This is a genomic window from Paenibacillus sp. FSL R7-0216, assembly GCF_037969915.1.
Lineage (GTDB): Bacteria > Bacillota > Bacilli > Paenibacillales > Paenibacillaceae > Fontibacillus > Fontibacillus rhizolycopersici.
Genome location: NZ_CP150222.1, coordinates 3,548,265 through 3,605,630, shown reverse-complemented (window position 1 = coordinate 3,605,630; position 57,366 = coordinate 3,548,265). Strand labels below are relative to the sequence as shown.

56 protein-coding genes, 1 tRNA gene and 1 other annotated feature (2 of these 58 running past the window's edge) are annotated in these 57,366 nt (G+C 53.9%); of the genes, 39 read left to right on the top strand and 18 right to left on the bottom strand.

The genetic code is table 11. The features are described from left to right. Positions 1–631 carry the 5' portion of an AraC family transcriptional regulator gene (locus MKZ15_RS16595; RefSeq protein WP_193416438.1) on the bottom strand. The gene continues 203 nt to the left of window position 1, outside the view, so 631 of the gene's 834 nt are visible here — the first part of the coding sequence; the start codon lies at positions 629–631; its stop codon lies off the left edge, out of view. A gap of 126 nt (positions 632–757) precedes the next feature. Between MKZ15_RS16595 and MKZ15_RS16590 the strand changes: the two genes are divergently transcribed. After that, complete coding sequence (locus tag MKZ15_RS16590) at positions 758–2,788, top strand: beta-galactosidase (protein WP_339816978.1); 2,031 nt, start codon at positions 758–760, stop codon at positions 2,786–2,788. Between the two features lie 168 nt (positions 2,789–2,956). On the opposite strand, the gene MKZ15_RS16585 is transcribed toward MKZ15_RS16590, so the two are convergent. Then, the gene (locus tag MKZ15_RS16585) at positions 2,957–4,030 is read right to left on the bottom strand and encodes a M42 family metallopeptidase (protein ID WP_155605672.1); all 1,074 of its coding nucleotides are present in this window, start codon (positions 4,028–4,030) and stop codon (positions 2,957–2,959) included. Positions 4,031–4,487: 457 nt separating this feature from the next. On the opposite strand from MKZ15_RS16585, the gene spoVAC reads away from it, so the two are divergent. The 16 genes from spoVAC to MKZ15_RS16505 all read left to right on the top strand — a co-directional run bounded on the left by spoVAC (position 4,488) and on the right by MKZ15_RS16505 (position 18,493). Further along, entirely contained in the window at positions 4,488–4,994 is a 507-nt protein-coding gene (gene spoVAC / locus MKZ15_RS16580; RefSeq protein WP_339816976.1) for a stage V sporulation protein AC, read from the top strand. Positions 4,995–4,997: 3 nt separating this feature from the next. Further along, the gene (gene spoVAD, locus MKZ15_RS16575) at positions 4,998–6,020 is read left to right on the top strand and encodes a stage V sporulation protein AD (RefSeq protein WP_339816975.1); all 1,023 of its coding nucleotides are present in this window, start codon (positions 4,998–5,000) and stop codon (positions 6,018–6,020) included. Next, positions 6,017–6,367 carry a stage V sporulation protein AE gene (gene spoVAE, locus MKZ15_RS16570; RefSeq protein WP_155605669.1) on the top strand — a complete coding sequence of 117 codons (351 nt, stop codon included), beginning with the start codon at positions 6,017–6,019 and terminating at the stop codon, positions 6,365–6,367. The genes spoVAD and spoVAE overlap by 4 nt, the downstream gene beginning before the upstream one ends. A gap of 104 nt (positions 6,368–6,471) precedes the next feature. Then, positions 6,472–7,428 (top strand): MoxR family ATPase, encoded by a 957-nt coding sequence (locus MKZ15_RS16565; RefSeq protein ID WP_339816974.1) that lies wholly within the window; start codon positions 6,472–6,474, stop codon positions 7,426–7,428. Between the two features lie 3 nt (positions 7,429–7,431). Further along, positions 7,432–8,706 (top strand): DUF58 domain-containing protein, encoded by a 1,275-nt coding sequence (locus MKZ15_RS16560; protein ID WP_155605668.1) that lies wholly within the window; start codon positions 7,432–7,434, stop codon positions 8,704–8,706. A 71-nt stretch (positions 8,707–8,777) separates the two neighbouring features. Then, positions 8,778–10,961, top strand: coding sequence for a transglutaminase-like domain-containing protein (locus MKZ15_RS16555; RefSeq protein ID WP_193416433.1), 2,184 nt, complete (start codon positions 8,778–8,780; stop codon positions 10,959–10,961). Positions 10,962–11,141: 180 nt separating this feature from the next. After that, positions 11,142–11,669, top strand: coding sequence for a YqeG family HAD IIIA-type phosphatase (locus MKZ15_RS16550; protein ID WP_155605666.1), 528 nt, complete (start codon positions 11,142–11,144; stop codon positions 11,667–11,669). Then, the gene (gene yqeH, locus MKZ15_RS16545; protein ID WP_193416432.1) at positions 11,666–12,793 is read left to right on the top strand and encodes a ribosome biogenesis GTPase YqeH; all 1,128 of its coding nucleotides are present in this window, start codon (positions 11,666–11,668) and stop codon (positions 12,791–12,793) included. The genes MKZ15_RS16550 and yqeH overlap by 4 nt, the downstream gene beginning before the upstream one ends. A gap of 256 nt (positions 12,794–13,049) precedes the next feature. Beyond that, complete coding sequence (gene aroE / locus MKZ15_RS16540; RefSeq protein WP_339816971.1) at positions 13,050–13,949, top strand: shikimate dehydrogenase; 900 nt, start codon at positions 13,050–13,052, stop codon at positions 13,947–13,949. 44 nt (positions 13,950–13,993) lie between these two features. After that, the gene (yhbY, locus tag MKZ15_RS16535; RefSeq protein ID WP_155605663.1) at positions 13,994–14,284 is read left to right on the top strand and encodes a ribosome assembly RNA-binding protein YhbY; all 291 of its coding nucleotides are present in this window, start codon (positions 13,994–13,996) and stop codon (positions 14,282–14,284) included. Between the two features lie 18 nt (positions 14,285–14,302). Beyond that, the gene (locus MKZ15_RS16530; protein ID WP_339816969.1) at positions 14,303–14,896 is read left to right on the top strand and encodes a nicotinate-nucleotide adenylyltransferase; all 594 of its coding nucleotides are present in this window, start codon (positions 14,303–14,305) and stop codon (positions 14,894–14,896) included. Next, positions 14,880–15,467, top strand: coding sequence for a bis(5'-nucleosyl)-tetraphosphatase (symmetrical) YqeK (yqeK, locus tag MKZ15_RS16525; RefSeq protein ID WP_155605661.1), 588 nt, complete (start codon positions 14,880–14,882; stop codon positions 15,465–15,467). Before MKZ15_RS16530 ends, yqeK begins: the two co-directional genes overlap by 17 nt. Next, complete coding sequence (gene rsfS / locus MKZ15_RS16520; protein ID WP_193416429.1) at positions 15,468–15,815, top strand: ribosome silencing factor; 348 nt, start codon at positions 15,468–15,470, stop codon at positions 15,813–15,815. Next, positions 15,812–16,729, top strand: coding sequence for a S1-like domain-containing RNA-binding protein (locus MKZ15_RS16515; RefSeq protein WP_155605659.1), 918 nt, complete (start codon positions 15,812–15,814; stop codon positions 16,727–16,729). The genes rsfS and MKZ15_RS16515 overlap by 4 nt, the downstream gene beginning before the upstream one ends. A gap of 42 nt (positions 16,730–16,771) precedes the next feature. Continuing rightward, positions 16,772–17,545, top strand: a complete 774-nt coding sequence (locus tag MKZ15_RS16510) for a class I SAM-dependent methyltransferase (RefSeq protein WP_155605658.1) — start codon at positions 16,772–16,774, stop codon at positions 17,543–17,545. A gap of 297 nt (positions 17,546–17,842) precedes the next feature. Continuing rightward, complete coding sequence (locus MKZ15_RS16505) at positions 17,843–18,493, top strand: SGNH/GDSL hydrolase family protein (RefSeq protein ID WP_213622668.1); 651 nt, start codon at positions 17,843–17,845, stop codon at positions 18,491–18,493. A 50-nt stretch (positions 18,494–18,543) separates the two neighbouring features. Here the strand turns inward: MKZ15_RS16505 and MKZ15_RS16500 are convergent, their stop codons facing one another. Continuing rightward, positions 18,544–18,873 carry a helix-turn-helix transcriptional regulator gene (locus tag MKZ15_RS16500; RefSeq protein ID WP_016311381.1) on the bottom strand — a complete coding sequence of 110 codons (330 nt, stop codon included), beginning with the start codon at positions 18,871–18,873 and terminating at the stop codon, positions 18,544–18,546. Positions 18,874–19,102: 229 nt separating this feature from the next. On the opposite strand from MKZ15_RS16500, the gene MKZ15_RS16495 reads away from it, so the two are divergent. The 4 genes from MKZ15_RS16495 to MKZ15_RS16480 all read left to right on the top strand — a co-directional run bounded on the left by MKZ15_RS16495 (position 19,103) and on the right by MKZ15_RS16480 (position 25,234). After that, positions 19,103–20,485: a helix-turn-helix transcriptional regulator gene (locus MKZ15_RS16495; RefSeq protein ID WP_339816968.1), complete on the top strand. Its 1,383-nt coding sequence runs from the start codon at positions 19,103–19,105 to the stop codon at positions 20,483–20,485. Between the two features lie 298 nt (positions 20,486–20,783). Then, positions 20,784–22,493: a ribonuclease J gene (locus MKZ15_RS16490; protein WP_339816967.1), complete on the top strand. Its 1,710-nt coding sequence runs from the start codon at positions 20,784–20,786 to the stop codon at positions 22,491–22,493. 113 nt (positions 22,494–22,606) lie between these two features. Beyond that, on the top strand, positions 22,607–24,004 hold the full coding sequence (locus MKZ15_RS16485; RefSeq protein ID WP_339816966.1) for a helix-turn-helix transcriptional regulator: 1,398 nt from the start codon (positions 22,607–22,609) through the stop codon (positions 24,002–24,004). A 249-nt stretch (positions 24,005–24,253) separates the two neighbouring features. Continuing rightward, on the top strand, positions 24,254–25,234 hold the full coding sequence (locus tag MKZ15_RS16480) for a sugar kinase (RefSeq protein ID WP_339816964.1): 981 nt from the start codon (positions 24,254–24,256) through the stop codon (positions 25,232–25,234). A gap of 193 nt (positions 25,235–25,427) precedes the next feature. Here the strand turns inward: MKZ15_RS16480 and MKZ15_RS16475 are convergent, their stop codons facing one another. Further along, a complete protein-coding gene (locus tag MKZ15_RS16475; RefSeq protein WP_339816961.1) occupies positions 25,428–25,964 on the bottom strand; it encodes a methylated-DNA--[protein]-cysteine S-methyltransferase in 537 nt (178 codons plus the stop codon). A 55-nt stretch (positions 25,965–26,019) separates the two neighbouring features. Further along, positions 26,020–26,601 carry a bifunctional transcriptional activator/DNA repair enzyme AdaA gene (locus MKZ15_RS16470; protein WP_339816959.1) on the bottom strand — a complete coding sequence of 194 codons (582 nt, stop codon included), beginning with the start codon at positions 26,599–26,601 and terminating at the stop codon, positions 26,020–26,022. Positions 26,602–26,806: 205 nt separating this feature from the next. Here MKZ15_RS16470 and MKZ15_RS16465 point away from each other — a divergent pair, with 205 nt between their 5' ends. After that, positions 26,807–27,700 carry a DNA-3-methyladenine glycosylase gene (locus tag MKZ15_RS16465; RefSeq protein ID WP_339816958.1) on the top strand — a complete coding sequence of 298 codons (894 nt, stop codon included), beginning with the start codon at positions 26,807–26,809 and terminating at the stop codon, positions 27,698–27,700. 67 nt (positions 27,701–27,767) lie between these two features. Here the strand turns inward: MKZ15_RS16465 and kduD are convergent, their stop codons facing one another. From kduD to kduI, 3 genes are read right to left on the bottom strand one after another with little or no spacing between them, the layout of a single operon-like run. Beyond that, positions 27,768–28,520 (bottom strand): 2-dehydro-3-deoxy-D-gluconate 5-dehydrogenase KduD, encoded by a 753-nt coding sequence (gene kduD / locus MKZ15_RS16460; protein WP_339816957.1) that lies wholly within the window; start codon positions 28,518–28,520, stop codon positions 27,768–27,770. Between the two features lie 31 nt (positions 28,521–28,551). Next, the gene (locus MKZ15_RS16455; RefSeq protein WP_339816956.1) at positions 28,552–29,313 is read right to left on the bottom strand and encodes a DeoR/GlpR family DNA-binding transcription regulator; all 762 of its coding nucleotides are present in this window, start codon (positions 29,311–29,313) and stop codon (positions 28,552–28,554) included. An 18-nt stretch (positions 29,314–29,331) separates the two neighbouring features. Continuing rightward, positions 29,332–30,165, bottom strand: a complete 834-nt coding sequence (kduI, locus tag MKZ15_RS16450; protein ID WP_339816955.1) for a 5-dehydro-4-deoxy-D-glucuronate isomerase — start codon at positions 30,163–30,165, stop codon at positions 29,332–29,334. A gap of 204 nt (positions 30,166–30,369) precedes the next feature. Between kduI and MKZ15_RS16445 the strand changes: the two genes are divergently transcribed. Genes MKZ15_RS16445 through MKZ15_RS16435 form a run of 3 tightly spaced genes read left to right on the top strand, consistent with a single transcriptional unit; the run spans position 30,370 to position 33,573 of the window. Continuing rightward, on the top strand, positions 30,370–32,031 hold the full coding sequence (locus tag MKZ15_RS16445) for a hypothetical protein (protein WP_339816954.1): 1,662 nt from the start codon (positions 30,370–30,372) through the stop codon (positions 32,029–32,031). 40 nt (positions 32,032–32,071) lie between these two features. Next, positions 32,072–32,740 (top strand): bifunctional 2-keto-4-hydroxyglutarate aldolase/2-keto-3-deoxy-6-phosphogluconate aldolase, encoded by a 669-nt coding sequence (locus tag MKZ15_RS16440; RefSeq protein WP_339816953.1) that lies wholly within the window; start codon positions 32,072–32,074, stop codon positions 32,738–32,740. A gap of 50 nt (positions 32,741–32,790) precedes the next feature. After that, positions 32,791–33,573 carry an SDR family oxidoreductase gene (locus MKZ15_RS16435; RefSeq protein WP_339816952.1) on the top strand — a complete coding sequence of 261 codons (783 nt, stop codon included), beginning with the start codon at positions 32,791–32,793 and terminating at the stop codon, positions 33,571–33,573. A 42-nt stretch (positions 33,574–33,615) separates the two neighbouring features. Here MKZ15_RS16435 and MKZ15_RS16430 read toward each other — a convergent pair whose 3' ends face one another. The 6 genes from MKZ15_RS16430 to MKZ15_RS16405 form a co-directional block, all read right to left on the bottom strand. Further along, positions 33,616–33,864: a hypothetical protein gene (locus tag MKZ15_RS16430; RefSeq protein WP_339816950.1), complete on the bottom strand. Its 249-nt coding sequence runs from the start codon at positions 33,862–33,864 to the stop codon at positions 33,616–33,618. A gap of 136 nt (positions 33,865–34,000) precedes the next feature. Continuing rightward, positions 34,001–35,104 (bottom strand): Gfo/Idh/MocA family oxidoreductase, encoded by a 1,104-nt coding sequence (locus MKZ15_RS16425; protein WP_339816948.1) that lies wholly within the window; start codon positions 35,102–35,104, stop codon positions 34,001–34,003. Then, entirely contained in the window at positions 35,104–35,835 is a 732-nt protein-coding gene (locus MKZ15_RS16420) for a ThuA domain-containing protein (RefSeq protein ID WP_339816946.1), read from the bottom strand. The genes MKZ15_RS16425 and MKZ15_RS16420 overlap by 1 nt, the downstream gene beginning before the upstream one ends. Positions 35,836–36,032: 197 nt before the next feature. Then, a complete protein-coding gene (locus MKZ15_RS16415) occupies positions 36,033–36,359 on the bottom strand; it encodes a hypothetical protein (RefSeq protein WP_339816944.1) in 327 nt (108 codons plus the stop codon). A 69-nt stretch (positions 36,360–36,428) separates the two neighbouring features. Further along, positions 36,429–37,589 carry a Gfo/Idh/MocA family oxidoreductase gene (locus MKZ15_RS16410; RefSeq protein WP_339816942.1) on the bottom strand — a complete coding sequence of 387 codons (1,161 nt, stop codon included), beginning with the start codon at positions 37,587–37,589 and terminating at the stop codon, positions 36,429–36,431. 135 nt (positions 37,590–37,724) lie between these two features. Further along, a complete protein-coding gene (locus MKZ15_RS16405; RefSeq protein ID WP_339816941.1) occupies positions 37,725–38,552 on the bottom strand; it encodes an AraC family transcriptional regulator in 828 nt (275 codons plus the stop codon). A gap of 151 nt (positions 38,553–38,703) precedes the next feature. Here MKZ15_RS16405 and MKZ15_RS16400 point away from each other — a divergent pair, with 151 nt between their 5' ends. The 4 genes from MKZ15_RS16400 (at position 38,704) to MKZ15_RS16385 (ending at position 42,796) form a co-directional block, all read left to right on the top strand. Beyond that, a complete protein-coding gene (locus tag MKZ15_RS16400; protein ID WP_213622654.1) occupies positions 38,704–39,747 on the top strand; it encodes a hypothetical protein in 1,044 nt (347 codons plus the stop codon). Between the two features lie 222 nt (positions 39,748–39,969). Beyond that, positions 39,970–40,758 carry a helix-turn-helix transcriptional regulator gene (locus tag MKZ15_RS16395; RefSeq protein WP_339816940.1) on the top strand — a complete coding sequence of 263 codons (789 nt, stop codon included), beginning with the start codon at positions 39,970–39,972 and terminating at the stop codon, positions 40,756–40,758. Between the two features lie 173 nt (positions 40,759–40,931). Beyond that, the gene (locus MKZ15_RS16390) at positions 40,932–41,600 is read left to right on the top strand and encodes a TetR/AcrR family transcriptional regulator (protein WP_339816938.1); all 669 of its coding nucleotides are present in this window, start codon (positions 40,932–40,934) and stop codon (positions 41,598–41,600) included. Between the two features lie 29 nt (positions 41,601–41,629). Next, the gene (locus MKZ15_RS16385) at positions 41,630–42,796 is read left to right on the top strand and encodes a hypothetical protein (RefSeq protein ID WP_339822452.1); all 1,167 of its coding nucleotides are present in this window, start codon (positions 41,630–41,632) and stop codon (positions 42,794–42,796) included. An 18-nt stretch (positions 42,797–42,814) separates the two neighbouring features. Here MKZ15_RS16385 and MKZ15_RS16380 read toward each other — a convergent pair whose 3' ends face one another. Beyond that, on the bottom strand, positions 42,815–43,366 hold the full coding sequence (locus tag MKZ15_RS16380) for a CBO0543 family protein (protein ID WP_339816937.1): 552 nt from the start codon (positions 43,364–43,366) through the stop codon (positions 42,815–42,817). Between the two features lie 192 nt (positions 43,367–43,558). Between MKZ15_RS16380 and MKZ15_RS16375 the strand changes: the two genes are divergently transcribed. The 3 genes from MKZ15_RS16375 (at position 43,559) to MKZ15_RS16365 (ending at position 46,534) form a co-directional block, all read left to right on the top strand. Next, positions 43,559–44,482 (top strand): aromatic acid exporter family protein, encoded by a 924-nt coding sequence (locus MKZ15_RS16375; RefSeq protein WP_155605636.1) that lies wholly within the window; start codon positions 43,559–43,561, stop codon positions 44,480–44,482. Positions 44,483–44,580: 98 nt separating this feature from the next. Then, a complete protein-coding gene (locus tag MKZ15_RS16370; RefSeq protein ID WP_339816935.1) occupies positions 44,581–45,591 on the top strand; it encodes a helix-turn-helix domain-containing protein in 1,011 nt (336 codons plus the stop codon). Between the two features lie 151 nt (positions 45,592–45,742). Then, a complete protein-coding gene (locus tag MKZ15_RS16365) occupies positions 45,743–46,534 on the top strand; it encodes an SDR family NAD(P)-dependent oxidoreductase (protein ID WP_193416407.1) in 792 nt (263 codons plus the stop codon). A 320-nt stretch (positions 46,535–46,854) separates the two neighbouring features. On the opposite strand, the gene MKZ15_RS16360 is transcribed toward MKZ15_RS16365, so the two are convergent. Beyond that, positions 46,855–47,376, bottom strand: coding sequence for a dihydrofolate reductase (locus MKZ15_RS16360; protein ID WP_339816933.1), 522 nt, complete (start codon positions 47,374–47,376; stop codon positions 46,855–46,857). A 243-nt stretch (positions 47,377–47,619) separates the two neighbouring features. Here MKZ15_RS16360 and MKZ15_RS16355 point away from each other — a divergent pair, with 243 nt between their 5' ends. After that, the gene (locus tag MKZ15_RS16355) at positions 47,620–47,958 is read left to right on the top strand and encodes a helix-turn-helix domain-containing protein (protein ID WP_193416406.1); all 339 of its coding nucleotides are present in this window, start codon (positions 47,620–47,622) and stop codon (positions 47,956–47,958) included. Positions 47,959–48,278: 320 nt separating this feature from the next. Next, positions 48,279–48,788, top strand: a complete 510-nt coding sequence (locus MKZ15_RS16350) for a DinB family protein (RefSeq protein WP_193416405.1) — start codon at positions 48,279–48,281, stop codon at positions 48,786–48,788. A gap of 244 nt (positions 48,789–49,032) precedes the next feature. Here MKZ15_RS16350 and MKZ15_RS16345 read toward each other — a convergent pair. Continuing rightward, positions 49,033–49,106, bottom strand: a tRNA-Pro gene (locus MKZ15_RS16345). A gap of 168 nt (positions 49,107–49,274) precedes the next feature. After that, positions 49,275–49,491, top strand: a binding site (T-box leader). Between the two features lie 102 nt (positions 49,492–49,593). Between MKZ15_RS16345 and leuS the strand changes: the two genes are divergently transcribed. After that, on the top strand, positions 49,594–52,035 hold the full coding sequence (gene leuS / locus MKZ15_RS16340) for a leucine--tRNA ligase (protein ID WP_193416404.1): 2,442 nt from the start codon (positions 49,594–49,596) through the stop codon (positions 52,033–52,035). Positions 52,036–52,075: 40 nt separating this feature from the next. Here leuS and comER read toward each other — a convergent pair whose 3' ends face one another. Further along, positions 52,076–53,011 (bottom strand): late competence protein ComER, encoded by a 936-nt coding sequence (gene comER / locus MKZ15_RS16335; RefSeq protein WP_339816930.1) that lies wholly within the window; start codon positions 53,009–53,011, stop codon positions 52,076–52,078. Positions 53,012–53,225: 214 nt separating this feature from the next. Between comER and MKZ15_RS16330 the strand changes: the two genes are divergently transcribed. The 4 genes from MKZ15_RS16330 to MKZ15_RS16315 all read left to right on the top strand — a co-directional run. Next, on the top strand, positions 53,226–53,765 hold the full coding sequence (locus MKZ15_RS16330; protein ID WP_339816929.1) for a helix-hairpin-helix domain-containing protein: 540 nt from the start codon (positions 53,226–53,228) through the stop codon (positions 53,763–53,765). Between the two features lie 41 nt (positions 53,766–53,806). After that, positions 53,807–54,325 (top strand): cytidine/deoxycytidylate deaminase family protein, encoded by a 519-nt coding sequence (locus MKZ15_RS16325; RefSeq protein WP_155605626.1) that lies wholly within the window; start codon positions 53,807–53,809, stop codon positions 54,323–54,325. Positions 54,326–54,432: 107 nt separating this feature from the next. Next, positions 54,433–57,027, top strand: a complete 2,595-nt coding sequence (locus MKZ15_RS16320; protein ID WP_339816928.1) for a DNA internalization-related competence protein ComEC/Rec2 — start codon at positions 54,433–54,435, stop codon at positions 57,025–57,027. A 205-nt stretch (positions 57,028–57,232) separates the two neighbouring features. Next, a protein-coding gene (locus MKZ15_RS16315; protein ID WP_193416401.1) for a sigma-70 family RNA polymerase sigma factor crosses the window boundary here: on the top strand, positions 57,233–57,366 show its start. The gene runs 415 nt beyond the window's last position; the window shows 134 of its 549 coding nt (coding positions 1–134); the start codon lies at positions 57,233–57,235; its stop codon lies off the right edge, out of view.

Sequence of the window (57,366 nt, the reverse complement as noted above, 5' to 3'; positions counted from 1 at the left end):
ACAGCTTGCTGAGATGTCTGCCCGACATCCCAACGACGTCCGCCAGGGTATCTAACCCGATGTCGGGGTTGCCGTATTCCTGCTCCATCCAGGCGAGCAGCGGACCTAGCTTCTCCATATTACGAGGGACGGCGCTGCTGCTTACCTGACCGAACTGGCTCAGGACGGCGAGAAAACGATACACCTCTGTCGAGGTTTCCAGGCCAAACAAGTCCTGGATGCTGTCCAGCTTGTTCAGTAATTGACCGAGAAGCGGGGTGAGGGGCGCCTCCGCTTCCCAGCGGAACATCGCGGCCTCTCGGATCCCAAACGCGGCTAGGATCGAATTGACGGCCGCTCCGCCAAAGGTGAGATAATATGTCTCCCATTTCGAGCTCCGTTTGGCTTCGTAAGCATGCGGCATGTCCGGCGGCAACAGCATTCCGCTGCCCGGCGGAAGCGGAACTGTTCCGTTGGCAAAGGTCAATTCTCCTTCGCCCTCGGCGGTTTGCAGCCAATGGTAATAGGGGTATCCGTCCGGACGAGCGATTTTTTCCTGATTCGGATTATAGCCTACGCTTTCCAGAAGCAACGGAAGATCCGGGGTAGCAGCCGGAGAGAAAACGAAACGGGTAAAGGCCCGTGAGCTCATCGTGATGAATGCCTCCTAACTTGATCCATATTATTATATAACAATACGAAATTATTATATATAAAGCGGGAAAATTCTCTTTTACAATGGACTTAGAAGTTATATTTGCTAAAGGATGTGGGTAGGGTGATCAACGATAAACTGCCGAAAATCTGGTATGGCGGCGACTACAATCCGGAGCAGTGGGGACCGGACATTTGGAAAGAGGACGAACGGATGTTTAAGCTGGCGGGCATCGACGTTGCTACGGTTAACGTCTTTTCCTGGGCATTGAATCAACCGGACGAAGAAACCTATGACTTCACGCAATTGGACGAAACGATCGACCGCTTGTACAAGAGCGGAGTTCATGTATGCCTCGCAACGAGCACGGGAGCACACCCGGCTTGGATGGCCCATAAATACCCTGACGTGCTGCGCGTTGACGTGCAGGGTCGAAAACGTCGGTTTGGCGGACGTCATAACTCCTGCCCGAACTCGCCGACCTACCGCAAATATTCCACACGTCTGGCCGGCAAGCTCGCCGAACATTATAAGGACCATCCAGGCCTGCTCATCTGGCATGTCTCCAACGAATACGGCGGGTACTGTTATTGCGACAATTGCGCTGCGGCTTTCCGCGTTTGGTTGCGGAAGCGTTACAAAACGCTGGATGAGCTTAACCGGGTTTGGAACACGCGGTTCTGGGGCCATACGTTTTATGATTGGGAAGAAATCGTGGTCCCGAACGAATTGAGCGAGGAATGGGGCGGAAGCCGCACGAATTTCCAAGGGATTTCGCTCGATTACCGTCGCTTCCAGTCGGAATCGCTGCTGGAATGCTACAAGCTGGAGTATGATGAAATCAAGAAGCATACCCCAACCCTCCCCGTGACGACGAATCTGATGGGGCTCTATCCGGAGCTAGATTATTTTGAGTGGGCCAAACATATTGATATCGTCTCCTGGGACAACTATCCGTCCTTAGATACGCCTGTCAGCCATACGGCCATGACCCACGACCTGATGCGCGGGCTGAAGAGCGGTGCCCCGTTTATGTTGATGGAGCAGACGCCAAGCCAGCAAAACTGGCAGCCGTACAACTCCCTCAAGCGTCCTGGCGTGATGCGGTTATGGAGCTATCAGGCGGTCGCCCGCGGTGCCGACACGGTGATGTTCTTCCAGTTGCGCCGCTCGATCGGGGCTTGCGAGAAATACCACGGGGCGGTCATTGAGCACGTCGGTCACGAGAACACCCGGGTATTCCGCGAGGTGGCGGAGCTTGGCCGAGAGTTGGAGCAGCTTGGCGGCACCCTGCTGGACGCGCGGACCGAGGCGAAGGTGGGTATCGTATACGATTGGGAGAACCGCTGGGCGATCGAACTCTCAAGTGGGCCAACCGTAGCTTTGAATTACGCGAACGAGGTGCACAAATATTACGATGCGTTGTTCCAAATGCACGTGGAAAGCGACATGGTGTCGGTGGAGGAAGATTTCAACAAATATGAAATCGTGATTGCGCCGGTCATGTATATGGTGAAGCCGGGATTTGCGAAGAAAGTGGAGGAGTTTGTGGCCGCCGGCGGGACGTTCATCACCACCTTCTTCAGCGGCATCGTGAACGAAAATGATCTGGTGACAACCGGCGGTTATCCGGGCGAACTGCGTTCCGTGCTGGGCATCTGGGCGGAGGAGATCGACGCTTTGCTGCCGGGCCGCACAAATCAAATCGTGATGAAAGAAGCCTGGGGCGCATTGTCTGGCCAATACGAATGTGGTCTCTTGTGCGATTTGATCCATACCGAAGGTGCTGAAGTGCTGGCGGAGTACGGATCGGATTTCTACAAGGGGATGCCGGTTATAACGGCAAACCAGTACGGTAAAGGCCGCGCTTATTATGTAGCGAGCAGCCCGGAAGCTGCCTTCCTGCAAGGGTTCTTGAAGAACCTGTGTGAGGAAAAGGGGATCAAGCCGCTGCTTGACGCTCCAGCTGGCGTCGAAGTAGCCCGTCGCGTCAAGGACGGCAAAGCCTTCCTGTTCCTGCTCAACCATAACGAAGGAGCAGCCGAGGTAGAGATTGGCTCGTCCGGGATGAAGGATTTGCTGGCGAATGCCGAGGTGTCCGGCACCGTAACGGTGCCTGGCCGGGGCGTCGTGATCTTGGAAGACCGGAAATAAATAAAAACCGCAAGGCCGTGGTCGGGGCCTTGCGGTTTTTTGCGCTGTTCCTTCAGCAATGTTGTAGGAACTGCAACATTGCTAGCAGGATAGATGGTCTTCGAAGCAAAGTGTTGTTGTTTCCGCAACATTTTACCCACGGACGTGAGCGGACCACCGTCGCGGCGTTTAGCTGTTCTCCAAGATCGTGTTCAATGTCGTGCGGTCTAGCCCGCGCACGAGGCGGATCAGCAGCTCCTTAGCCGCATCGTAATCATCCGTATGGATGATCGATGACGACGTATGGATATAACGGGAGCAAATGCCGATAACGCTAGATGGCACGCCGGTGCCGCTGAGATGCACCTGCCCGGCGTCCGTGCCGCCCGGCGACACGAAATATTGGTATTTAATCTTGTGCGTGTCCGCCGTATCGCGGATATACTCGACCAAACCGCGGTGGGTGATCATCGTCGGATCGAGGATGCGAAGCAATGCGCCGTCGCCCAAGCGGCCAAACGCCTTTTTATCACCGGTCATGTCGTTAGCGGCGCTGGCGTCCAAAGCGAGGAAAATGTCCGGCTTGATCAGATTGGCCGCTGTCCGCGCCCCCCGCAAACCGACTTCCTCCTGCACATTGGCACCGGCGTAAACGATATTCGGCAGCTTCTCTCCATGGAGCGCCTCAACCAACTCGATCGCCAAACCTACGCCATAGCGATTATCCCAGGCTTTGGCCATGATTTTCTTCGGATTGACGAGTGGAGTGAACTCGCAAATCGGCACGATTTGCTGGCCGATCCGTATTCCGGCGGCCTCGGCCTCTTCGCGGCTGTCGGCGCCGATGTCCAGATACATCGCCTTGAGATCTACCGGCTTATTCCGCTGCGACTCGTCCAGCAGATGCGTCGGGATCGATCCGACCACGCCCGTGACCCGGCCGTCAGGCGTAATAATTTGCAGGCGCTGTGCTAATACGGCCTGGCTCCACCAGCCGCCCAACGGTTGAAACGATATCATCCCGTTGTCGCTGATGCCGGTGGTCATGAAGCCAACCTCATCAAAATGTCCGGCAACCATCACCCGAGGCCCTTGCTCGTCGCCGCGCAGTACCCCAAACAAGCTGCCTAAATTATCTTGTACGAACTCCTGCGTATAAGCCGACAGTTTGTTTTTGACGAGGGCGCGCAGTTCCCGTTCAAAGCCAGACGCCGCCGGGAATTCCGTTAGCTCTTTAAATAGCTCGCGCGTTTTTTGATCCATTGTATTCTCTCCTTTTTCTGTATTCACATGTAAACATTCCATCTTAGTATGAACTACCTTTTTTCGATTGTCCATGCGGCTTATTGCTCTTGAGGTAAACCCTCCGCCGCACCCAGCCTCCACAAGCGGCATATACTGCAGCATGCAGCAGTCTGATGGGCGAATGAGGGAGGCTACGCTTATAATGGAACGATATGCCAAAGATTGGCTCATAATTTGTCTTCTATTCATCCTGCTGGTCATCATCCTTCAGTATTTATGAATGGTCTGAAGATACTCCAAGATGGCAGCGCTTATTTAGCAATACCCCGTCCCGCCTAACGCGAACCCGCCGGAAGCTGATTCCTGCGGGTTTTTTCATGCCGTAAACCATGGATGATTTTCCAAACATAACAAGCGGTCGGATGACAAATAATGAGTATACCGTGCAAGTTAGGAAAAGAAGGAGGAATGCCGTTTGCCTGCAAAAGCGAAAAACAAGCCGGGAGCCCGTGTGAAGCTGAACCACCTGCTGTTGACGGAGCAAGACTACAAGCAGGTTGCCGACCAGCATAAACCCAAAACGAACATTTGGGGCAATTGCCTGAGGGCGTTTCTGGTCGGCGGGCTCATCTGCCTGATGGGCCAATGCATCCAGCAACTGTTCATGACCTTTACCGACATGACGGCGCGGGAGGCGGCCAGTCCTACGGTTGCCGTGCTGATCTTCATCTCCGTCGTGCTCACTTCGATGGGGGTTTACGATAAAATCGCCCAGTGGGCGGGGGCCGGTACAGCCGTACCAGTAACCGGGTTTGCCAACTCGATGTCCTCCGCGGCGATCGAATCCCGAGCGGAGGGGCTTGTCCTCGGCGTTGGCGCCAATATGTTCAGGCTGGCAGGATCTGTGATTGTGTTCGGCGTCGTTGCCGCCTTCATTGTGGGCGTTATCCATGTCATCTTCGGCTTGGGAGGAGTGCATTAATCCATGCTGATCGGCGCACAAACCTGGGAATTTCGCTCCAAACCAGCGATCATCGGGGCGGCGACGGTCGTCGGACCTGAAGAAGGGGAGGGGCCGTTGTCCCACACCTTTGATTTCGTATACGACAATTTGGAAATTGACGAGAAGACATGGGAGAAAGCCGAACGCAAGCTGCTGGAACACGCATCCGCGCTCGCATTAGTCCATGCCGGTATCAATCGGGAGGATTTGTCCTTCTTCATCGGTGGGGATTTGATGAATCAAATCATCACCGCGACGTTTGCTGCCCGTACGATTGCCGCTCCGTATCTCGGCGTGTTTGGCGCCTGCTCCACCTCGATGGAGAGTCTGGCTCTCGCCGCTTTCCTGGCCGATGCCGGAGGGGCGCGTTACGTCATGGCCGGTACGGCCAGCCATAACTGTACGGTGGAGAAACAGTTTCGCTATCCGACCGAATACGGTTCGCAAAAACCGGCCACGGCCCAATATACGATTACCGGAGCGGGATGCGCGGTCGTATCGAAGGAAGGTTCCGGTCCCCGAATCACCCATGCGACGATCGGGCGGATCCAGGATCTTGGCGTCAAGGATCCGTTTAACATGGGGGCGGCGATGGCTCCGGCTGCGGCGGATACGCTGGTCTCTCATTTTCGCGATACCGGCCGTGGGCCCGAGGATTACGATTTGATCGTTACCGGAGACCTCGCTTCGGTGGGACATGCTATCGTCAAGGATCTTCTCGACAAAGACGGCGTCTCCATGAACCAAACGGAATTCAACGATTGCGGGCTGATGATTTATGATCGTGACAAACAAACCTACGTCAATGCCGGAGGCAGCGGTTGCGGCTGCTCCGCGGTCGTCACGTACGGCCATATTTTACGAAAACTAAAAAACCGGGAACTAAACCGGGTGCTGATCGTTGCTACGGGAGCTCTCTTGTCGCCGCTGTCTTATCAGCAAGGCGAGAGCATACCCTGCATCGCTCACGCGGTCGCCCTGGAACAGGAGGATAACGGAAGATGATATTTGTATGGGCGTTTTTGGTTGGCGGGTTGATTTGCGTCATCGGCCAATTGATGATGGATGTGCTGAAATTGACCCCAGCGCACACGATGAGCTCGCTGGTTGTGGCCGGCGCGGTGATGGATGCGATCGGGTGGTACGATCCGTTGGTGAAGTTCGCCGGAGCAGGAGCCTCCGTGCCGATTACGAGCTTCGGCAACTCGCTGGTTCACGGGGCGTTGACCGAATTAGAGCGGGACGGTTGGATCGGGGTGATCACCGGGATCTTCGATGTGACTAGCGCGGGGATCTCGGCTGCGATCATTTTTTCCTTCCTCGCCGCGCTTGTGGTACGGCCTAAAGGATAATATTTCGGAAATTTGCACGCTTTTTACGGGTATCAGTGTACTCCCTATCTATCTTCATGTAAAATAGGTAGATATATACAGGTCTTATTTGGGAGGGAAAATGCGTGCCCGTACATGAGCAATCGATGCAAACTTTAACCGCCGTAAAGAACAACCTGGAGTCGTGTATTTTAGGAAAGTCGTTTGAAATCAAACTGCTGCTCTCGGCGCTGCTGGCCGGCGGCCATGTATTAATCGAGGACGTACCCGGTACTGGAAAGACGCAGCTCGTCAAGGCGCTGGCCAAATCGATGAGCGGCGATTACCGGCGCATTCAATGCAACCCGGACATCCTCCCCAGCGATATTACGGGGGTTTCGGTTTTCCATCCCCATGAGGAACGTTTCGTATTTCGGCCAGGTCCGGTGATGACTCATATTTTGCTGGCGGATGAAATTAACCGGGCTACCACCAAAACGCAGTCTGCCTTGTTGGAGGTCATGGAGGAGCGAAGTGTGACTGCCGACGGCGTAACCCACCCGCTTCCTCATCCTTTTATGCTTTGCGCTACGCAGAATCCAATCGATTTCGAGGGCACCTATCTGCTGCCAGAAGCGCAGCTGGACCGTTTTATGATGAAGATCGGCATCGGCTATCCCGACGCCGGGACAGAGAAAGCGATGCTTCGCTCCCATAGCCAGGGTCAACCAGCGGATCAATTGGAACCGGTTACAACCATGGAAGAGATCTCGGCCATCCAGCGCGAGGTACAACATGTACATATCAGCGAACCATTGGCTGATTATTTGCTGGAGATCGTTCGCCGAACGCGGGAACATGAAGATGTTCTGCTGGGAGCTTCTCCGCGGGCTTCGCTGGCGTTTATGGCCGCGGCAAAAGCGTATGCTTTCTTGGAGGAACGGGATTATGTGCTGCCGGACGATATCAAGACGCTGGCGCCGTTCGTTCTGGAGCATCGAATTCTATTGCGGCCCGAGTCCCGTCTGGGGCACCGGAACGTCGGTGAAGTGCTGCAGCAAATTCTACGGCAGGTCCATGTACCGGTCGCTGTGGGACGGTAACCGATGCGTGCGCTGGTCGAAGGCGTTAAATTAGGCCTCACTTCCCGCAAGTTCTGGAGAGTTGCGTCCGTCTGGCTCATCTGCCTGCTTTACGTCTTGTTTCAAGGCGGGAAAACCTCGTTGATGTTGTTTATGATGGTTTCGGTGCTGGGCTTGTATTGGGCGATCGGCGGACTCGGCGGCGTGAAGCGAATCCGAGGTTCAAGAACGCTGTCGCTTTCCGGGGAACGAGGCGGGTTGCTTCAAGCCGGGGATCAAGTACTGGTCAAGCTGCAGTTGCAGCTACCTGCTTTCCTGCCTCTTCCTTATATCGTTGTCCGCGAAACGCTGCGACGCCACAACGGGGATACCTGGGTATTCGAGGATAGCGTGGTGCCTTACTTCAGCTCAAGGTCTGAGTTGGTGTATAAGACGCCGTCACTTGAGCGCGGCAAATACGCATTCACCGGTACGAATTGCAGTGCCGAGGATATCTTTGGCCTGGTGGAGCATACCAGTGTTTTCCAAACCGGCGGGGAGTTTCGGATCCTACCCCGGACGGTGTTTATCCCCCACTGGGAGCTCTACAGCCGCAATTCGAGGCTGGCTGGTCCGGAGACCGCCGTTGCCCTGTCGCGCCGGGAATCGACCCAAATCAACGGGGTGCGCGACTATGTGTACGGGGATCGGATTTCCCGTATTCACTGGAGTGCCACCGCGAAGACGGGGACTTGGAAATCCAAAGAATTTGAACATGAATCGCTGCCCAAAATGCAATTGGTGTTGGACGCCCACGCCAGCGGATATCTTCGCCCTGCGCAATTTGAATTAGCGGTCTCCACTGCCGCTTCGCTGCTGGAATACGGGGCTAGAGAACGAATCAGCATGGGTCTTTGCACCTTGGGGAAGACCCTCCGTCATTTTCCGCCAGCGGAAAGTTATCTGGAGCGACAGCAAATGCTGCACCAGCTTGTTGATATCAACGCGGATGGGTTCGGCAACTATAAGGAACGCATGGAGGCGCAACAGGAACTTTTTCAGCCGGGAGCGTTTTTTATCCTTATCAGCCCGCTGGCGGACGATAAGGTGCTCGCTATGTTAAGGTTGGCCAAATCCCGGCAGATGATTCCGTATCATATCCAGATCGGGGAAGAGTCGGTGGCGGAGGGCATGTCAAACTCCTACCGCGCCGGCAAGCGCACTGCCTGGCAAGGGACCCTGCAGGAACGGGGACTGCGAGGCGTTTACGTCTCCTCGCTCCGCGAGCTTCCCGCGGCGATGGGGGGGGCGAAGCTGTGAAACAAGCTACATCCCCACAACATCCCAAGTCCTATCGGACTCTAACACTGCTATGGGTAGTTATAATCGCCATGCAATGGATCGATTTTACGGAACCGCTCTGGTTTTCGGTGACGACGACTTTAGTGACCGTAACGATAATCATGATGGCATTGGTGGAATGGCTCCTGCCGGTGCAGGCCGGTTGGAAATGGACGATTAAAATTATCGTGCTCCTGACCGTATGGCGCTTTATCTTGACCAGTTATGGCGTATATGTTCCGTATGGGCCGTTTTATCCGGATCAGATCCGCGGCATGGCGTTGACCTTTACGCCGTATATCTGGTTTTCGCTTGTGGCTTGGGGGCTACTGGAGGCCGTGCTGCGGCTAGTTGTGAACCGCCCGAGAATCCTGCTCTTATTGGCGGTCCACCTGATTACCTTTGCGATTTTGGATTCATTTACACCTTATCATTTATGGAAAAACGTAGCTTGGATTGTCTTTGCCGGCCTCGGTTGGCTGGTGAGTACGCACTTCTACGAATACCGCATGAAATATCCCCAGGGCTGGCAGCGCCTGCGGCAAAGTCCAGTAAAAATCGCCGTGAATATTGGCATCGTGTTCACTTGCGTGCTGCTGATCGGCATCAGTATGCCATCGGTCTCGCCGACGTTGACCGATCCGTATACCGCTTGGATTAAGCGAAGCGGGGGAGGAGGAGGCGGCCCCTCCGCGCTGTCCGGCGCCCTTGGGGATGGCCCGTCAGCGGTCAAGGAAGAGATCGTCTCCGGCTATAGCCGGGACGACAAAACCCTTGGAAATGGCTTCGAATTCAGCTACAGCCCGGTCATGTCGATCGATACGCCGGTGAGGTCTTATTGGCGGGGAGAAACCCGGCGCGTTTATTCCGGTACGGGATGGGCTGATCTTGAGCAGGAAGGCCGGGACACGGAACGTTACCGCGGCGCTCCAGACGCCGACCCACTTGGGCATGAGCAGCCGGGCAAAGTGGAGACGATGCGGGTCGAGCAAACGGTGACGATGAATACCGACAAAGTGTATCCGGTGCTGTTTGGCGGATACGCCATCGAAAGTGTCGAGTTGCTTGACGAACGGCAGCAGTCCGATATGCGCTGGGCCGGGAAACAAGCGGAGATGTTCTGGAATGGTTACCGCGATCCCGGGGATTTGCCGGATTACCCGCGGAAATACAAGGTTGTTGCCAATATCCCGTTGATTCCGCTCGAGGAGTTGGAACAGGCCAGTTACGAAGCCTTATATCCGGAAGGGGCTCCGGAGGAATATTTGCAGCTGCCGAGCAGTTTGCCGCAGCGGGTCAAAGACCTAGCTGAAGAGATCACCGCGGAAGGCGAGACCCCCTATGCGAAAATGGATCTCCTGCAGCAATACCTCCGGCAGAATTACGAATATACGAACAAACCGGATTTAGCCCGCAAGCGCAGCGATGACTTCGTGGACAGCTTCTTATTCGAAATTCGGCAGGGATATTGTGATTACTATTCCACGGCGATGGTCGTTATGGCCCGTTCGCTGGGCATACCGGCCCGCTGGGTTAAAGGATACGCCCCCGGCAGTCAGCCAAGCGACGAGATGATGATGCGAAGTCCGGAGCTGGGCCGTGCGTATAATGTGAGCAATGCCGACGCTCACTCCTGGACGGAGCTGTATTTCGGCGATTACGGTTGGATTCCGTTCGAGGCGACGCCTGGTTTTGTTTCACCGATCATGGAAGCACCGGAGGACAGCGAAGAGGCTTTCGCGCTGGATACGGACACCGATACGGAGGTTTCGGCAGCCGAAGACGGCTTCTTTTCCAAGCTCGATCCGATCATCATGCAACGAATTTTCATCACGGCCGTAAGCGTGCTGTTGCTATGGACGCTGTATCAGCTACGCTCGGAGCTTTATTTCCTCTGGCTCCGCCTGCGATTGGGCCGGCCGTTGACGCCGGCTGAAAAGGCGATCTACGAAACGTTACGGCTGGTAAGACGACTGCGTCACAGAGGTTATGTCCGTGGCGACCAAGAGACCTTGCGGGAAGCGTTCGGACGGTGGAAGCTGGAGCAATCGCAGCTTGCTGAAGCGCTGGATCCGCTGCTGCTCATTTATGAGCAGGCGAATTATGGCCGGAGTCCGGCCGCCGCGAATTGGCGCAAGGCACGGGAACTGTCGCGGCAAGCCGTCAAATTGGCTGGCGGAAACCGTTGGAAGCAGGCCTTACCGAACAGCGGCAAACGGTTCCTTGGACGATAATGGGTCGGATTGCCGCCTTCAGGTGGACCGGATTGGCATTGCCGATAGGAACGACTACCCGGGACTATTCGTTTGATTACGCCACCGCGCTTGCGCGGGAGGCGTTTTCTTTTTTAAAATAGAAGCATGATGGGGGAAGAATATGGTATAGTTTGTCGTATGAAACCGAGGTGAACGTATTTGTTTGAGAAGTTTATGCCGAATGTGCGCGTAGACAGCGTATTCGATATCGATCTGGAAGGACTCTATGCCAAAGGCTACCGCGGCATCATCACCGATCTGGACAACACTTTGGTCGGTGCCAAAGCGCCGCTGGCCACTCCCGAACTGATCGGTTGGTTTGAGAAAGTGAAGAAATGCGGGTTTAAACTCGTGATTGTGTCAAACAATAATTTGGACAGGGTGTCGGTATTCGCGAACCCTTTGAATATTGAGTTTGTGCACGCAGCCAGAAAACCGTCCGGCGCAGCTTTTCATCGAGCCATGGAAATGATGGACCTTGGGCCGCAGGAGACGATCGTCGTGGGGGACCAAATGATGACCGACGTGTTTGGCGGTAACCGGCAGGGGCTCTTTACGGTGCTCGTGCTCCCGATTGCCGTACAGGATGAAGGGATCGGTACGAGGATCAACCGCCGGCTGGAGCGGATCGTGAAGCGGCGGCTGGGTAAGGTTGGATTATGGCTCGAGGAGGAAAAGAAGCGATGACGGAAGTACAGAATGCAGAGGGCGCTCTTCGCTGCAGCGGATGTGGCGTTTTGCTGCAAACTGGGGAACCCAGCAAGCCGGGATTTGTTCCGGAACAAACCTTAACGAAGGAACCGGTGATTTGCCAACGCTGTTTCCGAATTAAGAATTACAATGAATCTTCATCCGTTACGGTGGAGCAGGACGAGTTCTTGCGCCTATTGTCGCAGATCGGCGGTAAGGAAGCACTGGTGATCCATATCGTGGATCTGTTCGATTTTCAAGGCAGCGTTATATCCGGACTTCAACGGTTTGTTGGCAACAATCCGGTGCTGTTGGCGGTGAATAAAACCGATCTGCTACCCAAGGTGACGAACTGGAACAAGGTACGGAACTGGGTGCAGAAGGAAGCGAAGGACCTGGGGCTGAAGATTGAAGACGTCGTCCTTTGCAGCGCCAAGCAAAACAGCGGTTTCGACCGGTTGCTTGAAGCGGTAGCGGCACGGCGGGGAGATCGGGACGTGTATGTCGTCGGCGCAACCAATGTCGGCAAGTCGACGCTGATCAACCGATTGATACGCGATTACAGCGATCTGGAGCAGGAATTGACCGTTTCACGCTATCCGGGCACAACGCTGGATATGGTGCATATTCCACTGGATGACGGGAAGGCGATCATCGATACGCCGGGGATCATGTATCCGTCTAGATATAGTGAGCTGGTAGCCCCCTCCGATTTGGGCGTTATTATGCCGGACAAAGCGCTCAAGCCGGCAGTGTACCAGCTGAATGAGGGACAGACGCTCTTTTTCGGCGGCTTTGGCCGGTTTGATTTTATTCAGGGGGATCGCCAATCCTTTACTTGTTTTGTCAGCGGCCGGGTGCCGATTCACCGAACGAAGCTGGAGCGGGCGGACGAGCTGTTTGCGGAGCATGCCGGGGAAATGCTGGCGCCGCCGAGCAAGGAGCATCTCGAAGCATTGCCGGAGTGGACGCGTCACGAGTTCCGAATTCCGAAGGGCAGCCGAAGCGACTTGTTTATTTCCGGTCTGGGCTGGATCAAGATCAACAATGACTTTGGTTCAGTAGTTGCGGCGCATGTGCCTAAGGGTGTGAAGGTGCTCGTCCGGCCTTCGTTGATTTAGGAGCCAATTCATCGGGTGATCTATCATAAGGGTAAAAAAGGGCGCTATTTGATCGTGGATGCAAGTTTGGAGTGGGATAGCGGTAATTTTAGGCGTTATTTTCGGCTTATGGCCCAAAAGTAGGCGCTTTTCGGTAACACCAGGCGAATTAGGGCCGCAAAATACCGCTATTTGTGATATAAAGAGGACTTCGGGGGAAATAAGGCCCATTTATACCTTTATTATTCCCAGAGTCGGCTGAGCGGGAGGAGAACCGATGGGAGAGCAAGCGAATCACGAGAAACGGGAAGGTGAACAGGCGCGGGAAGGCAGCCGCGCCGGGCAGCCGCTGCTGCTCGGCGTCATCGGCGATCCGATCCAACATTCCAAATCGCCGGTCATGCATACGGCCGCGCTCAAGGCCTGCGGGCTCGCAGGCGCTTATCTGCCTTTTCACGTTAAGGGAAGTCGGCTGGAAGAGGCGATCCGGGGCGTTCGCGCGCTGGGGTTCCGGGGCATCAATGTCACGGTCCCGCATAAAGTGGAAGTGATGGACTACTTGGACCGGATCGACGAGGGAGCCCGGTTAATCGGAGCGGTGAACACGATCGTCAATGACGGCGGTGTGCTCACCGGGTACAATACCGATGGGATCGGGTATATCCGATCCCTAAAAGAGGAAGCGGCCCCAGAACTAAGAGGAAAACGCGTGCTGGTGCTGGGCTCCGGCGGCGCAGCGCGCGGGATCGTATATGCGCTGCTGCAGGAGGAGCCGGGCCTCGTGACGATCGCCAACCGTACCGCTGAGAAAGCGCGGGAAATGGCCAACGAATGGGCGCATCTCGGCCGCTTGAACGGCTGCGGGATGGAGGAACTGGATGAAGTTCTACCGGAAGTTGATCTCATCATCAACACCACCTCTGTCGGTATGCATCCGCACGTTGGGGATTGTCCGCTGGATTCGCGGCAGATCCCGGAGGGGATCGTCGTTAGCGATCTGATCTACAATCCGCTCAAGACAGAGCTCTTACAGCAAGCCGAGGTGAGAGGATGCACGATCCATAGCGGACTCGGAATGTTCGTCTACCAGGGAGCTTACGCGTTTGAGCATTGGACCGGCCGGACCGCTCCGGTTGAAGCGATGCGGGCCGCGGTTTTAGCGAGCATGCATCAATAAAGTGAGTTGTCGCATAATTGAATATTAAGGAGTCATGAAACGACATGTTAACGGGAAAACAAAAACGTCACCTGCGCAGTATGGCGCATAGTCTGCAGCCTATTTTTCAAGTAGGCAAGGGCGGAACGAATGAGCATATGGTCAAGCAGATTTCGGAGGCACTCGAACGCCGGGAGCTAATCAAAATTTCTGTGCTCAATAATAACCTGGACGATCCGCAGGAAATCGCGGAGGAGCTGGCGAAAGGCGCCGGCGCCGAGCTGGTTCAGTTGATCGGTCGGACGATTATCCTCTACAAAGAATCTCGCGAATACAAGCAAATCGAACTTCCATAGGTTCGGAGGAAACGCAAAATGAGAAAAATCGGCATTATGGGCGGGGCGTTTGATCCGATTCACCTCGGCCATCTCCTGGCGGCGGAGGCCGCCCGAGAACAATATCATTTGGAAGAGGTTTGGTTCATGCCCTCCCATATCCCTCCGCATAAGCATCAGGCCGGCGTCAGCGGCCAGCAGCGGCTGGAGATGGTGGAGGCGGCGATCGACAGCCATCCGGCTTTCAAACCGCTCGACATCGAGCTGCGCCGCGGCGGGGTATCCTATACCGTGGAGACGATCCGGGAAATCCGTTCGTTGCATCCCGATCTGGAGTTCTATTTCATTATCGGGGCCGATATGGTCAATTATCTTCCGAAATGGGAAGGGATCGAGGATTTGGCCGGGATGCTCTCGTTTATTGGGCTGCAGCGCCCTGGGAGCTTTCTGGAGCTGGACGCGCTGCCCCCATTCATCCAGGAGGCGGTGCAGCTCGCAGAAATGCCGCTCGTCGATATCTCTTCGAGCTTGATCCGCAGCCGCTTATCCGCTGGACGTTCAATCCGGTATATGGTCCCGGACGCCGTGTATGAATATATGACAAGGAGCGGATTGTATGGATTACAGCCGTGAGGAACTGATCGCTGCTGTTTCCGCGGGGATGCCTTCCAAACGTTGGAAGCATGTTGAAGGCGTAATGGAGAGCGCGGTCATCCTGGCCAAGCGGTATGGAGCCGATCCGGTCAAAGCCGATTTGGCCGCCCTGCTGCATGACCTGGCTAAGTTTTGGCCGATTGAAGAGCAGGAGGCGATCATCCGCGATAACGGCTTGAACGCCGATTTGCTCCGGCATGACAAGCAGCTGCTGCATGCCGAAGTCGGGGCTTTTATCTCGAAGCGGGATTACGGCGTGGAGGATGAAGAGGTGCTGGACGCGATCCGCTACCATACCTCGGGCCGAGAGGGCATGACCCTGCTGGACAAAATCGTCTGCCTGGCCGATTATATCGAGCCGGGGCGCGAATTCCCCGGTGTGGAGAAGATTCGTGAACTGGCGGAGACGAGTCTGGAGGATGCGCTGGTTGCCGGATTCGACTCGACGATCTCTTTTTTACTGGAGAAGGGTAAACCGATCTTTCCGCTGACGTTATTGGCGCGTAATGATTTGATAGTAAACCGAACAAAATCAAGGGAGGCTGAGTGAATGGCGGTAAATTCAAACGAATTGTTGAACATGGCGGTGCAAGCCGCAGACGATAAAAAAGCGATGAACATCGTAGCATTGGATTTGAAGGGGATTTCTTTGATCGCGGACTATTTCGTGATCTGTCACGGCAACTCGGATACACAGGTGCAGGCGATCGCCACGGAGATCCGGAAAAGAGCGCATGACGCTGGCGCGAACGTTCGTGGCATTGAAGGTATGGATTCCGCACGCTGGGTACTGATGGATCTAGGCGATGTGGTCGTCCATGTGTTCCATCGGGATGAACGCGAATATTACAATATTGAGCGGCTTTGGTCGGATGCCAAAGTCGTGGAGACGGTATGAGTCTGGTCGCAGGGACGATAGTATCTTTGCCGATAGATCGCGAAGTTTCGCCATACGGCTATTTCCTTAGCGCGGGTGGACAGGATGTCCTTCTCCATTACTCTGAGCTGACCCGTCAGGTTAAGCCGGGAGAACCGGTTGAGGTATTCCTGTTCTTCGATACGGAGGACCGTTTGGCAGCCACGATGAAAAAACCGCATCTGACGCTTGGCGAGCTGGCGTTGCTCGAGGTGGCGGACGTACATCCGCGGCTGGGCTGCTTCCTAGAGATGGGTTTGGGTCGTCAATTACTGTTGCCGATCCGTGAGCTACCTGAGTTGAAGGAGCTCCATCCACAGGTTGGTGATCAGGTGTACGTCATCATGGAGCACGACAAGCAGGGACGACTCAAAGCGAAGCTGGCGGGTGAGCAGGAGCTCGCTCCTCACGCCTTCCATGCCCCGGAATCCTGGAAAAATCAATGGCTGGACGCCATCGTCTACAAGCCGCTGCAAATGGGGACGTTTGTTGTCGTCCAGGGCGGCGTGTTGGGGTTTGGCGCGATCGGCATGATCCACACATCGGAACGCAATCGTCTGCTGCGGCTAGGTGAACGTGTGCAGGTTCGCGTATCCCATATTCGCGAGGACGGGCGCGTGAACCTGGCGATGGCACCGCGCAAGGAAATCGGCATGGGCCAGGACGCGGAGCGCATCCTCGCGTATCTGGAGAGCCGCCCGGGCGGCGGTATGCCGTATTCCGACGCGACACCGCCGGACCTGATCAAGCAGCGGTTTTCGATCAGCAAATCCGCGTTTAAGCGGGCGATCGGCAAGCTGATGAAGGAAGGCAAGGTGGTCCAGAAGGAAAACTGGACCTATTTGGTCGAGTCGCCGGCAGCTGGCGGAGACGACTCAAAACAACCGGAAGCCTAAGTAACAGCAGCATCCAGACAGAAAGCGGTGACTAGCAAGCCCATGGCATCCTATCGGAAATTTGCTTATGTGTATGACGAATTGATGGAAGACATGCCTTACCCGGACTGGATCCGATTTGCCCGCACGGCCTGGGAGCGGCATGGAATGCCGCGGACGGTCGTCGATCTCGGCTGCGGAACCGGCAGCATCACGATTCCACTGGTGAATGCCGGGTTCGAGGTGACGGGGATCGACTTGTCCGCCGACATGCTGGCAGTGGCCCGCCGTAAAATGGAAACGACACCCCAAGGTGCCCGGCTGTTCCGCGAGGGCAGCGTGCGCTGGGTGCAGCAGGATATGACGGAGTGGTCCGTGCCTGAGCCGGTTGACGCCGTCATTTCTTTTTGCGATTGCTTGAACTATTTACTGGAAGAGGACGATATTGTTCGCACCTTCCGCCGTACATATGAAGGATTAAAGCCCGGAGGAACGTTTCTGTTTGACGTGCACCACCCCAACACTTTAGTTCGGTACGAGGAGGAGCAGCCGTTTATTTGGGATGAGCCCAGCGTGTCCTATATCTGGACATGCGAACGGGATGCCTATCGGAATGAGATCGAGCATCATTTGTCGATCTTCGCTCGCGAGGAGGAGCAAGGGCCGGGGTTATACCGCCGATTCGAAGAAACGCATATCCAGCGGGCCTACGACCCGGCATGGATGAGAAGCGAGTTGCTGCGTTGCGGATTCCGCGACGTAACCATTTACGCGGATTTCGAGTGGGTGGAAGCGGTGGATGACGCGGCCCGGCTGTTTTTTGTGGCGGTGAAGTGATCGTGTTCTTATCCATGTGAAGCTACGCATCATACAACTGAATAGATGCAAAAGTGCAGTTATTTTGGAGTCATTTTGATGCCAACGACGAAATAGTTGCGTATGTGCAGTTATTTTTGGCGATGAACGGGTTTTTGCCCTTATACTCTCAAAAATAACTGCATTTTTGCAGCAAATCGCGAGTTTGAGAACAGACTTGAGGAATTAGCTGCATTTTTGCACTAATTTCTTCATGAAGGATCGCGGGTTTCCAAAGTTATAATGGGAAACAGAGTCGAATGGAAAGAGGAGAAACGCATGAAAAAGCAGCTGACCGTTTTGTTCCAAGGGGATTCCATCACGGATGGAAACCGGGGACGAGACAAGGATCTGAATCATATTCTGGGGCATAGCTACGCTTATATCATCGGTGCTAAGCTGGGCAATGATTTCGCACATTTGAAGCCTACCTTTGTCAATCGGGGCGTGAGCGGCGACCGGGTTTCTGATCTGTACGCCAGATGGAATGAGGATGCAATCAGCCTGAAGCCAGATGTTATCAGCCTGCTGGTTGGCGTTAACGACGCTTGGCGGCAAATGAGCGGTGAACCTAGCGGGGCGACGGATCGCTTCGAGCGGGCGTACCGTCATTTGCTGGAGGAGACGAAGGAAGTATTGCCAAACACCAAGCTGGTGTTATGCGAACCGTTTATCTTGAACACCGGTGCTACGGCGGAAAAATGGACCGAGTGGGAGCGCCTGGTGGGGCGATATCAGGACACCGTGCGCCAATTGGCCGAGGAGTTTGGTGCGGTGCATGTGCCGCTGCAGGACGCTTTTGATGCGGCGACCGAGAAGGCAGAGGCGGCATACTGGCTCTGGGATGGCGTCCATCCGACGGCGGCGGGTCATGATTTGCTGGCCGGACGTTGGCTGGAGGTCGTAGGACGCAGCGGATTGTGGGACTAAGCGAACATGAACAAAGGGTTTAAAGCGGAGGATATCCGTTTTAAACCCTTTTATTTTTGACGAAACATTTCTTTCAGTACACGGTATGCGCGCGCTTGTTCCTCAGCGGGCTGCTCTTGCAGCAACTGCACGATTTGCCAAATCCACGTTTGGTCCTGGAGCTCGTCGTACCCCGGATTCCGAAATAACGCATACACGCTGATCTGCAGCGCGTCCGCGATTTTGTGTAGCGTTTCGAGCTGCACGTTTTGTTCCCCGCGTTCCAATCGCCCGATATAAGAGCCATACGTTTCCGTCGATTCGGCCAGTTGTTCCTGAGTAAGCCCCTTGAGTTTGCGATAGTACCTGACATTCTTGCCGACTTGCTTTGCTACTTCCATGAAGGCCACCTCTCGTAATAAGTTTAGTCCAAGCGGAGGGGTGAACTGCAGAGCATTAAAAGTTGCATATCGTCTATTAAAGAACTTATAAGTTTCATATTGCATATTATTGACATAAAAGGACAAACATATTAGATTAGAGACAGGAATATTTAACCATTGCTCAAAAAGTGTGGAGATTTATATCTGAACTTTTTAGGTGGATCTGAATTGAAACGAGGTGGTTTGATTGACTTCGACAACCACGATTCTCGCAAAAGTTTCCGAATACATGAAAGAGAAGAGTCTAACTTTGAGCCAATTTGCAAGGGATTCGGATATTAATCCCGGAACATTTAGTTCGATATTGAAAGGCGTGCGTTTACTTACCGTCGATCAATTAGACCGAATTACGGAGTTAATGGACCTCCCCAAAGGACATTATTATGAGGCTTATATCAAAGAGCATCTCCAAGAGATCAACCCTGACTGGCGCCGAGTGTATCCGCTGCTCAACAGCTGCGCCGAACTTCGAAAACTAGACAGTATTCGCAAAGTCGTTGCGTTACTCCTGGACAACTTACTGTACGCACCACTATTGTTCGAACTGGCCGAGGAGTTGTTTGCGAAAAGGATGCACGAAGCGGCGGAGGTTTTATATGAAAACGTTGCCCTGAGCGAAAGAAGGCAACATTCCGAGCGGTTGGCTTTATGCCACTACAGGTTGTTTACGATTCGTCAAAGAACCAATCATGAACTAAATTATCAATCCGCTATTCAGTTCGAGCCCTTTGTGGAACGATTGGATGAGATGGACCAATTGGATGCATTAAAGGATTTGGCCCATAGCTATCGTGCCTTGCGTCACTGGGATAAGGTGGATAAAATAGCAAGCATGTTAGAGACTAAGGCTAGTATCCTATACTTTAAAAGAGAGATAAATCCTACTAAGAAGCCCAGCCGTCCTTTATTTACTTATTTAGCATCCTCCTATCTATTTCACGGAACGGTTTGTGAAGTAAGGGGAGAGTATGACCGAGCACTTTATTATATTGATCTATATGCTGATTTAAATTGGGTGAAGGAAACAGACAATGAAGTGCAGTATTGGAAAACGTTGTTTTCGGATTGGGCACGAGCGAATACTTTTGTGACTAGATTAGGTTCCGGGGATATCAGCATACTACCTGAGTATGTGTCGTATCTTGAATCTCAAAAGGCAGAAATTCATGTTGGAATGCTAAATATCGTTGAGGCAGCAAATAGATTCGGATTTAATATTGATGCGTTGCTCATGCGCCTTGATACCGACATTAAAAACATTTCAGACGATATTAAAGCTGCTGGAGTATATTCTAGTCAATTTGTTTCTGAGCGTTCCGCTCGATTATTTCATGAGCTAGCTGTTTATTACATTAATAAAAGTGAGTACCCGATAGCTTTTCATTATTTAGAGGGCAGTTTAACGATTTCATTAAATATCAATCAGAAGTCATGTATAATTAAATGCGTAGGTCTTTATGAAATATATAGGGAACATCTAGATGAAAAGTCACTACTTAAGTTTCAAAAATTAATAAAAGAGGTGTATGAGCATGAGAAAAAAAGTTATCTGCATCCTGTTAGCGTTTAGTTTTTTTTCATTGCCCCTCTCGTCATTACTAAATCTTCCAGAGCCAAGCTTTCGTACCTTTAGCGAACATCATGGGGGTTAACTAGAGTATCGTGTTATAATTTTAAGTTTCACTAAAGATCGACTTTGTGTAGAGTCGATCTTTTTTTCTTTCACCCCAAAAAGTCTACCCTCTACCTAATCTCTTATTTCAATTTCAATATCATTCCGTAAAAATTAAATAGTTATTGTGCCGATAATTCAGTATAATTCTCTTATACCCTATTGAACGAACCCTTCAGAGAGGATTATCTACCTAATGAATGTAGCAGCAACTAAACCAGTAAAGACAAATCGACGTTCGAAGTCGTCTCCACCGCCTGTACGGATTTTCTCGCTCGGCGGGATCGGGGAGATCGGCAAAAATATGTACGGCATCGAATATAGAGATGAGATCATTCTGATTGACGCGGGGCTTAAATTCCCGGATTCCCGCTTGACGGGCATTGATTGTATCATTCCGGATATTCGTTATTTAATTGACAATAAGCATAAAATGAAAGGCCTGTTCCTCACCCATGGTCACGAGGATCATATCGGCGCGATTCCGTACGTGCTTCGCCAATTGCAACTGCCGATTTACGGCGGCCCGTTGACCATCGGGTTGGTTAAAGCCAAGCTAGAGGAGCATCGGCTGCTCGGACAAGCGGAGCTGCATGTGTTCCAAGAGAACGATCGGTTCGCGTTTAAACATTTGGCCGTGCATTTCTTCCGGACCACGCACAGTATCCCGGATGCCTTCGGTATCGTCGTTGATACCCCATACGGGTCGATCGTGCATACGGGAGATTTCAAATTCGATTTCACGCCGGAGGACCGTCCTGCCGATCTATTTAAAATGGCCAGCGTTGGCGGTGAAGGCGTATTGGCGCTGCTCGCCGACAGCACGAACAGTGAGAAGGAGGGCTTTACTCCTTCCGAACGTCGGGTCGGCGACGCAATCTTGGATTCGTTCCGCGGCTGCCATGGGCGGATCTTGTTCGCTACCTTCGCCTCCAACGTACATCGGCTGCAGCAAGTCGTGGAAGCGGCGACCCTCGTGAACCGTAAAATTGCCGTCATCGGCCGCAGCATGGAGAAAGTGTTCGCCATCGGCCAGGATCTGGGATATATCCGCGTACCGGAAGGCATGCTGATCGACGTGAAGCATATCGACCGTTACCCCGAGGAGCAAGTACTCATCGTCTGCACCGGCAGTCAAGGAGAGCCGAACGCGGCGCTCAGCCGGATCGCTTCGGGGGCCCACCGGAGTGTGCAGGTTTATCCGGGAGATACGGTCATTTATTCGTCCTCGCCGATTCCCGGCAATGCACAGAACATCAACCGCAGTATTGACTTGCTGCTGCGGGCTGGCGCGAACGTCATTTACGGCTCGATTTTCGACATTCATACGTCCGGGCACGGTTGCCGGGAGGACCTGAAGCTGATGCTCAGCTTTATCCGTCCGAAGTACTTCATCCCGATTCACGGCGAATATCGGATGTTGCTTAGTCACCGCAATCTGGCGCTGCAAACGGGCATTCCCGAAGATCATGTGTTTGTCATGAACATCGGTGACACGTTATCGGTGTACCGGAACCGGGCCAAACGGGGGCGGACCATCCCTTCCGGGCAAGTGCTAATCAGCAACGGGGAGATGCGTCCGACCTCAGAAGACGCGCTACTGGTTGAACGAATGGAGCTGGCTCAGGAAGGCATCGTCATCGTCGTGATGACGGTTGACCGCAAAACGCGGCAAATTCTAGCCGGACCGGATATCGTCTCGCGCGGCTTCGTATACATGCAGGACGCCAGGCCGTTGCTGCGCCGGGCCGAAGCGATGCTGAAGCGGAGCTTGAACCGGCTCGGCGAGAAGGAGTCTTACGATCATAACGCTTGGCTGCGGGCGACACAGCAGCAGCTGCGGCGATATTTTGTCAAAGAAGTGGGCCGAACCCCGCATATCATGCCGTCCATTCTGGAAGTCTAGTGACGGCAGGGAGCTTCCCGAGAAATAGGGAGGCTCCTCTTTTTATTTGACCACCTGTTCATATTTCCGTATAATGTGTAAAAATATAGGAGATTCCGAAGGAGGGAGATCCAATGACGAATGAACCCACGATTCGTTCCGTGATCAGCCGCCAGCTGGAAAGGAAAGGATATTCCTTGCACAGCTTTTCCCACCGTTCAGGAATTAATCGGGGAACGCTCAGTGCCATTTTAAACGGAAATCCCCCCAAACCTATCTCCATCGGGCAGCTAGACTTGATCACTGAAGCGCTCGAGCAACCGATCGGACGGTATTATCCCTTATACATTGAGGAGTGTATCGATTCCGGGCATCCGAACCGGAGGAGATTGAAGTCGTTTATGCTCCGCTGCGCGGAAATTGGAGAATTGGCCTGTATTGAACAGGTGTTGTCCCGTCTGGCCGAGGACCTGTCCTATCTCCCGATGATTTTTGCTATTGGCGAGGAACTCTATGAAGAAGGAAGGCGCGAAGCGGCGAGGCTATTCTACCAGTCGGTTTGCGAATACGAGAAATATCAGCATTCGGAACGTTTGGCGATCAGCCAATACCGCCTGTTCCGGATGAACCTGGGGGATGACGCGGAATCGAATCTGCGGTCCGCGACCTGGTTCGAGCCGTACCGCAACCGGCTTCCGGAGGGTCTTCAACTCGACGGGCTGCTTCATCTGGCGAATGCCTATTACACGCTGCAAAAGTGGTCTTATGTCGTTAGATTTGCCGAGGAATTGCAAACGCTGGCCCGGCGTATCTATGAAACGAGCCGCAAAACGGCGTCTGCGAACCCTTATCACGAACTGCATTGTGAACGTCACCTGGTGGTCTATTACGGTCAAGGGTATTTGTTGAAAGGCTCGGCCTTGGAGCATCAGGGGAGGTACGGCGAAGCGTTGGCCTGCGTGGCCGAATACGCGGATTTAAGCTGGTTTGAAGGCCTAAACGAAACGGGTTGGAAAGAGGTCGGGAAATTTAAGGTTTGGGCCAGAGCAAACCGGTACAATCTGGAGATTTTGAATGGAAATGAAGCCATCCTTCCGGAATATATCGACTTCCTCAAAGAGCATCCCTATGAGGTTCTTCCCAGTTTGAGGATCATTGTCGAAGCGGCGAACCTTAACGGTTTTCTGATCGACGACGTATTAAAAGAGTTTCCCGTGAATACGGATTTATATAACCAGTTTCCGAATTACTATGTTTCTGCCGTCAATAAGGACCGGTACCTGGATTTAAACTACCAGCTGGCCATGTATTTGCTGCGAGAACAGAAAATCGCGGAAGGCTTGGAGAAATTGATCTATGCGCTCAAATATGCCGTTGCTCAGAAGAATAAGGAGTTTTTTATGAAAATGGTCCCGCTGTTTGAGCAGTATCGAAGCTTTGTTTCGTCCGAACAGCTGAAAGAGTACGAAATCTTGATGGGGGAGGTGTTGAAAGGTGCGGAAATGGATCTTGGCACTCACGCTGATCATTAGTTTCGGCACAGGGGGGCTCGGCAGCAGCCTCAGTTATGACGGTCATCTCACAGCCTATGAGAATGGGGTTGGGGGTTAGGCTGTCGCGAGAGAGGGGGCACTTCCGAACGTTGAACAAGCCGGTTCATCCGGGGCAACCCGAAGGGTGGATTGGCTTTTTTTCATATTATGCCTATTATTATAGTTTTCCGAGACCGGACATGAGATAATGATAACAAACTGAATCCAAAAGAAGGTGTGAATCTGAAAATGAATTCGTTCAGTGAAACTAGACCGAAACCGGGAAGCCCGGAAGTCGTCACGTTCGGCGAAAGCATGGCCTTGTTGATCGCGGAAGGGGGCAAAGGGCTCGAATATGCAAGCGCTCTCTCGCCATCGTTTGGGGGTGCGGAATCCAACGTGGCTATCGGATTGGCCCGTTTGGGGCAAACCTCGGGATGGTGCGGCCGCCTTGGGGACGATCCGTTTGGCCGACGTATTCTGAAGGTGATCCGTGGCGAAGGTGTCGATGTGAGCCGCGTCCGGTTGACGGACGAAGCGCCTACGGGCATGATGGTACGGGAGAACGTGGCAGGCAAAAGCTCGGTCTATTATTACCGCAAGTTATCCGCGGCCAGCTTCATGCGTCCGGAGCATCTGGACGAGTCGTATATCGCCGGGGCCAAGGTGCTGCACTTAACCGGTATTACGCCTGCGCTTAGCGCCTCCTGCGTGGAAACCGCCCATGCGGCGGTAGATATCGCCAAACGGCATGGGGTGAAGGTCAGCTTCGATCCCAACTTGCGCTTGAAGTTATGGAGCATCGAGGACGCGCGCAAGGTGTTGTTGCCGCTTGCGATGAAGGCGGATTATTTCCTGCCGGGGCTCGATGAATTGAAGTTGTTATACGAGACCGATTCGGTGGATACGATTATCGGGAAGCTGCAGGAGCTGTCAGCCATTAGCATTATCAAAGGCGGAGACGACTGTACCTTCGTGCTGGAACAAGGCCATTTGACCTCTGTCCCTTATTATAAGGTAGAGCAAGTGATCGACACGGTGGGAGCGGGCGATGGATTTTGCGCTGGATTTCTGGCCGGCGTGGTGCGCGGATACAGCATGGTTGAGGCCGTTCGCCTAGGTAATCTGGTCGGGGCCCAAGTCATTCAGGCCGTTGGCGATTGGGAAGGACTGCCGAGCGCGGCGGAGATTGATCGTTTGCTGTCCGGTAAAGGGCATGTAGAGCGGTAAAGACTTCAACTAACTCTTCCGACAGAGATGAAACTAGCCTAGAATGTTAACGTGATCATTTTATTGTTTTTGCTGCATCCCCTCACGCCCAAGCCGCCGGAGCAAAGTTTCGGCGGCTTGGTTGTTTCTTAGGAGCGCTCGGCCGCGCGGTACCCAATCGCGGCTGCCTTGGGAGCGCGGCGTTCGCTTCGGCTCATCGGCGGCTGCCTATGAAGGCCGCATGTTCCAAATCAAGCAGCCGGGTTTTCATCTCCAGGCCGCCGCGGTAGCCGGTGAGCGAGCCGTTTTTGCCGATTACCCGATGGCAGGGAACGGTGATCAGCAGCGGGTTGGCTCCGATCGCCGTACCAACGGCGCGGACGGAGGACGGTTTTCGGATGGCCTCGGCGATATCCGTGTAAGAACGGGTTTGCCCGAAGGGAATGTCGCAAAGCGCCTCCCATACCGCGAGTTGAAACGCCGTTCCCCGCAAATCGAAGGGGAGGGTGAAACGTTCGCGTTTGGCCGCCAAATACTCCGTCAGTTGAGCGGCGTAGGGTGCCAGGCGCTGCTCGTCCTGCATGAGCGGACTCCCTGGGAAGCGGCGGCCGGCCCATGCGGCTAGTTCTTCGAATGGCCGGCCGAAAGAGCCAACGTACGCCAGGCCATTGCCGGTGGCGGCGAGGTACAGGGTCCATTGGCCATCGTTGAGCCGTGACCAGTATATGGGTTGGGGTTGGTTGGTTTTCATGGGTAATACACCTCCAGGCTTGATCGAATATAGCCGTGAACAACGGTAATTTTCGCTAGGTCGGCGATCCCGCCTGCGAATTCCGATATTCGTTTGGCGTGATTCCGGTCGTTTTTTTGAACAAGGTGATAAAGTACGCCGGGCTGCCGATCCCCACTTCGAGGGCGATATCCGCAACCGTGCGTCGCGTATGGAGCAGCGTTCGCTTGGCCGCTTCGATTCTGCGCCGCTGGATGTACTCGACCGGCGTCATTTGCATGGCGCGTTTAAAAGTGCGTTGCAGATGGTACGGACTGCCGTGGCACATGTCGGCCAGAAGTTCCAACGTAAGCTTCTCGTCATAATGGCGGTCGATGTAGTCGGCGATTTGCCCCACCCATTCCCGGTCCGGCAGCGGTTGTCCGTCGGGTTTGCAGCGCTTGCAAGGGCGGAAACGGGCGGCCTTGGCTTGCTCGGCACTGGCGAATATCCGGACGTTTTCCCGTTTGGGCGGCTTCGATTTGCATGAGGGCCGGCAGAAGATCCCCGTGCTGGCGACCGCGTAGAAAAAGCGACCGTCCTGCGAGGCATCGTTTTGGATGATCGCCTGCCATTCCGTTTCACTGGCGGTTGGATAATCCCCGCTGGTCATCGTCATGGGTGACCTCACCTCCTGCCTTAGTATACCTTTGCAAAGGCTGCTTCGTCATGTTTTTCGAATGGAAAAGCAAGATAACGAAATGGATTCGAACGCGAATCGTGTTAAAACTATAGGAGTAAAGCGTTGTTCAAAGCGAGGAGGAAGTGTCATCGGTCAGTTAGATTCAGGAAAGCCGAATGCGGCGTGGGAAGATCAGGGGTCTATGTTAAGGCTGTCGGTGCCCGAGGAATTCAGTTTTGCCGAAAATGTGAAGTACTTGTCGCGGTCATCCAATGAATGCTTGTCGCGGATTGACAACCAGCGGCTGTACAAGGCCGTTCCGCTGGAATCCGGAGCGACTCCCGTGATGGAAATCAGCGCGGAGGGGAGCGAGGCCTTGAAGGTTCGATTCCTCGGCGGCACGGCTCCTTCCCGGAAGCGGGATCGCGAAGAGGTCGCTCGTTACGTAAGGGACTGGTTCGATTTGGATACCGATTTGCGTCCGTTTTATGAGATGGCGCGAAGGGATGCATTGCTTCAGGGAACGGTGGATTCCTTCTACGGACTGCGCAATATCGGCATTCCCGATTTGTTCGAAGCCTTAGCCTGGGGAATCATTGGCCAGCAGATCAACCTGGCCTTTGCCTACACGCTGAAACGGCGGCTTGTGGAGCAGTTCGGTCGGCATGTCGACTGCGAAGGAGAACGGTACCTTGTATTTCCGTCCGCCCGGGACATCGCCGGTTTGACCGTCCAGGATTTGGAGGGGATCCGCATGACCCGGAACAAATCCGAGTATCTGCTCGGCACGGCCCAATGGATTGCCTCGGGAGAACTGACGAAGGAGGGGCTGCGGGCTGCGGGCGGGGTGAAAGCTGCGGAGAAGCGGCTCGTCGGCATCCGCGGCATCGGTCCGTGGACGGCTAATTACGTGCTGATGCGTTGCCTCCGAATGCCGGATGCCTTTCCGGTTGACGATGTAGGTTTGCAGAATGCGGTCAAGCATGTGCTTGGGATGGACCGGAAACCGGCCGCAAAGGAGCTCTTGGCCTGGGCGGAAGGTTGGAAACCGTGGCTGTCGTACGCGACCTTCTACTTATGGAGAGTGTGGTATTAACAAATCGGAAACAGGCAGCCGCCGTTGGAAATACTCGGAGCTGCCTGCTGGTGATATCGATATTAACTTATCTTGCCATCCATCCGCCGTCGACGCAAAGGATATGGCCATTCAAATAGTCGGAGGCGGCGGAGGCGAGGAAGACCGCCGGGCCCTTTACGTCCTCCGGTGTTCCCCAACGTCCGGCTGGAATCCGATCCGTGATCGAGGCCTTCCGGTTCTCATCGGCCCGTATCGGCGCCGTGTTGTCTGTCGCCATGTAACCAGGAGCAATGCCGTTGACCTGCAAACCGTAGGAAGCCCATTCATTGGCGAACGCTTTGGTTAGTCCTGCAACCCCATGTTTGCTGGCCGTATAGCCAGGTACGTTGATTCCGCCTTGGTAAGATAACATCGAGCAGATGTTGATCATTTTGCCGCTGCCGCGTTCGATCATGTGGCGCCCGGCGATTTGCGACAGCAGGAATACCGTGTTCAGGTTAATGTTGATCACGTCAAGCCAATCCTTCTCGCTGTGGTCCTTAGCGGGTGTTCGACGAATGATCCCGGCGTTGTTTACTAGAATATCGATCGCTCCCGTAAGCTTCAGCGCCTCGTCGAAGGTCTCCTGCAATTTGTTGTGATCGCTGAGGTCCACCACGATTTCCGAAGCTTTACGGCCCAAGGCCGTAATCATGCTTACTGTCTCCGCGCTGCTGCTCAGCGAGGCGCAAACGACGTTGGCACCGGCTTCAGCTAACCCAACAGCGATGCCCTGACCGAGTCCACCGGCTGCCCCGGTGACGAGGGCCGTTTTGCCTGTTAAATCAAATCGATTCATGAGTATACGCTCCTCCTTAAAATATCGTTCGTTATTCGTCTTTCCATTCGATCGTTACGCCGGCACGCTCGTACGGTAGTGACGTTTCAGCAGGGAGGCCGCGATCGGTGATGATACGCGAGATTTCGCTGAGCGAAGCGAAGGTGCGGAGCGCCGTCTGCCCAAACTTCTGATGGTTCATGACCGCGATCGCTTCCCGGGACGTTTCGATCAAAGCCCGTTTGAAATCAATCAAATCACCGGTATAAATCGACAGACCGTGTTCCGGGTGGATGCCGGTCGCCGAGATAAAAGCCTTCTGGATATTTAACTGGCGAACGTACGCTGCGGACTCCGGACCGGCCAGCATATTGCGGACGCGGTAGCCCCCCGGCACGACGAGACGGATCTGGTCTTTGGCCGCCAGCTCGCTGATAATGTACACGTCGTTGGTGACAACGGTCAGAGGCCGATTCTCGAGACGCCGGGCCATCTCCAGCGTGGTGCTGCCGCCGTCCAGCGCGATAATGTCGCCCTCCTGGATGTGGGTTAAGGCGAGCTGAGCGATTTGGCTTTTCTCCTCGGCATGTTTCGCCAGTGGCTCTTTGGACGGCAGGATGCCGTACTGGTCGCTTTGGGCAAGCATGGCTCCGCCATGCACGCGCACTAGAAGCCCTTGCTCCTCCAGCTTGGCGAGATCCTCCCGGATCGTCTTACCGGTCACGCCCAGACTCTCGCTTAATTGCGCCACCGTCACTTCCTTTTGCGTCAGCAGAACCTCCATGATTTTTTCATAACGTCGAATTTGATTCATGCTAGATTTCACTCTTTCTTATTTCAAGTCTTTCATGGGAACCGCGTCCATGTCCGCATAGGCTTTGTTATCGCCGGCCATTCCCCAAATAAATGTATAATTGCTAGTTCCGACCCCGCTATGGATCGACCAGCTCGGCGAGATGACGGCTTGCTCGTTGCGCATCACGATATGCCGGGTTTCGCTGGGTTCGCCCATTAGATGAAATACAACGGCGTCGTCCGCCAAATCGAAGTACATATAAGCTTCCATGCGGCGTGGATGGACATGGGCAGGCATCGTGTTCCACATGTTGCCGGTCTTGAGCTGGGTCATCCCCATCACGAGCTGAGAGCTTTGTAGGCCATTCTCATGAATGAACCGGTGAATGGTACGGTCGTTCGAGTTCTCGATCGAGCCAAGCGCACCGGATTCGGCTTCCGCCAGCGTTGTTTTGGCCGTAGGGAACTCCTGATGCGCCGGGGCTGAATTTAAATAGAATTTCGCCGGCTTCGCCGCGTCCTTGCTTCGGAAAATTACCTCGCGTGAGCCTTTGCCGACGTACAAGCAATCCTTGTTGTTCAGCTCGTATTCCGTACCGTCGACAAGGATCGATCCCGGCCCGCCTACATTAATGGCTCCAAGTTCGCGCCGTTCGAGGAAGTAGGCGACCCCCAGTTCCTTCAGATCGGTCTCCAGCTTAACTTCCTGCTTCACCGGGGCGGCACCGCCGATAATCAGCCGGTCTTCATGCGTGAGTACCAGCTCCAGGCGATCCGGCGTAAACAAGGTGGGGATGTGGAATTCCTTGCGCAGCCGATCCGTATCGAATTGCTTGACCTCATTGGGATGCGAAGCGTAGCGACGTTCCATGTAAAATCTCTCCTTTTCACGTTCATTTTGGTGTATAATGTTCATATACGTTCACATTAATCCATTTCGGTTCATTTTGCAAGGGGTTACATCTAGAGAAGGAAGCTCGCAGAAGTTCAGAGGATTGCCGTAACAAATCGTGGATTCACCGGCTTTAGCCGCCGTGGGAACCATGATAGGATGTGGGGGAAGGGGCGCTATTTGATGAATCTTTATCGAGCAAGAATGGGAGAAATCGTCCATCGAGCGGCCGAGTATGCGTGGCGTCAGCCTCTCCTAGCCAGCGGGCTGTGGTTTCACAGCGATATTAGGGACAACTTTTATTACGCCTCCTATTTATTTGCAGCCGCCGTCGACTCGGAAGAAACGTCGTCGTTTGATCGCGTGGAAGGCCGGCAACTGGCGGAGAAGGTGCTGCTGCGTGTGCTTCTACTGCAGGATCGGGTGGCGGCTAGCCCGTTGTACGGCCATTGGCCACTGGGGCTTGACCCGGCTCCGGATCTGGCAACGCCTCATGTGCTGCCGGTGGAGCTGATGGGCAGTTTGATGGTGTATTTCGTGCAGAGCTATGGGGAGCACCTGAGCCCGGAGGTGGCTACGCGGTTCGAGGAGGCCTTGTCCCATGTGTACCGCAGCGGATTTTATCGCAAACCTTTACGGGAGTACAACCATCACGAGGCGAAGTACACGGCTGCGAAGCTGATCTTTGGACAGCGATACGGGGATGCGGCATTGTTTGCGGATGGAAGGGAATGCCTGCGACAAACGCTTGCCCATCTTCGCCTTGAGGGTATGGCCGAATACGGGGCTTTGCCGTGGTTCTGGCATTGGATTCAGGCGTTTACCTGCGCGTGGGGGCTGGTGGATGATGCGGAGGTCAAGAACGAGCTCTCCGAGATGCTCGACCATTTATGGAACGTTCGAGCGGTGTATTATTTCAAAGGGTCTTGGGTTGGGGCCCATGCCCGCGGCTGGCCGCATGATTCGCCGCGGGACGCCAACGTCCTGCACGACTATGTGCAATTCGGCGATTTCGAGTTGCCGAAAGCGATGCCACGCACAGAGTATGCCGGGTTTCTATTCTACGAAGCGCCCCTGCGAGCTCGGCATCGGGCGCTGGAGCGGAATGAACCCTTCGAGGCTCGAGCCGCTCTTCTTAAAGAGATCGGCGGTGTGAAGCATCGGCTTCATTCCTATGCTTATCTCACCGGTCAATTTGGGGTCGGGGGGATGTGGGAGAGAGTCGAGGAATTCGACAACGAACAGCTGCGTTGGCTATTCAGCTTGCCGGTCCGCGGCGAGAAAGGCAATCAGCTGTATTTTTTCCATCCCGGCAAAGGATATGATCCTGCGGGAAACGACCCGCGCCATCAAAGCGGGTGGACGGATGTGCTGTATCATAAGAATGTCGTTATGGCTGTATACTCACTGCCGGAAGACGCGACGGAACAGGTCTATGGCGTGCTTCCGGAAGGAGAATGGCGGTTTGCAGCGAATGGTATATTCGGAAAGGTCGAAGAGACGTATTTTGCCGTGTATGTATCGGGGGCTTACCAGGTACAGGATCGGAACGGTTATCTGCAAGTTGTGGCGGATGCACGCTGCGTTGGCATCGTAGTGGAAGCCCTTGGCGTACCGGGAGCGAGCCTTCGGGGGATCACCGGACTGGATGAGTTCGTCTCAACTGCGATGTCCCGTGCGCCCCGATATGAAGTCGGTGGAGGAGCGGGAAGCATCGGTGTGTCGTACGCTACATATGCCGAGGAAGCCAAGCTTTTTCTCCGCGTTGAGGGTCCCGGACTTCTGGGAAATCGACAGGTGAACGGCCAGCGTGTTGATTTGGAGTCATATTCTTTTTCATTGTAAGGGGCAAAGAACACGTAATCGTAAGAAAGAGGGTATAAGGATGAAGAAGCTGCAGCTTACGCAAAAAATCATGCAAGAAGGCGTTGTCGCCGTGTTGCGTGGTGAAACTCCGGAGGAAGTCGTGCAAATGGCCGAGCAGGCGATTGCCGGCGGTATTAAAGTCATCGAAGTCACGATGACGATTCCGTTTGCTTTACGGGCGATCGAGGAGCTAGCCCGCAAATACACCTGGGACACGCAGGATGAATCCCGATATGCCATAATCGGCGTGGGAACGGTGCTTGATCCCGAAACGGCGCGGGCGGCGATTCTGAGCGGCGCTCAGTTCGTCGTCGGGCCATCCTTGAACCCGGACACGGTGAGATTGTGTAACCGTTACCGCATCCCGGTGATGCCTGGATGCATGACGATCAAAGAAATCCAGGAAGCGCTGGAGCTGGGGGCGGACATCGTGAAGCTGTTCCCGGGCAATCTGTACGATCCGTCGATGATCAAGGCCGTCAAGGGGCCGCTGCCGCAGGCAAACCTCATGCCTACCGGCGGGGTCTCGCTGGCGAATCTCGGCGAATGGATCCAAGCCGGGGCGGTGGCTGTCGGCATTGGCTCGGAATTGACGAACGAAGCGGTGAAGAAGAACGACCTGTCGCTGATCGCCCAGAAGGCGGCGGCTTATAAGGCGGAGTATTTGAAGGCCAAAGGGTTATCCTAAACGTAGATTATTCTGAATAAAAAAGAATAAATCGACGAGGAGGGATTCACGTGGATCTTGGTTTGCAAGGGAAACGGGCAATGATAACTGGCGGCAGCAAGGGCATTGGTCTTGCTACCGCCCTCATGCTAGCTGCGGAAGGGGCTCGAGTAGCCATCGTCGCGCGGGGGGAAGGTCCGCTTAGGGAAGCGGCCGCGACCATTCATGCGAAGACGGGGGTTGAACCGCTCGTCCTCGTCGCCGACGTCGCTTCGGGTGAGGATGCGCGCCGGGCGGTAGAGCAGGCGGCGGAGCAATTTGGCGGGCTCGATATTGTCATCAACAACGCCGGAACGTCGGCCGCAGGGCCTTTCGAGCAAGTCGAGGCGGAGACTTGGGGAGCGGATCTGGATCTAAAGGTGCTCGGGACAGTGAACTTCTCCCGGGCTGCCGTTCCCTATCTGCGTGAAGCCGGGGGCGGTGCGATCCTAAATGTCACCGCGATCAGCGGCAAAACGCCGGGAGCTTCTTCTTTGCCGACATCGGTTAGCCGGGCAGCCGGCCTGGCCCTCACGAAGGCGATGAGCAAGGACCTAGCTGCCGACCGCATCCGTGTGAATGCGGTATGCATCGGGCTGGTCCGCAGCGACCAGATCGAGCGAAAATGGCGCCAAGCCGCGCCCGACCTCACCTGGGAGCAGTTCGCGACCGATCCGCGCCATGGCATCCCGCTGGGGCGGATTGGCCAGGTAGAGGAGGCGGCGAAGGTGATCGCCTTCCTGGTCTCCGAGGCCGCGTCGTATGTGACGGGCACGGCGGTCAACATCGACGGCGGCACGTCGTCGGTGTTGTAACACGGCGGGGGGAATCGCCGGTTGAAAAGGCTGATCGTCGAATTAGTGACGATCCGCTCTTTTTACAGGGGAGATGCTCCGGTTCATTTGAATCAACCGCGCTATGGGTATTCGCTTCATCGCCTCCGTCCCCAAAGCGCTGCCAACCGAGCCCAACAGCACGCTGGCGGTTACCAACTTGATCAAGTAGTAAATTCCGGTCCCTGCAATGAGATCCAGAACAAAGATGTTTCGGATCGTAGACGCTTTGATCGTCACAAATATAAAGGGACGTTGCTTATTAGCGGCCATAGTTCCCCATTCCTCTCCATAAATCGCTGTTCATCTATATGGCGCGCATAGTTTGGACTATACTAAAAAAAGAACTCCCGAACGGAAAGAAGCTCGGGGGTTCTTTGCGATTAGGTTTCGTCAGCTAGTTATCCGGCTAATCGAGTTGATACGGCTCCAGGCCCACCGGCAATGCGGCGGGTGGGGTACAGGTGCTTTGCATCTCATAGTAGGTGCCCGCATCGGAGGCATCGTGGAAGCCCCACATCGCCTCCAGCACGTGGTAGGCCAGCTCGCCGCTGGCGCGGTGCGGCCGGCCGTGCAGTAAGGCGCTCGCCATGTCGGCCGGGCCGATGCCGCGGCTGTTCTCGGCATAGCCAGGGAGCAGCGGGACCTCGGTCCAGGCTTCCTCGCCGATCCGACGGAGTTTGACCGGGCCGCCGAAGGAATTCGGATCAGGCACAAGCAACGTGCCTTCGGTCCCATGAATTTCGATCGGGGGCAGCGTGCTGCCACCAAAAATATCGAAGCTGGTGGTTAGCGTAGCAATCGCTCCATGCGCAAATTGCAGCGTACCCGTGACATGAGTGGGCACCTCGACTTCAATCGATTGCCCGTACTTTTTCTCGCTAGTGATCGTACGTTGTTCCAGCGCTTTGCCGGTCATCCCGGCGATACGATGAATCGGACCCAGCAACTGAATCAGTGCCGTCAAATAGTAGGGACCCATATCAAACATCGGTCCTCCGCCTTTGGCATAATAAAATTCCGGGTCTGGATGCCAGAACTCGTGCCCGCGGCTCATCATAAACGCAGCCGCCGACACGGGACGTCCAATGGCCCCGTCCTGAATCAGCTTCAGCGCCGTCTGGATTCCGGCGCCGAAGAACGTCTCCGGCGCGCTGCCGACCATGAGCCCGTTGCGGCGGGCTGCTTCGAGGACGGCCAAGCCTTCCTCACGGGTTACGGCCAGCGGCTTCTCCACGTACACATGTTTGCCGGAATCCAATGCTTTCAGGCAAACCTCGGCATGTGCCGCCGGAATGGTCAGGTTGATCACGATCTGAATGTCGGGATCTTGCAGCAACTCGTCAACCGAGCAGGCTCGGGGGACGTTGTATTGTTTGGCCTGCTCCCGCGCCCGGTTCACATCGAGGTCGGCACAGGCCACAAGATCAAGCGCCTCGAACTTTGCGCAATTTTCCATGTAAATGCCGCTGATTTTGCCGCAGCCGATAATCCCTACCTTGATTTTGTCCATTATTGGCTGTCCCCCATGCCCGTATAGTTGTGCTGGAGCTGTCCATTGCCGCCTTGCGATTCCAGGGCAAGCCGCTTGCCTTCCGCTGCCCACAGCATCCCGCGAGTCATCATTTCCTTCACCGGAGGCAGGTCCACGATATCCGCGTGATGACCTAGCGAATTATAGTAGACTCGTCCGATGCCCCAGCGCTTCGTCCACACGACCGGCATATCAACCGGCTTATTGAGGCGGTGAGGTCCGTCAACGACCGGGAAACGGGTGGTCGCTAGCACCTCAACCGCGGGGTCGACATGGAGGTAATACTGCTCGGTCTGGACGCGGAAATCCTCGATCCCTTCCACTAACGGACTGGAATTGGCGATGATTTCAACCTTGTAGTCCACACCGTCATTACCAGGGTGGGCAACCCATTGTCCGCCGGTCATAAATTGCCAATCGACGTTGTTCCGGAACGAATCGCACATCCCGCCATGGCAACCGGCCAGGCCGGTTCCCGCTTGTACCGCTGCCGACACATTATTTACCAGCCCCTGGTCGATGGTTCCCATCGTCCACACCGGTACGATTAGATCAAGACCAAGCAGCTTTTCCGCATCGGCAAAAACCTCCAAGGTATCGGAGACCTCCACCTCGAATGCATGCTCTCGCAGAACGCCGGCGAAAATTCCAGCTACCTGATCCGGCTCATGTCCATCCCAGCCGCCCCAGACGATTAATGCTTTTTTCATCTTGACTTTCCTTCTCTCCTCTAAGGTATGTTTCCTCCGAACACATTTCAGTAGCTCATCTAGTTGCTAACGGACACCAGAGACGTTATTTACCTGCGTGAGTGAAGTTGCGAAATCTAACGGACCGAGGAGACCTTATTTGGGATAAAACCAGCTAAATGTAAGCGATGAGAGTCTAATAAGGTCTTTGGAGTCCGTTACAGCGGGAAATAGCCGGGAAATGGGCAAATAAGGTCGCTACGGTCCGTTAGGCGCGCCGCACCCCGGGTAGAACTTCCGCGCGATACTCCGGTACCGCACTCCCGCGCCGCACTCCCGCGCCGTACTCCCGCGCCGCACTCCCGCGCCGACTCCCGCGCCGTACTCCCGCACACGCACTCCCGCGCCGCACTCCCGCGCCGTACTCCCGCGCCGCACTCCCGCGCCGACTCCCGCGCCGTACTCCCGCACACGCACTCCCGCGCACGCACTCGCTCCACGCTCTCGCACACGTTCCCGCAACAGGCACCACTCCGCACTCCCACGCCACGACCCGCTCCTGGGTCGGGCCACATTTGCAGGCTGAAGCTCCGGACTCATGGGGTCCAACTGACTCACATCTCCGAAATGTCGACCCAGCGCCGTTCCGCGACCGAGCGCTCCACCGCTTCAAGCACCGCCTGGCATTGTACGCCTTCGCGGAAGCTTGGCACCGGCTGGCGGCTTTTGCGGATCGCCGTGGTCAGCTCGAGCATTTCGTGCGTAAACGTGTGCTCGAATCCAATCGTGTGCCCCGGCGGCCACCACGCTTCGGCATAGGCATGTGCCGGATCGGTCGCAAGCACGCGGCGAAAGCCCTGAACATCGGCGTCGTCCGAGGTGAAATACACCTCAAGCTCATTCATTCGCTCGAAGTCGAATTTCACGCTGCCCAGACTGCCGTTGATTTCAAACGCATTCGTCGAGCGGTGGCCAGCGGCAAACCGTGTCGCCTCAAAGCTGCCCAGCGCCCCGTTCGCGAACCGGGCCAGGAACAGCGTGGCGTCGTCGACCGTGACCGGCCCCTTCGGTGCATTCGCGCTGCTCTTGGCGCTGAGTCCCGTCATGTTCTCGGCCAGCGGCCGCTCCTTGATAAACGTCTCGCTCATGCCGATCACCTCACGGATGTCTCCGACCAAATAGTGGGCCAGGTCGATCAGATGCGCGCCTAAATCGCCGTGCGAGCCCGAACCCGCAACGTCCTTTTGTAGCCGCCAAACGAGCGGAAAGGACGGATCGAGGATCCAATCCTGAAGGAACCAGGCCCGGAAATGATAGATTTTACCCAACCGGCCGCTTTGCACCAGCTCCTTGACCAACTTGACCGCCGGGGAGAAGCGATAGTTGAATCCGACCATATGGGCGACGCCGGCTGCTTCGGCAGCAGCCAGCATCTCGCGAGAATCCTTTAATGTAAGCGCTAACGGTTTTTCGCAAAAAATATGCTTACCCGCCCGGGCCGCCGCCAGCGCGATTTCCTTATGAGCGTCACTGGGAGCATTGATGTCGATCAGGTCGATATCGTCCCTGGCAACAAGTTCACGCCAATCCGTGGCGATTTCGCGCCACCCCAAGCGATTTGCGGCCTCCTGCACCGCTTCCTCGTTACGGCCGCACAGTACGGCCATTTCCGGTTTTAAGGCACCGGGGAAAAACATCGGCAACGCCCGATAGGCGTTGCTGTGGGCTTTGCCCATAAACTTGTAACCGATCATTCCGACACGCAGCGGGTTCATCGAATTCCTCCGTTTCGCGGGTATGGTAATTGCTGTTATTTCAAGAATCATTATAAATAGATTCCTCAGATTTCTCTCGCCAGTTTATGTGGAATCCTGGACAAAATATGCGTTTTCCGGCATTTTGTGAGAACTTTAGCTTTCCGGGTGGCGCAGGCTGGAAGGGATGTTGCCTCGCAGTTCCTTAAAGACCCGATTGAAGGTGCGAATACTGCTGAAGCCGCATTCCAGGGCGATTTCCATGATGCTGAGGTCGCTGGTCAACAGCTGGTGCTCGGCGCTTAACACTCGAACCGTGTTGAGGTAGGTTTTGAAGTTCATGCCGATAGCGGCTTTGAAGGACCGGCTGAAATGAGAGGGTTCCATCGAAAAACGCTCCGCCATCACCGCAACGTTTAATTCTTCGCGATAATGATCCTCGATATAAGACAAAATTTGCTGCATCCGTGCGCGACGGGATTCGTACTTCTCCTTGGTAGAACGATCCATTGGATGGGTATCTACGTATCTTTGCAAGCTTCCGTATAACCTCGCAATCCCGGCTTTCAGTAGTAGCGGGTAACCGGGTTGTCTTTCGTTTTTCTCTCGGATGAGCTCTTCCAGTATCTTTTGTACCCTTTCCAGCCCTGGGGTATTCGCCGGAATATAAGGAGAAGTGAACCGAAAGTCGAGTGGCCAGCTCTTAGTCATGGTGATCCATTCTGGCTTACAGATGAGAATCATGATTTCCGATTCCAATCCCCGACTGTCAAAGTAGTGGATGTCGTTGCTGCCGCAGACCACCATGTCACCTTGCCGGAGCATGCGGCTCTCTTCGTTCACACCGATCCGAATCGCTCCGGATATGACATAAATAAACTCGATCTCGGCATGAAAATGGGGATAAAACGTGATGTTGGTGCTTTGATAGATGTCCATCGGAAGCTCCGGATCCAGTTTCCAATTTTGATAGAACGATTTCACGTAGCTCACTCCGCGTCGTTGAGATAGGTTTCCTCCTAAATGTACTGCATTTCGGCCAGAGATTCCTCTATTTTATTTCGAGAATAGAAAGCAGAGCTTGGACATAGGATGAAAGTACAAAAGAGTAAAAAATGGTAATTGTGGAGGATATATGAACGATCGATGGGTGAAAATATTTCAAATTGCCGTGACCTATATCGGTACCGTCGTGGGTGCGGGGTTTGCATCGGGACAATCGATCATGCAGTTTTTCACCCTGTACGGCCCGGTTGGAACGGCGGGGATCGTTGTCACAACCTTTCTGTTTATGTGGCTAGGGACGAAAATGATGATTTACGCCCATCGGATTCAAGCCTTTTCGTACCAGGAATTTAATGATCATTTGTTTGGCCGCTTCTTCGGCAAGGTAGCCAACTTTTTGACTTTGCTGATTTTGCTTGGGGTTACCGCCGTAATGTTGTCCGGCACCGGTTCCATCTTCGCGGAGCAGCTCCATCTTCCTTATCAACTGGGGATCGTGATCAGCATCGGTTTAAGTTACCTGGTCATGACGAAGGAAATGAACGGCATCGTGATCGTCAATGCGCTTGTCGTTCCCATGATCCTTCTGTTCACGAGCTTGATTGCCTTCCGAGCGATTCAGCCGGAGAGCCTGCTGGGGATCAACGACTGGCAACTGCAGCAGTTGGGGGACTTCCGCTGGGCGCTAAGCCCGTTTACTTACGCCGCATTGAATTTTGCCTTCATCCAGGCGGTAATGGTTCCGTTAGGCAGTGAGGTCCGGGATGAGAGCACTTTGAAATGGGGAGGGATATGGGGGGGCATCGGTTTGGGGGCGATGCTGATGATTTACCATTTTGCCCTGAATTCACGAATGCCCGAGATGCTCAGCTATGACATTCCGATGGCGGAAATCGTCCGTGATCTGGGGGCGTTCCTGCATGTCCTCTTTCTTCTGGTGATCTACGGGGAGATCTTTACGACGTTGATCGGAAACGTGTTTGGGGTCACAAGGCAGCTGCAAAGCCTCTACAAGGTGCCCAAAAACGCAACCCTGCTCACCGTGTTGCTTGCTTGCTTTCTGATCAGTCAGGCAGGCTTCTCCTACTTATTAACGTACTTGTATCCGTTGTTTGGTTATATCGGCATGCTGCTGCTCCTCCTGCTGGCGTTCCGCCGGTTGCCGAAGCGTTAACTTCGTGCTTGCTGCCTCGCTGTTCCCAAGTCGGATCCTCCACCACTCATTTCCTTGCTGAAAATATCACGGAGCCGCTTCGCAGGCTGGTTTATACTGGGGATAGCGGTCATTTCCCGAGCAATAACCCTTTAATGCGGCAATCGCAACCGGTGGTTGACAGATTGCCAGCTTCGCTTGATAGTTCGGGGATGCTGGAGCGGATATGATGGAGGCGAGGTGATGAACATGGATTTTGCAGAGAAGCTGCAGAACTATCGGAAGCAAAAAGGGATGTCCCAGGAAAATTTGGCCGAAGCGATCGGAGTATCGCGGCAAGCCGTTTCGAAGTGGGAGTCGGGTCAATCGTACCCGGAAACGGATAAATTGATTGCCTTATGCGAGTTGTTTCAGGTGAGCATGGATCATTTGGTCCGGGGTGTACAATCGGAACAACAGGAGCTGCCCTTGGGGTCAAATGTTCAAACTACTCGCTATCGAGTTCATTATGAATACAAAAGTAAAACGACCTGGTATGGTGTGCCGCTCATTCACATTAATGTAGGACGCGGCATGTATGTAGCGAAGGGTGTCATTGCGATCGGTAATATTGCCATCGGTACTGTTTCGCTAGGTCTTCTCGCGCTTGGCGGTCTATGCCTTGGTGTGGTGTCGGCGGGACTGATCAGTCTTGGCGCGCTAGCGTTGGCCATACTCCTGGCAGCTGGTGGGTTTGCAGCCGGTTTTGTCGCTGCCGGCGGGGTCGCGATCGGCGTACTGGCCTTAGGCGGCTTGTCTATCGGTGTTTATGCTTTTGGCGGTCTGGCCATCGCCTCCCGGATTGCCATCGGGGGGTATGCCAGCGGGCATATAGCCATCGGAGATGCTGTCAGTGGAGCGTATACGCTGGCCATCCAAAACGATGACTTTGCCAGCATTCACACCGATCAGGTGAGGTCATTGATCGCCCAGGAATATCCGAAGATGTGGAAACCGCTGTTGGAATGGATCGTTGCCATGTTCCGTGGATAACTCCTAGCAAGGATCACGGCCCCCATCTCTTGATGGGGGCTGTTTGCATGGATGCCCAGGCCCCCTCGGGTACCGATGAACTAGGGTTGACAGGAAATGAAAGGAAACTATAATTAAAAGTAAACTTATAGTATACTTTGTTGCACTATAGTGCAATTTGTGGAGGGATTCCATTGGGGAGCCAGGAGCGCAAAGAGAAAGCCCGCGAGTTGCGCAGGCAGGAAATGATCGAGGCGGCGGAAAAGGTGTTTTTTGCAAAAGGGTACGATCTAGCAACGATGGATGATGTCGCGAGAGCGGCAGAATTCAGCAAAAGGACGCTATATATCTACTTTAGCAGTAAGGAACAGCTCTATTTCGAAATCATGACCCGAGGGTATAAACAACTGCTCCAAATGTTGAGAGACGACACGGAGAAAAAAGACCGTACCGATGCCATTGGAGAACTCAAGCAGATGGCCTTGACATTACAACGGTTCAGCCTCACGCATCCCGACTATTTTCGCGCGATCATGGAATACGAGAACGGAGAGCTTGATTTTAAGAATGACGTTCCGGACCCGTCCCGGGAAGCGTGTTACGAGCTCGGCGAACAGGTCATGGGCCGTTTGATCGGAATTTTGAACAAAGGAATGGCGGAAGGCTCCGTGCGATCCGATATCCATCCGGAGAAAACCGCGCTCGTTCTATGGGCCTGCACCGTTGGCGTATTTAATACTGCGGGTAAGAAAGGAAACTATATTCGTAACTACTATAATACGACGTCGGAGGATTTGGTGGCGGAGGCTTATCATCTGCTGATTCGTTCGATTCGCTCCGGTCAAGGTGAGAGTGACCGATGAGGCTGAGAATAGGGAGAGGTCGAGTGAAGATGGTCGTAGCGGGCATCGGCATTTTCATCGTTGTGGCGTTTATTGCGCTGCTTCTGATCAGCGGGATTGGGGCATCACCGAAATATCTTGAACCTTGGCAACCCGAATACGCGCAACAGGCAGACGATCCGCGGATTTCCTTGGTTGCGCGCGGTCTGCTCGCGGCAAGCGGGCATAACATGCAGCCATGGAAAGTTCGGCTTGACCCTGCGGATTCGAACGTATTGGATTTGTATGCCGATTCAACACGCCTAACCCCCGAGGTGGATCCATTATCTCGGCAGATGATGGTGACCCAGGGGACGTTTCTGGAGTACGTGCGCATTGCCGGACAGCAGGAGGGGTATGATGTGGAGATTCGGCTGTTCCCGGAAGGAGAATACGACGAGCGGCATTTGACGGCCAGCATGGAGAAGAAACCGGTGGCGCGCATAACTTTGACGCAAGCCGAACCGCGAACCGAGCCGCTATATCCGTTTCTGTATTCGCCGGATACGAACCGGGGAGCCTACGAACCGGGCAAGCTTTCCTCCGAAGCCAAGGCAACGCTTGAAGGAATCGGTGACGGTTACGGGGTGCAGGTTACGGTGTACCAGGATGAGGATAACGTTCAGAAGCTTGGCGAGTACGCGATTCGAGCCGCTAAGATCGAGGCGAGCGTAAGACGGGTGATGAAGGAAACGGAGCTGATTTTTCGAGCCAACGAACGCGAGAAAAATGAATACCGTTACGGATTTTCCGTCGAGGGACAAGGAACTCAGGGCCTCATGCGACATTTGATGCAAGGGATGGTTACGTTATTTCCGTCCCTCAACGTAGGCCAAGCTGCAGCCGATACCTTCGTCAAGTCAACTCAAACTTCGGTAGATCATACCTCGGTTTACGCTATGATCGTCGCATCCGAGAATACCCGATCCGCCCAAGTTCTAAGCGGTATGGCATACAGTCGATTGATCCTGGAAGCCCATCGCTTGGGCCTGGCCGTCCAGCCGTTAAGCCAAGCCTTGGAAGAGTACCCGGAAATGAAGGCTGAGTACGACGGCATCCATCGCGATTATGCCCCCGGCGGCGGCTCGATTCAGATGCTCGTCCGGGTGGGCCGTCCCACCCGGGAAGCCCCGTTAAGTATGCGGCGCGATGTCATGAATCTGATGATGGATAAATAGGCATTCATGCTTTTTTTGTTAAGGACCGGAAGGTTCCTGTTGCCCGTTTCGGGAAACGAATAATCGCGCATGCAAACGGGAATATCCGTATACGGCCCCTAATGCCAGGATATAGGACAAGTAGGTCCAGCCGATATTCCATCCGTTTCCGTATTGGATCTTGTCCAGGCAGACGTAAACGAATTCGGCACCGGTCAATAAGGCGGCAAAAGCCGCAATCATCAGGGCGGCATTGAACCGGAACCGGGTAGTAAATATGAAGTGGAGCATCCAGCCCGCCACGATCGGATAGATCCCAAGGTTAAACGGAATGGTGGTTACGGACTCCATGTGATCCGGATGTAACTGCCACCACTTGGTATAAACGCCGAAGTCGTTGAACAGCAGCGACATGAACCCGCCCGAAGGAAAGGCAAGCAGCATCGCTTTTTTGTCCCGATAGATCAGAAAAGCGCCGGCAATCCAGGGAACCAGGAATCCGGCGATGATATTGATCAGCAATTTAATCACCTCAGTAGCAGTTTGTCCAGATTTTGGTTTCTCCAACTGGTTCGGCAGATTTTCCTTCAACCCCTTATTTTGGAGCCGAGATCATGACGCTCCTGTAAGTTCTTTGAAATTATTTGAATATTTCATGAAAGATAACCGAAATTCCCCGAAAACGATCGCCCTTTGTTACATATTTGGTTGAGGCCGGATGAACCCATCTTATATAATACGGTTCTGAGTTCAGGTTCTGAATTTAATGAGGGGTTGATTCGTTTGAAATGGACGATCGGTTTGCGCAATCTCAAGACGGGCCTAGCCATCTGTTTGTGCGTGATCATTGCCGCGTTAATGCGCCTGGAGTATCCTTTTTACGCCGCGATCGCAACGATAATCTCAATGGAAAATTCGGTCACCAACTCGTTTACGGCCGGGAAACACCGGACGATGGGTACATTCGTTGGGGCAATCGTTGGTGCGGGTTTCGCCATGATCGAACCAGGAAACGCGGTATATTGCGCAATTGGGGTCATCGTCGTGATTTATATTTGCAATCTGTTAAAATGGAATAAATCGATATCCATCGGTTGTATCGTATTTTTAGCCATCATGCTCAATCTCCAGCCAGGAGAAAGTCCCATATTCTATGGCATTAACCGGATCACGGACACGCTGATCGGGATTGCCGTTGCCGTCATTGTCAATTTGGTGGTCTTTCCGCCTAAACATGAAGCTGATCTGGAAAAAGCGCGTAAAGCCGTCGCCAAACGGATGGCCGATTTGTTCGGGCAGATTGCAACCTGCCGGGAAACCGTCGATCTAAAGAGCTTTCGTGCAGAGCTGGACTGCTTAGTGAAATATTATCAGCTGTGCAAAGAAGAGTTCCATTTGACGCGAGACCTGAGTGAATCGATGGATCAAATCGCCGAGGAGATTGAATCTTATCGGCATATCTATGAGCATCTAGTCATCCTTCAGCAATTGATTAACGAGCATCGACTGCTGCTGGCTGACAGCGATAACGAACGGGTTGAAGAGCCGACGGCGGGTTACCATAGTGAAGAGCTGCGTCGTAACATCGAAATCGTTTATGCTTATCATTCGGATTGGATCTACGCCGAATTGCAGAAGCTGGGATTGCCGCTTCCGATTCAGGAGCGGGGACGTCTCCAAGCGAAGGTGGAGCTTAAAATATCGTAACGAATAGAAGCAGCCTCCCCGGAGGCTGCTTTCTTGTTATATACTACTGAACATAACCTTGAACGATAGGGAAGCAGATAGAAGGGGAGCGATAACCGATGAATACCGACCGCATCACCATCCCGCCAGGTTTATGGGCGAGTTTTCAGTTATTGGGAATCGACCCTCATGTGGTGGCCAGCCGAGCGCAACTGACGTTATCCCGGATGACGGCCCCGGTCTTCGTCACCACGGCACAATATGTTCGGATATGGCAGACTTATGCCGACCTCATGGGCGATTCAGCCAAAGGGATAGTTAAGCTTGCGGCCACATTTGATTCGGATCACTATCCGCCAACTGTTTTAGCGACATACCATGCCCGTACTTATCGTGAGGCGTTGTATGGAATGGCGCGGTACAAACCCATGTGTCCTCCGGAAAACTTGTTGATCAACGAAGAGGAGGGGGCGTACATTACATTAGAGCTAAGCGGTGGGCCAAGTGAGCCAACCAGCCCTTCCGTCCTGATCGGAACGACGCTGGCCTTTCTCCTTGAGCTTGGACGTCGGGGAACCGGACAGCCTATCAACGCCCGTTCCGTGGAATTTTCCGGATCGGTGGACAACGTAAGTATATTGGAAGATTATTTCGGTTGCCGGGTCACCGTCGGTTCCACCCGAAACCGGCTGACGCTGAATCGGAGGGATTTAGACCGGCCGTTTGTTTCGCATAACCAAGAATTGCTGGAGATTCTGACCCCTATATTGGATCAGTCATTAGATGAGAAACGCTCGCGTTCGATTTCTGAGGCAGTTCGTCGGACGCTCAAGCGAGATTTGGGCGAAGGACGCTTGGACATTCATGTTGTGGCAAGGAAGTTGGGCATGAGCGATCGCACCTTGCAACGTCGATTGGCAGACGAAGGCACAACATTCAAACAGATGCTGAATCATGCTAGGCACGAACAAGCCCGAGAATACTTGGCGAATCCCGAGCTGAATATCAAAGAGGTCGCTTTTTTGGTCGGATTTGAGGACCAGAATTCGTTTTACCGGGCTTTCCGCCTCTGGGAAGGGGATACGCCTTCGAATTGGCGTTCCGCCCAATTGGGGGGCAGATCGTCATGACAAGTGGCGCCGAATCCAAGAATTTTGTCGCGGTACGCTAGTTACCGAACAAGCCTAACCCTGTAACATAAGCTGTATCCAGACGCCGGATTGCTGCATTCCGAGCATCCAACCGGCTTGTCGCGAATACAGCTAAAGGAGACATACATCTATGGATATGGGATTAGGGAACAAAACGGCATTAGTCACCGGATCAACCAAAGGGATAGGGAGAGCCATCGCTTTCGAACTTGCGCGGGAGGGCGTTCAGGTGCTGGTCAATGGCCGGGATCCGGAAGAAGTCGAACGCACCGTGCAGGAGTTGAAGCTGGAGTTCCCGGCAACTTCGCCGCAGAACGCGCAAGCCGATTTGGTGGACCCGCAGCAACGGGACGCCTTGTTTGAGCGGTATCCTGAGGTTGATCTATTGATTAACAATATGGGGATCTATGAAATCATGGCCTATGAAGACGTGAACGAGGAGGTATGGGATACTTACTTTCGAACCAACGTCCTTGCCGCGAACGCGTTGACGAAATTCTACTTGCCCAAGATGTTGAAAAATAACTTTGGCCGAATCCTGTTCATGGCCAGCGAGGAAGCGGTGATGCCATCGGGGCAAATGCCTCAGTATGCGATGACCAAATCCATGTTATTATCGCTTTCCAAAAGCCTCTCCAAACGGACGGCAGGAACGGAGGTCACCTCGAATACCATCCTGCCGGGACCGACGCTATCCGAAAAGGTACAGCAGATCATCGAACAGATATATCCGGAAGACCTGGCTTTTGCAGACAAGGAGAAAAAATTCATGGCCGCAAACCTGGCGCATTCCGAGTTGCAGCGGTTTATCCGACCGTTTGAAATCGGGCGGTTAGCCGTGTTCTTATGCAGCCCTTATGCCTCGGCATTCAGAGGCTCTCCGGTTCGCATGGACGGAGGTATGATACCCACGATCTATTAAGGGCCAGCTCGACCCGAAAAGCAAAACAAACTCGCGGCCTCATCGCCGCGAGTTTGTTTGTGTGCAAGCAGCCAGTATATTATTTCTTTGTTTGTTTCTTCATCACTTGATCCAGGCTGGCTTGAACTTGCGTCTGAATGGAAATCAGCGCTTTATCCAATGTCTTTTTGTTATTCAAAACCTGTTTTATCTCGCTGGTTACGATAATCGAATACTTTTGATTGTCAAAGGGAATCCCCTTCGGTTCAAGACGCGGCGGAGAGTCTAAGTTGGGTTTCAGTTTATAGAAGGCATCCAAACGATGTTCTTGATATTCTTGGCTATCCTCCTAAAGTTCGATTAATCGCATAGCGCAGTTGAACGACGCCGCTGCCGAGAGGCCTGCAGTCTAATAGTTGCACTTGCTTAAATCGATAGTTGTCTTTGTCGATTAAGAGATTTAACCCTCTGCCTTCCAATATGGGTGCTACATTGAAAATCACTTCGTCTACAAGTCCTTGCCCCAGGAATGAATTGTGGACATCAGCTCCGCCGCTAATAAGAGCGGTCTGATGGCCCCTTTCCTGCAGGTAATCCAAGGCTTCCTCTGGCGATCTCACAACCTTTACGCCCGGTATTTCCGTGGCGCTCTTAGAAACAACAACGATATCGATATCGGCAAAAGGCCCTGGTCCACCGCTGCCACGCATTCCTTCGAAGGTCCGACGCCCGACAATGAAATTTCCTGCAGCTTTGGCGTGTGTAAAGAAGTCGTCCAACGCTTCTTTTCTCGGCGGATTTTCGGGGCCGGATTGTGCATAATTTCCATTGGCGGTTAAGGTTCCCCATAGAATGGTTTTCATTGTCTTACTCCTCCTCATATTCGTTTCGATCATGTTCGGATAGCGGCTGACACCCACGGTAAGGTAGCCACCGGTCGGTGAACGGGTCTCTGCAGGGTCTAATCAAGTTGATCCTCCTTCCTAACGAAATGCCCAACATGTTTTCCCGCCCTTGCTTCACATCTTAATTGATCTGTGTTACATTTGAAAAGTAGTTACATTTAAGTGCAATAGTTTCAAAAAATGAACTATGGAGTGGTAAACGTGATGGATCGATCATGCCCTGGTACTGTTGAGCCTATCTTAGAAATCTTGGATGGCAAGTGGATGCTTCTTCTCTTATTCGAACTGTTCAACGGGAATCGACGTTTTGGCGAGTTACGTCGTAAACTGCAACCGATTAGTCCGAAAACTTTGACAGATCGCTTGCGACTGTTAGAGGAAAAAGGAATCGTCACGCGTACTCTTTACCCAGGCATACCGCTACATGTCGAATATGACCTTACCGAGAGCGGGAAGGCGCTGCAACCGATTTTTGAGGCGATGTGGACGTGGACTCAGGAGCATGGCTCATATCTGCGGAATAAGACGATTGAGAAATGAGGCGCTCCATGTTTTTGGCGCTGCACATTTGATGATTATTCAACCTGTCGAAACGACAGGTTTTTTGTATAGATAAACAAAGAAGCCCATTATCTATAAAATTTGCGGATAAAAAGCATCCAAATGAGGGTGATGGGCTCAATTAAATTTTCCTAAGCACTACACTACATTAGACTGACGGCGGGTGTTATACGAACGGGCAGTTTAGCGTGGCAGCCGACCAACAAAGTAGTTGCATAATCTCAATTTTTGGAAGGAAAGTTCTATTCTTTCGCGAATTCAATAGACATGTCTATATCTTCATAGAAAGGTGATTATGCATGAACCAAAGACCATCAGAAGAAGAATACGCCGGTGACGCCGGCGCGTATATCCGGTTGGTGCCGGAAGGCAACATCATTGACATTCTGCTCGCTCAGGAAAAGCAAATGACTGAGCTACTGTCATCGTTGACCGAAAGCCAGAGCGTCTATCGGTATGCGGAGGGGAAATGGATGCTGAAAGAAGTCGTGGGCCACATCGCAGACAGTGAACGCGTCATGACCTACCGCCTGCTCCAATTTGCAAGAGGGGATCAGACGCCGCTGCCCGGTTTCGATCAGGAATTGTTCATTCCTCCTTTCGGAAGCTGGACAACGGCGCAATTGGCCGAAGACTACCGGGCCGTACGGCAATCGACGATCACACTGCTGCGAGGGTTACCGACGGAGGCATGGTCCCGCAAGGGCACAGCCAACAACGTAAGCATTACGGCGCGTGCGCTCGCTTACGGCATTGCAGGACACGAGCTTCATCACATGGGGGTTATCCGAAATCGTTACTTGAGTTAGTCGTCCGGAGGATTGGGACGGAAGCTACGTGGACAACGCGGCTTCCGTCCTTACTTTAGGGCACTCTTCCCGCCTCTTTCATAGACTGATATGAAGAGAGGGCAAGACGTGTTGAAAAAACAGCAGCGATTGGTTCACCGATGAAGTTCTTAATAAAGATAATTTTAACAACAAAAAAACAACTCCCTTCTGGATTAAATATCCAATAGGTGTTGTCTATTGATTCAAAACCGTAAAATAAGAATCGAGACGACAGGATTTGAACCTGCGACCTCTTGCTCCCGAAGCAAGCGCTCTACCAAGCTGAGCCACGTCTCGTCAGTTGTAGTACTTATTTTTATGGGGGAAACATTAATAAATTATACTCTCTTGAGCGAAACTGTAAAGAGGGTTACGGGTGAAAAAATTGCGAACGAAGGGCAATCGTTCCGACATTGACGATCCGTGGCATTATTTTATATAATGATTGATAATCCAATTCTATATTGTGGAACTTTGAAGAGGAATAGTAATTTGAATTCCGCCATCCAGAGAGCCGGCGTTTGGTGCAAGCCGGTTGGGGAATGCAGACGAACTCGCCTTGGAGTTATGATGCGCAAATCATCATCGTTTTGCCCGCGTTAAGGGTCCAAAGGGAGCTAGGACAAAGCATGTCCGATGCTAACTAGGGTGGTACCACGGGAAACTTCCTCTCGTCCCTAGCGATTATACGCTACGGGTCGGGAGGTTTTTTTGTTAAAGGTAGTTCAAAAAGTCAACTTTTGGCCCACATCTTAATTTGGTATTTCAAGGAGGATTTTGAATTATGGCGGACCACAACGTGCCCCATGACGTTTACCGAGCCCAGGCCATCGAACCGAAATGGCAGGCTTACTGGGATCAGCATCACACTTTCAAAACGCGGGAAGAGTCGGGCAAACCGAAGTTTTATGCGCTTGACATGTTCCCTTATCCATCGGGGGCCGGTCTTCACGTCGGCCATCCGGAAGGTTACACGGCCACGGATATCGTCTCCCGCTTCAAACGGATGCGCGGTTACAACGTACTCCATCCGATGGGCTGGGATGCCTTCGGACTGCCGGCGGAGCAACATGCGCTTGATACAGGCGAGCATCCGCGGGACATTACGGTTAAGAATATCAACAATTTCCGGCGCCAAATCAAGTCGCTGGGTTTCTCCTACGATTGGGACCGCGAGATCAGCACGACCGATCCGGATTATTACAAATGGACGCAATGGATTTTTATCCAGCTGTATAAGAAAGGGTTGGCCTATGTAGCCGAAGTTCCGGTGAACTGGTGCCCGGCACTGGGAACGGTCTTGGCGAACGAAGAGGTCATTGACGGCAAGAGCGAGCGCGGCGGTCATCCGGTTATTCGCAAACCGATGCGCCAATGGGTGCTGAAGATTACCGAATTCGCCGAGCGGCTGCTTGAAGACCTTGAGGAGCTGGACTGGTCGGAAAGCATCAAGGATATGCAGCGCAACTGGATCGGGAAATCCGAAGGGGCTGAGGTCGTATTCGAGATTGAAGGCCGGAATGACTCTCTGACGGTCTTCACGACGCGCCCGGACACGCTGTTTGGAGCCACCTATGCGGTGTTAGCGCCGGAGCATGAATTGGTCCAAACCATCACGACGGATGCCCAGCGCGAAGCGGTGCAGGCTTACCAAGACCAAGCAGCGCGCAAGAGCGACTTGGAGCGCACCGATTTGGCGAAGGAGAAAACTGGGGTATTCACCGGCGCTTATGCGATCAATCCGGCGAACGGCGCGAAGCTGCCGATCTGGATTGCCGACTACGTGCTCGCAGGTTACGGTACGGGTGCCATCATGGCAGTACCGGGGCATGACGAGCGCGATTACGAATTCGCCAAGCAATTTGATCTGCCGATCATTGAGGTGGTCGCGGGCGGCGATCTGGCGAAGGAAGCTTATACGGGAGAAGGAGAACATGTGAACTCCGGCTTCCTGAACGGGCTGGGGAAAGAGGAAGGGATCAAGAAAATGATTACCTGGCTCGAAGAGAACGGCAAAGGCCGCGGCAAAGTGACTTACCGATTGCGCGACTGGTTGTTCAGCCGCCAGCGGTATTGGGGGGAGCCGATCCCGATCCTGCATCTGGAGGACGGCACGATGAAGCCGGTACCGGAGGATCAGCTCCCGCTTGTCCTGCCGGATGTCGACGCCATCAAACCGTCGGGTACTGGAGAGTCGCCGCTCGCGAACGTCACCGACTGGGTTAACACGGTTGATCCGGAAACCGGTAAACCGGCTCGCCGCGAGACCAACACGATGCCGCAATGGGCCGGCAGCTGCTGGTATTACCTGCGCTATATCGATCCGCATAATGACAACGAGCTGTGCTCGAAAGAGAAGCAGGAGGAATGGCTTCCGGTCGACCTGTATATCGGTGGGGCCGAGCATGCGGTGCTTCACCTGCTCTACGCTCGGTTCTGGCACAAAGTCCTGTACGATCTAGGCGTCGTCTCGACCAAGGAACCGTTCCATAAGCTGGTGAACCAAGGGATGATTCTCGGCACCAATAACGAGAAAATGAGTAAATCCCGCGGCAACGTCATCAATCCGGACGAGATTGTGGGCGAATACGGAGCGGACACGCTGCGCGTCTATGAAATGTTCATGGGGCCGCTGGAAGCGACCAAGCCTTGGAACGCTAGCGGCGTGGATGGCATTCACCGCTTCTTGTCCCGTGTTTGGCGTCTGTTCGTCGCCGAGGACGGCAGCCTGAATTCGAAAATTACGACGGACGGGGGCAGCGACGAATTTAAACGTACCTGGCACAAGACGATCAAGAAAGTGACGGAGGATTTTGAGAACCTGCGTTTCAACACGGCGATCAGTCAGTTGATGATCTTCGTCAACGAGGCCTACAAAACAGATGCCGTGCCGAAAGCGGCGGCGGAAAACTTCGTACAGCTGCTGTCCCCGCTGGCTCCGCATTTGGCGGAAGAACTCTGGGAACGGCTGGGCCATACCGGTACGATTACGTATGAATCATGGCCAGCGTACGACGAGGCTTGGACCGTTGAAGCCGAGGTGGAAATCGTGGTGCAGGTGAATGGTAAAATCGTCGAACGCACGAAAATTTCCAAGGACTTGGATCAGGCAGCGATGCAGGAACATAGCTTAAGCCTGCCGAGCGTGCAGCAGGCCGTGGCTGGGAAGACGATTCGCAAAGTCGTTGCCGTACCGGGCAAACTGGTTAATATCGTCGTAGGATAGATCGCTATAGCTCCATTCACCTGCGAGATGAACGGTTTGTTCAGGAAATGGAGGTTGCCCCTGATCCGTCTGGTGGTTTGACATCGGTTAGGGGATCTTCCTTCTCCGGGCACACCGATCTTAGGTTAGCTGATGGCGGAGAAATCTCCGGTTTATCCGGGTGAAAGAGCGCGTGCAGCTTGCCGATATCCTCGTCATATTTGCGGTGCGTCGTTTCAATCAGGCGGGTAAATACACCGCGCAGACCGGATTCGAGTACGGCGATGCCTTCGGCGGTTACTCCGCCGGGAACGGCAACCCGCTCGATCAGCTCTTCCGGGCTTAGGCCGCCTTCGGTCAGGAGTTTGCCGGTGCCAAGCAGCATTTCCGAGCCAAGCTCGATCGCCTCGGCATAACCGATTCCCGTCAGTTCGGCGGCTGATTCCGCCCAAAGCTGCAGCATATACGCGACGAAAGCCGGACCGCAGCTCGAGAAGTCGGAAGCGATCCGGGTTTCGCTCTCTCGGAGGGTGGTCGGCGTGCTGATCGAGGACATCAGCTGTTCCAACAGCAAGCGATCCTCGGGGCGGATCCGCTTGCCGTGCATGCAGAGCGATGCACCGCTGTGAACGGAATGCGTGATGCTGGGGATGATCTTGGCGATTTTTGAAGGAAGGGCCTCTTCCAATGTTTCGATCTGAACGGGGCTGGTGATCGACACGACGATCTGCTTCTCGTCGAGCACGTCCCGGATTTCCGCGATCACTTCGGGGTAATCTAGGGGTTTGATGCACAAGAAGACGATTTTGCTTCCTTGCACGGCTTCGGCGTTGTTGCTGTACGCCAGCAGACCGGGATGGCGCTGAGCCAGCCATTTGGTTTTGTAGGGAGAACGGTTGCTGGCACAAATGTGATGTGGAAGCAACGTGCCGGAACGCAAAAACGCGTCGATGAGCAGGCTTCCCATGGATCCGGTTCCGATGAAGGCGACTTTCATCCGGATTCCCCTTTCCGTGCTTAACGCACTGTCTTGGTAAAACGATAAGGCAGATCTCATTTGTTCATGATTCAAAAACGGTCAGCTTTACTCTCGCGTGAACCTACTTCTGCCGTTTCTACTTCACCTGTATAAATATGTATGCAGCTTGATTGGATCTTCATGACTATAAGTGGATTCTTTTAAGAGGTTTGATAGGGGAGTGGGTTACCATATGCGGAAGGAACTCGTATTGACAGCGATAGCTTCAGCTGTGATCGGCGCCGGTTTGATGCTCCTGGCGACGGGCGGCCTCGATCCCGCCGGGATCGAGGGCTGGATGCCGGTTAATGCTGAAGTGAAATCAGCACTGGCCGAGGAAGGCGCAGGAAGCAAGGACTCTGGCGCTGCGGCTGCAGCGGGCAACACGGGGGAAGTGAGCGAGAGCCAAACTGCGAAGGTCGGCGGCAGCTCGGCGTCGTCAACTTCCACAGCCGGAGCGAACGCTGCGCAAGGTAGCGAGGCCGGAGGGGGTAGCGCAGCCGTGACCCCAACGGATGGGGGCGGAAAGACCGCCGAGACCGGAAAGATCAGCATCAATCTCGCCGGTTTGGCAGAGTTGCAAGAGATTCCCGGTATCGGTGAGAAGAAAGCGCAGGCGATCCTCGATTACCGCAATGCACACGGCGCATTTGCCTCTATCGAAGATTTGACTCAGGTCAAAGGGATCGGGGACAAGATGCTGGAGAAAATGAAGCCTTACATCGGCCTGTAGGCCGATGGGATCGAAAGACGACTTGTGAGGGTGATAATGGGATGAATCCGGACCATCGTAAAGACTGGGATACGTATTTCATGGATATCGCTTATATGGTATCGACGCGGTCGCGCTGCAACCGTCGTCATGTCGGCGCCGTACTAGTTCAAGGGAAGAAGCTGCTGGGCACGGCCTATAACGGGGCCCCTTCCGGCGTTCCGGATTGCTCGGAAGCCGGATGTATGATCGCGGAAGAGTATGAACTCGTGATTGAAGACGGCCAGGAGAAGATGGTGAAGAAGCAGCGCTGCGTCCGCACCATCCATGCCGAGCAGAACCTGCTATTGTTCACGGACCGGATCGATCGGGAAGGGTCCAGCGTATACGTGACGGACGAGCCGTGTTGGACTTGCGCGAACATGTTGGCCAACAGCGGCATTACGGAGATCGTGTTCCATCGGTCCTATCCGAAGGATACCGGCAAGGTAACCGCCATGATGGCGCAGAAGGGAATCACCTTCCGCCGTCTGGAAGGTTATCATCCGCCGCAGGAATCAATCTCGCAGGTGGAAGAGTAAGCGTAACCGAATACGATTCAAACTTGTTGTTGGAATGTGGGAGCACCTCATTCGCCTTAGGGCGGGTGGGGTGTTTTTTTTGCTTAGGCAGATAAGGAGGGGTTCTGATGAACGGTAGACCGTTAACTGCGATCGCCTGCGGCTGGATGGCCGGCAGCGGTTTGGCGGCGGGGTATCCCGGCTGGCGTTTTTGGTTGTTTGCGCTGGGACTATCGCTGATATGTGCAGCCATCGCCTTGATCGGGCGCCATTTTTGGCGGAGTTTGGTCCTGATCTGGCTGGCCTTCTCGCTTGCAGGCGGTTATTGGCTTTATAACGAAACGGGGAATAAAACCCGGATTGGGTTGCCTGTGGACGGACAAGCCGTACGTCTGGAGGGAACGATCGTCTCGGCCGTAGAGATCGACGGCGATCGCGCCGACTTTACGCTGAAGGCAAGCCGGCTCTCCTTGCTATCTGCGGGATCAAGCCCGCAGGTCAGCCAGGACATCCCCGGCGGGGAAAAGGTGGCCGTCCAGCTGCGGCTGGCGGCTCAAAAGGAACTGCCTACGGCGGCCTCTTGGCGGCGCGGCCTCCAGGTGACTCTGGACGGAACGCTCGAAGCGCCGCAATCGGCACGCAACTTCGGCGCGTTTGATTACCGCCGGTATTTGCATCTGCAGCGGATTCATTGGCTGGTAAAGGCGCCGGGTGCCTCGTCTATAAAAGTGGTACAGTCAACCCGAGGCGTCGCCGCCGTTATGGGTTATATAGATGCACTGCGTGATCGGCTCGGCGAACGCATCGAAAGATTTTTTCCGGAATGGCAGGCAGGTTATATGAAGGGGCTGTTGATCGGCCTGCAGAATGACCTTGACCCGGACAAATATGCGGAGTTTACGCAGCTTGGGCTAACGCATATTTTGGCGATCTCGGGCAGTCATGTGGCGATAAACGTCGCGCTCCTATTCGGATTGCTTCGTCTTTGCCGGGTTACTCGGGAGACCGCGATCACGGCCGCGTTGGCGTTCGTTCCGGCGTATATGCTGATCACCGGGTTCTCGCCGTCGGTCATTCGCTCCGGGTTGATGACGATGCTGGGGCTGTACTTACTAAGGCGCGGGCTGTTGAAAGACAGCCTTAATGTATTAGCTGCGGCTGCGATGCTGATGTTAGTCTGGGACCCGTACTTTTTGCTGAACGTCAGCTTCCAGCTATCGTTTGCGGTGACGGCGGGGCTGATCCTATTCGTGCCGTTGCTATCGCCGTACTTTCGGTGGTTACCGAGAAAAATGGGGAGCGCCGTGGCGATCACGCTTGCGGCTCAACTGGTTTCTTTTCCGCTGACGATTCTCTATTTCAACCAGTTTTCCCTATTGTCGATCCTGGCTAACTTACTGCTTGTACCGGTTATTGGCACACTGGCGCTTCCACTCGGAACAGGGGTACTGCTACTTAGCTTCCTGTCAACTCGGCTTGGTTTATGGGCGGCATTTCCGGTACGGTGGCTGAATACGGTGACGTTCGAGGCGACAAGCTGGCTGAGCGCACGTAGCGGCTTCATGACGTATTGGCAATCCCCCTCATTACTTTGGGTTGCGGCTTTCTATGTCGGGTGCTACCTAGTGCTGTATTGGGGGAAACGGCGCGAGCGCCTTGCTGCAGAAGCGTTAACCCCTCAGTGGCAAGACGACGACACGGTCCCATTGAGACCGGTGGCAGAACCGACATCCTTTCCTCTAAAAGAGCGAGTATGGGCTAGGCGCGGAGACTTTCTGCGCTTAACCATAGCTGCAGGTTTGGTGCTGCTGCTGATATCCGGTTATCCCCCGGCCTACAACAAGGGTTCAGGCTACATCGAGTTCATCGACGTTGGTCAAGGCGACTGCGCCCTGATCACGACCCCTTCCGGTAAGCATCTGCTGGTAGACGGCGGGGGTACGGTGTCGTTTCGCAAAGCGAAGGATGCTTGGCGGGAGCGCCGCGAACCTTTTGAAGTCGGGGCAAAGACGGTTGTTCCGCTGCTCAAGAAACGAGGGGTTCACCGCTTGGACGCGGTGATTTTGACGCATGGAGATCAGGACCATATCGGTGGGGCGCAGGCGGTACTGGATTCGTTCCCGGTTGAAGCGCTGCTGATCAACGGCAGCCTGGCGGAGTCGAAGACGATGACAACCTTGATGGAGACGGCCCTAACTCGGCGGATTCCGGTATATTCGGCAAGCCGCGGCATGAACTTGCAACCGGATAAGGCCACCCGCGTGGAGGTGCTTTATCCGCTAACCGAAACGGAAGGGACAAGCCGGATTCCTTTCGTGAAAGAACAAAACCACCAATCCATCGTGTTTCGGTTGGACCTGAACGGGGCATCCTTTTTGTTCACGGGCGATATGGATGAGGCGGCGGAGCGAGAGATGCTAGAGATAGAAAAGATATCTGCTTCCGCTCCAACGACACCGGCAGATTCGATCGATGTTATGAAAGTGGCTCACCATGGCAGCAAGACATCCACCTCCGAGGCATGGCTGGCATACTGGCAACCGGAAACGGCAGTGATTTCGGTTGGAGCCGCGAATACCTACGGGCACCCGCATCCCACGGTCGTCGATCGGTTGAACGGGCAGAACATCCGAATCTATCGTACCGACAAGCAAGGTGAAGTTCAGATGAGAGTGCGCAGGGGGAGGATCGAGGTCAGAAGCAAACTACAGCAAACCCCGTGAAAATAGGCCCTTCCCTGATTTCGGCAGGATGACGGGGCCTGTTTTTTTTGGTATCCTAAGGTGAGATTGAAAGGATTCCGCACGAGAAATGCTTGAATTTCATACCGGATGATGGACTCCAAATTATTTTTAAAAAATAGTAACAACATTGCAACATCTTGTCGGACGTTAGCGTCTGTAAGGATGCAAGGAAGGGGGAGCCTTAGTGGTAGAGCAGGGACTCATCAGAGCCGCTCAAACGGGCGATCGCGACGCTCTAATCACCCTATTGCGAGAAATTGAACAACATGTTTATCGGACGGCCTACTATATTTTGAACAATGAGCAGGATGCGCATGA

Bases quoted from the DNA above. Each gene is read 5' to 3' on its own strand.
- MKZ15_RS16360 (WP_339816933.1), bottom strand. From the start codon at position 47,376: ATGAAAACCATTCTATGGGGAACCTTAACCGCCAATGGAAATTATGCA.
- MKZ15_RS16560 (WP_155605668.1), top strand. From the start codon at position 7,432: ATGCGTGCGCTGGTCGAAGGCGTTAAATTAGGCCTCACTTCCCGCAAG.
- leuS (WP_193416404.1), top strand. From the start codon at position 49,594: ATGGCGGACCACAACGTGCCCCATGACGTTTACCGAGCCCAGGCCATC.
- MKZ15_RS16325 (WP_155605626.1), top strand. From the start codon at position 53,807: ATGAATCCGGACCATCGTAAAGACTGGGATACGTATTTCATGGATATC.
- MKZ15_RS16515 (WP_155605659.1), top strand. From the start codon at position 15,812: ATGAGTCTGGTCGCAGGGACGATAGTATCTTTGCCGATAGATCGCGAA.
- MKZ15_RS16555 (WP_193416433.1), top strand. From the start codon at position 8,778: ATGCAATGGATCGATTTTACGGAACCGCTCTGGTTTTCGGTGACGACG.
- MKZ15_RS16485 (WP_339816966.1), top strand. From the start codon at position 22,607: ATGACGAATGAACCCACGATTCGTTCCGTGATCAGCCGCCAGCTGGAA.
- MKZ15_RS16420 (WP_339816946.1), bottom strand. From the start codon at position 35,835: ATGAAAAAAGCATTAATCGTCTGGGGCGGCTGGGATGGACATGAGCCG.
- yhbY (WP_155605663.1), top strand. From the start codon at position 13,994: ATGTTAACGGGAAAACAAAAACGTCACCTGCGCAGTATGGCGCATAGT.
- aroE (WP_339816971.1), top strand. From the start codon at position 13,050: ATGGGAGAGCAAGCGAATCACGAGAAACGGGAAGGTGAACAGGCGCGG.
- MKZ15_RS16585 (WP_155605672.1), bottom strand. From the start codon at position 4,030: ATGGATCAAAAAACGCGCGAGCTATTTAAAGAGCTAACGGAATTCCCG.
- MKZ15_RS16475 (WP_339816961.1), bottom strand. From the start codon at position 25,964: ATGAAAACCAACCAACCCCAACCCATATACTGGTCACGGCTCAACGAT.
- MKZ15_RS16505 (WP_213622668.1), top strand. From the start codon at position 17,843: ATGAAAAAGCAGCTGACCGTTTTGTTCCAAGGGGATTCCATCACGGAT.
- MKZ15_RS16425 (WP_339816948.1), bottom strand. From the start codon at position 35,104: ATGGACAAAATCAAGGTAGGGATTATCGGCTGCGGCAAAATCAGCGGC.
- comER (WP_339816930.1), bottom strand. From the start codon at position 53,011: ATGAAAGTCGCCTTCATCGGAACCGGATCCATGGGAAGCCTGCTCATC.
- MKZ15_RS16465 (WP_339816958.1), top strand. From the start codon at position 26,807: ATGTTAAGGCTGTCGGTGCCCGAGGAATTCAGTTTTGCCGAAAATGTG.
- MKZ15_RS16400 (WP_213622654.1), top strand. From the start codon at position 38,704: ATGAACGATCGATGGGTGAAAATATTTCAAATTGCCGTGACCTATATC.
- MKZ15_RS16350 (WP_193416405.1), top strand. From the start codon at position 48,279: ATGAACCAAAGACCATCAGAAGAAGAATACGCCGGTGACGCCGGCGCG.
- MKZ15_RS16320 (WP_339816928.1), top strand. From the start codon at position 54,433: ATGAACGGTAGACCGTTAACTGCGATCGCCTGCGGCTGGATGGCCGGC.
- spoVAD (WP_339816975.1), top strand. From the start codon at position 4,998: ATGCTGATCGGCGCACAAACCTGGGAATTTCGCTCCAAACCAGCGATC.
- MKZ15_RS16480 (WP_339816964.1), top strand. From the start codon at position 24,254: ATGAATTCGTTCAGTGAAACTAGACCGAAACCGGGAAGCCCGGAAGTC.
- rsfS (WP_193416429.1), top strand. From the start codon at position 15,468: ATGGCGGTAAATTCAAACGAATTGTTGAACATGGCGGTGCAAGCCGCA.
- MKZ15_RS16470 (WP_339816959.1), bottom strand. From the start codon at position 26,601: ATGACGATGACCAGCGGGGATTATCCAACCGCCAGTGAAACGGAATGG.
- kduD (WP_339816957.1), bottom strand. From the start codon at position 28,520: ATGAATCGATTTGATTTAACAGGCAAAACGGCCCTCGTCACCGGGGCA.
- spoVAE (WP_155605669.1), top strand. From the start codon at position 6,017: ATGATATTTGTATGGGCGTTTTTGGTTGGCGGGTTGATTTGCGTCATC.
- MKZ15_RS16490 (WP_339816967.1), top strand. From the start codon at position 20,784: ATGAATGTAGCAGCAACTAAACCAGTAAAGACAAATCGACGTTCGAAG.
- MKZ15_RS16330 (WP_339816929.1), top strand. From the start codon at position 53,226: ATGCGGAAGGAACTCGTATTGACAGCGATAGCTTCAGCTGTGATCGGC.
- MKZ15_RS16395 (WP_339816940.1), top strand. From the start codon at position 39,970: ATGAACATGGATTTTGCAGAGAAGCTGCAGAACTATCGGAAGCAAAAA.
- yqeK (WP_155605661.1), top strand. From the start codon at position 14,880: ATGGATTACAGCCGTGAGGAACTGATCGCTGCTGTTTCCGCGGGGATG.
- MKZ15_RS16385 (WP_339822452.1), top strand. From the start codon at position 41,630: ATGGTCGTAGCGGGCATCGGCATTTTCATCGTTGTGGCGTTTATTGCG.
- MKZ15_RS16510 (WP_155605658.1), top strand. From the start codon at position 16,772: ATGGCATCCTATCGGAAATTTGCTTATGTGTATGACGAATTGATGGAA.
- MKZ15_RS16365 (WP_193416407.1), top strand. From the start codon at position 45,743: ATGGATATGGGATTAGGGAACAAAACGGCATTAGTCACCGGATCAACC.
- MKZ15_RS16455 (WP_339816956.1), bottom strand. From the start codon at position 29,313: ATGAATCAAATTCGACGTTATGAAAAAATCATGGAGGTTCTGCTGACG.
- kduI (WP_339816955.1), bottom strand. From the start codon at position 30,165: ATGGAACGTCGCTACGCTTCGCATCCCAATGAGGTCAAGCAATTCGAT.
- MKZ15_RS16530 (WP_339816969.1), top strand. From the start codon at position 14,303: ATGAGAAAAATCGGCATTATGGGCGGGGCGTTTGATCCGATTCACCTC.
- yqeH (WP_193416432.1), top strand. From the start codon at position 11,666: ATGACGGAAGTACAGAATGCAGAGGGCGCTCTTCGCTGCAGCGGATGT.
- MKZ15_RS16440 (WP_339816953.1), top strand. From the start codon at position 32,072: ATGAAGAAGCTGCAGCTTACGCAAAAAATCATGCAAGAAGGCGTTGTC.
- MKZ15_RS16370 (WP_339816935.1), top strand. From the start codon at position 44,581: ATGAATACCGACCGCATCACCATCCCGCCAGGTTTATGGGCGAGTTTT.
- MKZ15_RS16430 (WP_339816950.1), bottom strand. From the start codon at position 33,864: ATGGCCGCTAATAAGCAACGTCCCTTTATATTTGTGACGATCAAAGCG.
- MKZ15_RS16410 (WP_339816942.1), bottom strand. From the start codon at position 37,589: ATGAACCCGCTGCGTGTCGGAATGATCGGTTACAAGTTTATGGGCAAA.
- MKZ15_RS16445 (WP_339816954.1), top strand. From the start codon at position 30,370: ATGAATCTTTATCGAGCAAGAATGGGAGAAATCGTCCATCGAGCGGCC.
- MKZ15_RS16500 (WP_016311381.1), bottom strand. From the start codon at position 18,873: ATGGAAGTAGCAAAGCAAGTCGGCAAGAATGTCAGGTACTATCGCAAA.